We start from the raw sequence: 57446 nt of genomic DNA, 5'->3' as shown, positions 1-57446 counted from the left end.
CTTTTCCAAGGAACGGAAAAACAAGCCAACGACGAAATTCGATGTGTCATTTTCACCGGACTTTTTGAACAACCTCTTAAAAGACTGATTATTATACTACATTTTAAAAGGAAGAGAGGGGAGAGTCCTTGGATATAATTCTAGTTCAACTTATAACGGGCATTGCATATGGAATGCTGTACTTTATGATTGCAGCAGGGCTAACGATTATTCTGGGAGTTATGAATGTTGTCAATCTATCTCATGGAGCACTGTTCATGCTAGGATCCTATTTGGCCTTTACCTTTATTAGCAATGGGATTAACTTTTGGTTTGCACTAATACTATCCGCGATTTCAGTAGGGATATTTGGTATTATCCTTGAAAAAGTATTAATTAAACGTGTTTATGGTAAAGTGCTGCAACAAGTATTACTGACATTTGGTTTAATGCTTGTTATTGCTGACTCTGTCAAATGGATTTGGGGAACAGAAATGCAATTGATTCCAGCACCAGCAATACTTGATATGTCCATTCCAATTGGAGATATGGCATTCCCATTATTTCGTTTATTTGTCGTATTTGTTGGTTGTTTATTAGCAGTTTTACTATGGTATTTAGAAGCAAAGACACGTATAGGCGCAGTCATTCGTGCAGGGGTAGATGACCGTGCAATGGTTGGCGCTCTTGGTATTAATGTAGGAGTTGTATTTACAGGCGTATTTATCTTTGGAGCAGCTTTAGCTGGATTCAGTGGAGTATTAGGTGGGCCACTCTTAGGAATGTATACAGGAATGGACGCAGAGATCCTTGTCACATCCTTAATAGTTGTTGTAATAGGTGGTTTAGGTTCATGGAAGGGATCATTTATTGGGGCTTTAATTATTGGGGTTTTGGAAATATTCGGGAAAGTATGGTTTCCATCCTTATCCATGCTCATTGTATTCTTAATCATGATGGTTGTTTTAATCATTCGCCCTCAAGGTTTATTTGGAAGAGAGGTGGCATAATTGAAAAAAAATATTCTTTATGCTGTTTTGCTTCTCCTCGTCGTTTTCGTAGTACCACAAGTACTTTCTGATTTCGGAACGAATTTAACAACTGAAATTTTTATTATGGCCATGTTCGCCATGAGTTTGGGCTTAATTATGGGCTATGCTGGTTTAGATTCGCTGGGTCATGCTGCCTTTTTTGGAATTGGTGCCTATTCTGTTGCAATAATCGGGCAGGTTGTGACTAATACGTATTTAATCATTATTATAGCGGTTGCGATCGCTGGATTGCTTGCATTCATTACTGGAGCAGTATTTATCCGTACTTCTCAATTCTATTTCCTTATGATTACGCTTGCCTTTAGCCAATTGATATTTACTCTATTCTGGCAAATGAAGGATGTGACAGGTGGAGCGGACGGGATGTCTGTTTCCGCTATTATGAATCTAGGATTTGGTGACATATTTGATCCGCAAACCATGTATTATGTGATGGGAATTATTTTTGTCGCTGTCTTTATTTTACTAAGATTATTCGTGGAATCTCCAGCAGGAAAAATTACGAAAGGCGTCATGCAAAATGAAGGTCGTATGCGTGCACTAGGCTATGACGTTCGTGTTTATAAACTATTAGCCTATACCCTTTCCGGAGCATTAGCAGGGTTTGCTGGTTCACTCTATTCCTTCTACAATGTTTTCGTTTCTCCAGAGTTATCTGGTTGGCTGTTCTCTGGTCAAGTAATGATCATGGTTATCGTTGGGGGAGTAGGTACATTGCTTGGACCTGCCATTGGAGCGGCTGTATTCATCTTCCTACAAAACTTCATCAGTACCTATACGGAAAGATGGCCATTGATTTTGGGTGCTATCCTCATCTTCCTTGTCCTTCTTGGAAAAGGTGGAATCATCCAGTGGTTGAAATTAGGTATCGATATGAGTCTTAAAAGTAAACGCAAAAATAATAAAGTTTCCTCTACTAATACTAATCAAGCAGAAAAGGAGGAGGTTGTCAGTTGAGCTTACTAAAAGTAGACAAAATAAATAAATCATTTGGAACCCTCCAAGTACTACATGATGTATCGTTGGAAGTACAGCCAGGCGAACGCCATGTTATTATTGGTCCAAATGGTGCTGGGAAAACGACTCTTTTTAATTCTATAACAAACCATCTTCCTATTACTTCAGGAACGGTACATTTTGAAGGAAAAGATATTACAAATCTTCCTGCTCATAGATTAGTTCATTTGGGGATGTCACGAACATTTCAAAAGAATAATTTATTTGGTGATTTGACGGTAGAAGAAAATATTCATCTTGCCTTAACAGCCAAGAAAAAATATCGTCATGACGTATGGTTTTCCCTAACAAGTCGGTCTGATATAAAAAAAGAAACTAATCAGATATTAGAAGAATGGAAGATTACACATCGTCGAGACGTGAAAATAAATAATCTATCCTATGGAGAACAACGTTTACTAGAAGTACTATTGGCGATGGCTAGTAAACCAAAGCTTCTTTTATTAGATGAACCAACATCTGGAATGTCTCCGGCAGAAACAACTCAAACTTCCGAGATGATTCAAAGATTGCCGCGCACCATGGCGTTAGTAGTAATTGAACATGATATGGACGTAGTCTTTGCGATTGCAGATCGAATTACTGTTCTTCACCATGGTGAGCCAATATTAACTGGTGCACCAGAGGAAGTTAGAAATAGCGATATGGTAAATGAAATTTACTTCGGTGGAGGTGCGAAAAAACATGCTTGAGTTAAAAGATATTCATTCCTATTATGGAACAAGTCATATCCTTCAGGGGGTTACATTTACCGTTCCAAAGGGAAAATGTGTCGCACTTTTAGGACGAAATGGAGCAGGAAAAACAACAACGATTCATACGATATCTGGTCTGGTCAAATCAAAACGGGGTACCATCACTCTTAATGATAAACAGGTACAAGCTTTACCAACACACCAAATTTCTCGTCATGGTATAGGCTTAGTACCACAAGGAAGAAGAATATTTCCTTCCCTTACTATAAAAGAAAACTTAACGATGCCCGCTCAGAAAAGAAAAGGAAATAGTCAAGCAGTAGACTGGGATATCGACAAGGTTTATGAGCTATTCCCGATTCTTAAGGAACGCGAAAATAATATGGGGACGCAGCTATCCGGCGGACAGCAGCAAATGCTGGCAATTGGCAGGGCATTAATGACTAATCCGCAGTTTCTATTAATGGATGAGCCATCTGAAGGACTCGCCCCGGTTATTATTGACCAAGTGGGTGAGATCGTCTGTAAGCTGAAAGAGACCGGACTTTCGATATTAATGGTTGAGCAAAATATTTCACTTGCCTGCAGAGTAGCGGATGAAATCTTAATCATGAACAAGGGTACGATAGTTTGGAATGGGGCACCAAATGAATTGTTAGAAAATAAGGATATTCAGCATAAATATTTGGGAGTTTCATAGCTTCCAAAAAAGGTAGACTCCTATCTCGAGTCTACCTTTTGCATTATTTATTCCTTTTTGAAGAAACCTTTTATTATCTATCGGATCTCCAAAAATCTTTTATCATACCCTAACCTTTCAGAAGCTTCATTGCTTGCATTTATTACTTTTTTTAGAATATCCGGCACCCTATAATCTGGCATGCGTTGGAGAGGACCGACAACATTTATGGCAGAGATCACCTTCCCTGTATAATCACGAATGGGTGCTGAGACAGATCTTGTTCCTTCTGTTAATTCCTCGGTACTTATTGCATACCCTCTTTTTCGAATTAACTCCATTTCTTTCCGCAACTTATCGGGGTCTGTAATACTTTTACTTGTATAGGCATGCAATCCTTGTTCGATTGTCTTTTCAACAAGATTAGTTTCATCAAATGCAAGCAACACTTTCCCAGAGCTTGTGCAATATGCAGGGTTTTTTCTCCCAAGATGGGTGAGGATACGAACAGGATGACTGCATTCCTCCTTATGAATATAGATGGTGTCGAGACCATCCAGAATCGATAAATGTGCTGTTTCCCCGGTATCATGAACTAATTTATGTAGGAGCGGGGCTGCTTCTTTATGGATTTCCAAGTGATTTGTAACAATCCCGCCGAGTGTTAATACGGATAACCCAAGCTTGTACTTTCCATTCCTTGGATCTTTTACGACAAACCCTTCATGTGCAAGCGTTGCAAGTAAACGACTTACAGTACTTTTTGCTAGACCAAGAGACTCTGCGAGGTCACTCACCTTTTGTGTAGGTTCAAATGTAGAAAAACTTTTTAGAATACGAAGTGCATTTCTGACGGATGAGAGAATTTGTGGATCATTGCTTTTCTTAGACATTTTCCATTCCCCTTTCGTTAGCTGTTCCAGATAGCGGAACATAATATATGAATTAAATGCGAGCTAACCTACAAAAAACGATTATGTTTTAAATATTCTATCATTTAACTTTGGTTGTGTATACGGAAATGACGGCGTTTACAATTATTTTGATGGAATTTTCTACTTTTTCCAAAAATATTTTCTTCTGTTCCACATAGAGGAATCTAGCGCTTTTGTTTGCATTTTCTTGCCCATATAATAGGAATTAGTTCAGGAATGTAATCCTGTAATTAAAAACTATCTATATTTTTACAACAAATTATTTAAATAATTTGAATTACCCAAAAAGTGTAAGTGATTTCCGTTATGAAGTAATTTATTCGAAAACAAAGGGAAAATTGGAGGTATGAAAAATGACTTTATCAAATGCAAAACAAAAAGAGGTAGAACTTACTGAACTAGATTTGAAATTATCGAATGTTGCACACATTGGTCATGCATCAATCAATGTGACAAACCTCGAAAGATCTACATGGTTTTTCACTGAGGTTCTCGGACTGCATGTATCAGCAGAGGAAAATGATAAGGTTTATCTACGAGCATGGCAGGACTGGGACCATCATACATTGGTTCTCAATAAAGCTGATCAATCTGGGCTTGATCACTTTGGCTGGCGTGTTAACTCAGAAAAGTCACTATATGCATTCGAAAAAACATTAAAAGAGTCTGGAACAGAGTATAAGTGGATTGAAGGTGGTACTGAACTTGGACAGGGTGATGCCATCAAATTTCACAGCCCTGCTGGAATTCCTGTCGAGCTTTACTGGGAAATGGAGAAGTATTCGAATCCACTGACTGCTTCTAAATTGCCAAGTCATCCAATGAAATACACTGGGGTAGGTGCAGCACCTCGCCGCTTTGACCATGTAAACGTGATGGTGGATGATGTTGCAAAAGAACAAGAATGGTGGACTAATTTCCTAGGAATCCATCATCGGTACTATATCCAAAACGAAGCCGATGTTCGTCTTGGCTCATGGCTGAGCAAAACAAATATTGCACATGAAATTGCACTTATGCGTAACAGCAATCAAACAGGAGCACTCCTTCATCACGTTGCATACTTTCTAGATTCACCGGATGAATTACTTCGTGCACTGAATATAATGGCTGAAAATGACATCAAAATCGAGTGGGGACCAGGAAAGCATGGTACAAGCGGGGCACAATTCCTATATGCATTTGAGCCTTCTGGCAATCGGGTTGAACTGTGGACAGGTGGAATGCTTATTTTCGCACCAGACTGGGAGCCAATTGAGTGGCAATCAGGAACAGGACAATTTGGACTTGATATGTGGGGAAGCACACCACCAAAAAGCTACTTAACTTATGGTACAGAAATAAAGAGATAGATTGTTCGTTAGATTTAACTTTATTCAGTGGTGGCTTAAACCCCCACTGAATAAAGTTAAAGCCTCCGGCGGAAGCCACGATTTTTCAATGGAAATTTTTCGAGCAAGCTCGAAAAAAATCGGGCGCAAATACGCCAAGGCGCATTTGATTAAAGGAGGTTTTTTAGCTTTGGCAAAAAAGTTACGCGTTGATTTTCATACACATATCATTTCCGAGGATTTCCCTGACATGGCAGCGAAATATGCAGATGATCGATTTCCAATTCTAGAAATGACCTGCAGCTGTGGCGCTGAGATTAAGATCCAAGGTAAAACATTCAGGAAGTTAACTGACCAGACATGGGATCCTGAAAAGCGGATTGAAGATATGGACAATGAAGGTGTGGATATTCAGGTTCTATCACCGATTCCCGTTACTTTCGCCTACTGGTCTGATTCGCAGGCAGGATTGGAGCTTGCCCAGTCACAAAATGATTTTATCGCTTCAGTGGTAAAAAAGTACCCGGATCGATTTATTGGAATGGGCACCGTTCCACTTCAGGATGTGAAACAAGCGATAGCCGAGATGAAAAGGGCTGTTAATGAGCTAGGACTTAAATGTATTCAGATAGGATCGAATGTAAACGGAATGAATCTAGATGACGATTCCCTGTATCCTTTTTTTGAAGCCGCAGCAGAATTGAATGTTCCACTTTTTGTCCATCCATGGGCAACATTAGGAAGAGAAAGACTGCAACGTTTTAATTCAATGTATACAGTCGGCATGCCATCAGAAACTGCCTTAGCAGCAGGAAGTATCATTATGAGTGGGATGCTAGATAAGCTACCAAAATTAAAAATTTGTTTTGCACATGGTGGGGGGGCACTGCCTTACATTCTTCCAAGAATGGATAAAGGTTGGGAAGTCTGGCCAGATACACGGAATACAGAAAACCCCCCAAGCTTCTATGCGAAAAAGCTGTATTACGATTCACTTGTGTACGATGCGGATAACTTGAAATTTATGATAGAACGATTTGGGGCAAAGCAAATTATTGCCGGATCTGATTATCCATTCCTACTACGTGAAAAGCCGGTTGGAAAGGTGATCGATACCCTTGAGGAAATTTCCGAAGAGGATGCAAAATTAATGCTTGGACAAAATGCTTTGGATTTTCTTGGATTGAATGAATTAGTTAATAATTGAATCGTAATAACGGAGGGAAGATGTACCATGCGGAAGGAACTCGCATGGTACATTTTTTTTGTATTATGTTAAAGGTTGTTCGAAAATAATCGCGATGTATTTAAAGACTTCCTCAAAGTGTTAAAATAAGGGATATAGTTGCTATTTAAAATTAGAGTTATGGAGGTGAGCCCATGATCTACATCGGTGTAACTGGCTGGGGGGACCATGATAGTCTATATGCCGCTGGAACCTCGCCAAGGGATAAACTAAAGGAATATGCTGGTCATTTTCCAATCGTTGAGGTAGATGCATCCTTCTACGCGATACAACCTAAACGAAACGTAGAAAAGTGGGTTAAAAACACACCCGAATCCTTTCAATTCATTGTTAAAGCCTATCAAGGGATGACAGGGCATCAGCGCGGTGAAATTCCATTTGAATCAAGAAAAGACATGTTTGATGCTTTTCGTTTGTCACTTGAACCGTATCAGCAGGCAAACAAGCTCGCCATGGTTTTATTCCAATTTCCACCGTGGTATGATTGTAAACGTGAAAATGTAGACTATATAAGATGGTGTAAGGACCAAATGGGGGATATCCCAGTAGCTCTTGAATTTCGCAATCAATCTTGGTTCTCACCACAACTGCACGATCAAACCTTATTATTTATGGAACAAGAAGGCTGGATTCATAGTATCTGTGACGAACCACAGGCAGGTTCTGGGTCAATCCCAAAGGTCCTTCATCCAACAAACCAACAGAAAACACTAGTGAGATTCCACGGTCGCAATGTTCATGGATGGACAAGGCCAAACGAAGGCAATTGGCGTGATGTCAGGTACTTATATAAGTATAATAAAAAAGAGCTAGAAGAATGGATTGACCATATCCATAAGCTTAGTCAAGAAAGTGAAACTATCTATGTGTTATTTAATAATAACTCTGGTGGAGATGCGGCAGACAATGCTAAACAATTTATCGACATGCTCGGAATCAAATACCAGGGTCTTGCTCCACGGCAGTTAGACTTTTTTAGTTAACAAAGAAATGAATGGAGGTGAAGGGATTGGTTGAAACAGTACATATTTATCACACAAACGATCTCCATAGCCATTTTGACAGATGGCCGAAAATCACAAAATACATAACGGAGATGAGGCAGCTTCACCAACAAGACAATGAAGAAATGCTATTAATCGATATCGGAGACCATATTGATCGCTTTCACCCGATTTCAGAAGCTTCCTATGGAAAAACGAATGTTAAGCTATTAAACCAGCTCCAATATGAATATGCAACAATCGGAAACANNGGGATTACAATGTCATATGAACATCTCGATTCCTTATATGAAGAAGCTGAATTTAAAGTTTTGCTAGCAAATCTTTTTGACGAAAACGGCAATATGCCAAACTGGGCTCAACCCTATGATATTTATGTTTTACCAAGCGGTTTTAAAATTGGAATAATAGGTTTAACCGTTCATTATATTGGTTTGTATAAGTTACTTGGCTGGAACATCAAAGACGCACTTGTCGTGTTAAGGGAAACAATTGATGAACTAAAAAATAAAACAGATATGATTCTGTTAATGTCACATTTAGGGATTAATGAAGACAAACAAATCGCCAGAGACTTCCCTGAAGTTGACGTCCTCCTTGGTGGGCATACACATCACCTTTTGGAAAACGGAAAACGTATTAACAATACACTACTATGCTGTGCGCAAAAATACGGGAATTACATTGGTCATGTCACGCTGAAAATTGATACGGAACAAAAAAAGCTTATCGAAAGTACTGCAAATGTAATCCCAACAAAACCACTTCCAGAGAGCAAAGAAACGAATGAAATCCTTTCACAATACTTATTGGAAAGCACACAAATCTTAAGAAACGATATAATTGCAGAAATAGATAAACCACTCATTAGTGATTGGTTTGCTAAGACCTCTTTTTCTGTGCTTTTGGCTGAAGTGCTCCGGGAATGGTGTGATGGAGAGATATCAATGGTCAATGCAGGTCTGTTGCTTGATTCGCTTCCAGTTGGAAAAGTAACAAGAGAAGACCTGCATCGAATTTGCCCACACCCAATCAATCCATGTAAGGTTTGGGTAAAAGGCGATGAACTAAAAGAAATCATTTTACAGGCGAACACAGAGGAAATGGAAAACCTCAGAATTAAAGGTCTTGGCTTCCGTGGAAAGGTCATGGGAAAAATGGTTTATGACGGAGTAGAGCTTGAAACGACAGAGCTATCAGATGGGGAAGACCATATCACTGATATAAAAATCAATGGTGAACAGCTTAATCCAGATAAAACATATTCAATTGCAACTATTGATATGTTCACGTTCGGATTACTTTTTCCAGCCATACGGGATGCAAAGGATAAAAAATATTATATGCCAGAATTCTTGCGCGATCTTTTAGCCGAAAAAATAAGATCAATCGGTAATACAGACTAAGCTTCCTAGCCAAAAGATGTACGCAAAAGATAGGTAAATGACAAGCACCCATTTCTAACACAATTTACTTTCCCTATACATAAATTAGTAAGGAAAGGAGTGTGCTAGGAATGGTCTCAATGACACCAATATTGATTAATAATCATCAATTTACAGCCATTACCGTTAAACTACCTAAGACAAACTTTATGGCAGTTACAAATGAAAATGGCTATATTATGTGCGGAGCTCTCGACGTTGCTCTATTAAATGAAAAACTTAAAGAACGAGGCATTATTGCTGGTCGAGCAGTTGGTGTTCGTACTATCGAGCAATTACTGGATGCCCCTCTTGAATCAATCACATACGAAGCCGAGAACCGAGGCATAACAATCGGAATGAAAGGCAAAGACGCCTTATTAAAAATGATCTAAAACCTAGAAGGTATTCATATAAAAAACATTACCACCTAATTCTTGTCTAAAGAAAATAATTATCGTACATCCCCCCTTACTTGCATACATATAGCATGTAAGGGGGGATTTCGTTTGGCAAAATTCAGACATCGCCTACAACCAAGAAGGAAAGGGCCCTTGCCTTTTCGTTACGTCTTTTTACTAACAATAGTCTTTTTTATCTTCTCGACAATAATCGGATTATTTATTATTAATAAAGCAATTGAGCCTGCACTTATGGCTTATGCTGAAAATGAAACAAAGCAGGTTGCCGCTACTGTTATCAAAAATGCAATTAACAAACAAATAAATGAGGAAGAATTGATTCAAGAAGAATTAAGCATTGTTCAAACAGATGAAACGGGGAAGGTAATTAGTTACAACACTCAAGTCGTTAACAAGATGGCAACTAAAACACTTGGAAATATTGAGAAATACTTAAAGTATGTCAATGAAGGGGACATTAATAAACTTGAATACCCTGATTTAGAAATTGAAAAAGATAAGGCGACAGGGCAAACAGGATTTGTCTTTAATGTACCCTTAGGAGAAGCAACAAACAATGCTATCTTAGGTAACTTAGGTCCGGAGATTCCGATACGGTTCCATATGGTCGGTTTTGGAGAAACAACGCCACAAGGAAGAATTGACGAGTGGGGAATTAATAATGGCTGGTTTCAATACAATGTGTTGGCAACTGTGACAATGCAGGTTATTTTACCATTTTCAACAGGAGAGATTGAAATCGAGACCATCATTCCTGTTATCAATCAAAATATTTTGCACGATGTTCCAGAGTTCTATAACAATGGCGGTGAATCTTCACCTTCTATTGAATTCCCGACAAATTAACAATTAAATAGTATGAATGAGACGAGGAAATTAGGAACCTTGTCTCTTTATTGTGAAATGTAATTTCATTCTAGTAAAATTATTTTGAAATAGTTAGATTGTTCCTAAAATAATGTTTTGACAGACTAGTTAGAAAATAATATACTATGCTTATATTAAGTAGTCAGAAATATTAAAATTCCTAATAGCTCTATAAATTAGGAAAATAGCCTGACTTTTGTAAGGAGGTTAGATTATACTCATCTATTAATCTAGCTTGAAATACCTTTCTAGAAAATAAATTAATTGAACAATCAGAAAAGAGATGAGGGGAAAAGAAATGGTTTATAAGAAAAAGATTACTTCAGTCTTAATGGCTACAACGCTAATGGCTGGAATCCTTGCTGGCTGTGGAAGCACTGATAAAGCTGGCTCAGGAGATTCAGGTTCTACTAAAGGCGGAGATACAATTAAAATTGGTGCTAACCTAGAGCTTTCTGGTCAAGTTGCATCTTATGGATCTGGAATTGCGGATGGAATTGATCTTGCTGTTGATGAAATCAACGCAGAAGGCGGTGTTGATGGCAAACAGATTGAAATCGTGAAAGTTGATAATAAATCTGATGGATCCGAAGCAACAAACGCTGCTATTAAATTAACAAGCAAGGATAATGTTACGGCAATTATCGGAGCGGCTACAAGCGGGAACACTGTGGCACAGGCGCAAATTGCGAATGGTAGTAAAACAGTTCTAATTTCACCATCTGGTACAAGCCCAACAGTAACGGTAAAAGAAGATGGATCAGTAAATGAGTATGTATTCCGTACTGCTTTTATTGACCCGTTCCAAGGAACAGTTGCGGCAAACTTTGCTCTAAATGATCTTAAAGTAAAAAATGTTGCAATTTACGCAGATAATGCGAGTGATTATGCAAAAGGTCTTGCTGCTTCATTCAAAGAAACTTTCGAAGCTGCTGGAGGTAAAATTGTTGCTGAAGAATCATATGTAGCGAAGGATACAGATTTCCGTTCGATATTGACTCGTATTAAAGCGGCAAATCCAGAGTTTATCTTCATTCCTGGTTACTATGAAGAGGTTGGTCTAATTGTAAAGCAAGCAAGGGAAATGGGAATTGATGTTCCATTAATGGGAGCTGACGGTTGGGATTCTCCAAAGCTAGTTGAACTTGCAGGTGCTGATGCATTAAATAATACATTTATTATTAATCACTATTCTTCTGGTGATCCCGATAAAACAATTCAAGAGTTTGTTAAAGCATTTGGAGATAAGTATAAAGGGAAATCACCTGATGCTTTCAATGCCCTTGGGTATGATACAGTTTACCTTCTTGTTGATGCAATGAAGCGTGCAGGCAGCACGTCTGATTCAGAGAAAATTAAGGATGCCCTTGCAGCAACAAAAGATTTATCTTTAATTACTGGAACAATTACAGTTGACGAAAATCACCATCTAATTAAATCTGCATCCGTTTTAGAATATGTGGATGGTAAGCAACAATTCAAATCTAAAGTTAATCCTTAGATTAACCTAGAGTGAGATGGGGGGATTATCGATCCTCCCATTTTTCTTTCTTACAGTTACGATAATTGTCGGATTACGCAGAAAAATTATTACCAACAACGCAACGCCGCTTTTCTTAATTCAATGTCTAGCTCCAGGCGCCATCGGCTCGAGGTCATAAGTCAATCACTTCGGAAGGTAAAAATCACCTTCTGTCAGTGCTTGTCTTATGCTTGTCGCCGATAAGCGGGCGCCTTGCGCTTTTCTTATTAGGGGTGAGAGTTCATGGAATGGGTACAGCAATTAGTAAACGGTATTTCACTCGGCAGTATTTATGCACTAATCGCCCTTGGGTATACGATGGTATACGGAATTATAAAATTAATTAACTTTGCTCATGGTGATGTTTTTATGATTGGTGCATTTATTGGTTTTTACGCTATTACGGGATGGGGACTGGGATTTTTCCCGGCATTATTATTGGCCATGACTGTTTGTGCCATATTTGGAGTTCTTATTGAAAGAATCGCCTATAAGCGGTTGCGGAATGCAACGCGGATAGCGGCCTTAATTACGGCAATCGGTGTCTCCCTACTCATCGAATACGGAGTAATCTATGTTCGTGGCGCACAGCCAGAAGCATATCCCAATGTATTACCAAACAAATCATTTGAATTTTTCGGTGCACAAATTAGCAGCCAATCATTATTAATCCTTTGCGTTTCAATCATTTTAATGATTATTTTGCAATTTATTGTTCATAAAACGAAAATTGGTAAGGCAATGCGTGCGGTCTCTCATGATATGGATGCGGCACGTTTGATGGGGATTAATGTGAACAATACCATATCAGCAACTTTTGCGATTGGTTCAGCAATGGCAGGGGCTGCGGGCGTTATTTTCGGTGTATATTATACAAAAATTGATCCATTAATGGGAATCATTCCGGGGTTGAAAGCATTCGTTGCTGCCGTTTTAGGCGGAATTGGGATTATTCCTGGGGCAATGGTTGGCGGGCTTGTTCTCGGTGTAGTTGAAACAGTTGTAAGTGCATTAGGTTTTTCTCTATGGCGAGATGCAGCAGCCTTTATCATTCTCATTTTAATTCTATTATTTAGACCGTCAGGCATCTTTGGTAAAAATGCTAGAGAGAAAGTGTAGGTGAAAAAATGATGAAAAAGGCAAAAGGATTTTGGCTGTTTTTAATTTTATCAATCGTTATATATGGTACTGTGCAATTTCTTATTAATGCTGGAATCTTGGATCTATTTTATTCTAATACACTCATCTTTATTGGCATTAACATCATTTTGGCAGTCAGTCTTCATTTAGTCATTGGGATTACAGGACAATTTTCGATTGGACATGCTGGATTTTTAGCGGTAGGGGCTTATATATCTGCCATCATTACGATGAAGCTTCACCTCCCATTTCCAGTTGCATTATTAGTTGGTGGAATTGTAGCCGCTTTAGCTGGTCTCATCGTTGGAATACCAAGTCTTCGTCTAAAAGGTGATTATCTGGCAATTGCCACTTTAGGATTCGGGGAAATCATTCGGATTGTGTTCTTAAATATTGATTATGTAGGCGGAGCAGCAGGAATGCAGGTTTCCCATTTTACAACTTGGACCTATACGTTTATCTGCTTATTTATTACTATCATCGTTATTGTGAACTTTACCAATTCTAGACACGGGCGGGCTTGTATTTCTGTACGTGAAAATGAAATTGCTGCTGACGCGATGGGAATAAATACAACGTACTATAAGGTAATTGCGTTTGCACTGGGATCCTTTTTTGCGGGTATTGCTGGAGGATTGTACGCACATAATTTTTATATCATCCAGCCGACAAACTTTGGTTTTCTAAAATCATTTGATATTCTTATTTTTGTCGTTTTAGGTGGGCTTGGAAGCTTATCAGGTGCCGTTATTTCAGCAATCTTATTAACTTTAGTATCAACTTTCTTGCAGGATTATCCAGAGACAAGAATGATTTTATACAGCCTTATACTAGTTATCGTCATGCTATATCGTCCTCAAGGATTAATGGGCACGCGTGAAATTACAGATTATTTCAAGTGGAAAAGCGCGAAAGGAGGTAGCTAGGATGAGTCAATCACCATTACTTCAGGTTCGTGATGCTGGTATTCAGTTTGGCGGGCTTAAAGCAGTTTCTGGCTTTAATATGGAGATCAATGAAGGAGAACTTGTTGGGCTTATCGGTCCAAATGGAGCCGGAAAAACAACAAGCTTTAATCTGCTAACTGGTGTTTATGTGCCAACAGAAGGAGACATTCTGTTAGAAGGAAAGCGTCTTAACGGCTTGCCTCCTTATAAGGTAACACGACTTGGTATTAGCCGAACGTTCCAAAATATACGTCTCTTTAATGAGCTATCTGTTTTAGATAATGTTAAGGTTGCTTACCATTCATTGGCAAAGCATTCTATCATTAGCTCGATCCTAAGACTTCCCTCCCATTTCTCCGGGGAAAAAGAGATGGAAGAAAAATCGATCGAGTTTTTGAAGATATTTAAATTAGAAACCTTTAAAGATGAAATAGCAAAAAATCTTCCGTATGGCCAGCAAAGGAGATTAGAAATTGCCCGAGCTTTAGCAGCGGGTCCCAAGTTATTATTGCTTGATGAACCGGCTGCTGGAATGAATCCTCAAGAAACACAACAATTGATGGAGTTAATTGCTCATATCCGGAATGAATTAAATATAACGATTTTATTGATTGAACATGATATGAATTTAGTTATGGGTATTTGCGAGCGGATTTATGTATTAGATCATGGTCAGCTTATTGCGCAAGGAACACCGGAGGAGATTCGTAATCATCCGAAAGTCATCGAGGCTTACTTAGGCGAGGAGGTTACAAAATGACCATGCTTAAAGTTGATCAAATAGATGTTTTTTACGGGAATATTCAAGCTCTCAAAGGTGTTTCATTGGAAGTAAATGAAGGTGAAATCGTCACATTAATCGGTGCGAATGGGGCGGGAAAGAGTACACTTTTGAAAACATTATCAGGTCTGCTTAAACCCAAAAATGGAACAATCCAATATTTAGGTGAATCGATCGGTGGTAAGGCTGCTCAAGGGATTGTAAAGGCGGGAATTTCTCATGTGCCGGAAGGGCGTCGAGTGTTTGCCAATATGACAGTTGAGGAAAACTTGGAGCTAGGCGCTTTTTTAAGAAAAGATTCTAAAGAAATCCAAAAAGATATTCAAAAGGTTTATGAAACATTTCCACGTTTACTTGAGCGCAGAAAACAGCTATCTGGTACATTATCAGGTGGAGAGCAGCAAATGCTTGCCATGGGTCGAGCTATTATGGCGAGACCAAAGCTGTTGCTTCTAGACGAACCTTCCATGGGATTAGCTCCTTTAATGGTAAAAACGATTTTCCAAATTATCGAGGATATTAGCCGAGAAGGAACGACCATTCTCTTAGTTGAACAAAATGCACACATGGCTCTGTCCATTGCCAACCGTGCATACGTGATTGAAACTGGTCGTGTAACTGTTTCGGGCACAGCTACTGAACTCCAAGCAAGTGAAGAAATTAAAAAAGCTTACCTTGGCGGACATTAATCCAATATAAATATAAAAAGAGGATATATAATAGAACGGAAAAAGGCTGAGGTAGATAATCTACCCAGCCTTTTGAATTACTAACGCTTCCTTGATTTTCTTTCGAATCTCTCCCAAGCACGAAGATGTGGGTATGGATCAAAGGACCATTCTGTAAATCCATTATCCTTGTACATTCCATAATGTAGATGTGGTGGAAACTTCCCGGCTGTTCCTGGTGGTCCATACCCGGAACTACCAACTGAGCCAATGATTTTGCCAGGCTCGACAACTTGACCGATTGCAATATCCTTTGCAAATCCGTTTAGGTGTGCAAAGTAGTGATACGTATTATTGACATCGCGGATTCCAATACGCCACCCACCAAAACGGTTCCACCCCTTCATTTCAATCACTCCATAAGAGGTTGCACGAACCGGTGTGCCATAGCTTGCAAAAATATCTGTACCTTCATGCATTCTCCGACCACCCCAACCTCGAGCATCTCCCCACGTGTTTTTGTAGGTGTGATTATAACCAAGTGGGACCGGAAAAGCATGTTTATCTAAATCGAGGCTTCCATATGTTGAATAGATTTTAGCGATTCCCGTGATAAGGGAAACTGATTTATCGCGCTTGTAATAATTCCACAAGCCAATTTTTAAATTATCAGGGTCTGTCCCATATGCTAAAATTTGCTCAGACATCGTAAATAGGATATCTTCGTCATTTGTCTGGTCAGCTATACCATCTCCGTTGCCATCAAGACCAATTCCCCCAAAAAGCTGAATACTGTAAGGGTTTGTGTCATTTAGATTTGGGTTCAAAGCACCGACCCAAACCTCGGGCTTCATATAGATTCCAATCAAACCAGTTTCCTTCGGTATATCCTTACGGGCACGACGAATACTTCTTTCATATTGATCAATCGCCGCATAGTAATACCAAGGAATTTGGGTTACTGTTTCCATTTTAGTGTATAGATTCATTCGTTCCGCAAAAGTATTTTGCTGAGCTTCTTCTTTTGCACTCGCTGTCAATGGAAATCCGGAAAAAATTAAACAAATAACTACGACTAATCTTAGTTTTCTGTTCACGTACAAATATCTCCTTTCAAAAAAGTACAAGGATATTTTAATACTAAAGACATGTATGTCACTATAAGGACGAAAAATAGGTGATCTAAAAAGCATTCTTCCATGTTAGTTTGTTAAATCATTTTATTTTCATAATAACTAATTGTTGGAAACCATAAAAATCACAATTATGCTAATGCTTGGATTCTAAATTACTTTAGGAGTATAATAGGGTTAGCCTTTGCAATGGAGTGATAAAGTATGTCTAAAAAAGAGGAATATCTTAGAAAGCCTGAATGGCTAAAAATAAAACTAAATACGAATGAAAGCTACACAGGCTTAAAGAAAATGATGAGAGAAAAACAATTACATACCGTTTGTGAGGAAGCAAAATGTCCAAATATTCATGAATGTTGGGCTGTTCGTAAGACAGCTACATTTATGATTCTTGGAGATACTTGTACACGTGCTTGCCGTTTTTGTGCAGTTAAAACGGGACTTCCAAATGAATTGGATTGGGCAGAACCAGAGCGTGTAGCTGATTCTGTCGCAACGATGGGATTAAAGCATGTCGTTATTACAATGGTTGCCCGCGATGACTTGAAGGACGGGGGAGCAGCAGTCTTTGCGGAAACCGTTCGTGCGATTCGTAGAAAGAGTCCGTTTACTTCAGTTGAAGTATTACCATCTGATATGGGTGGGGCGTACGATAACTTAAAAACACTAATGGACGCAAAACCAGATATTCTAAACCATAATATCGAAACGGTTCGTCGTTTATCTGACCGTGTTCGTGCGAGAGCCAAATATGAGCGTTCACTTGAATTCCTGCGTCGCGCAAAAGAAATGAATCCAGATATTCCAACCAAATCAAGTATTATGATTGGGCTTGGTGAAACCAAGGAAGAGATTATCGAGACAATGGATGACCTTCGCGCAAATAACGTTGATATTATGACAATTGGTCAATACCTACAACCATCGAAGAAGCACTTAAAAGTTCAAAAATACTATCATCCAGATGAGTTTGCAGAATTAAAAGAGATTGCATTAAGCAAAGGCTTCAGCCATTGTGAATCCGGTCCACTTGTACGTTCTTCTTACCATGCAGACGAGCAAGTAAATGCAGCAAAAGCAAATCAACAACTAAAAGAAGCATAAAAAAAGGGGGAATCTCCCCCTTTTTTTATATATTAACCACCATTCCCTTTTTGGAGTGGATTATTTGTATTTTGGTTTTGGTTGTTATTAAGTGTACGGCCGTTTCCAGCATTTGGGTTCAGATCAGTAAGTGTTCCTGGGGTTCCCGTATTTTGGTCCAAATCTCTATTCAGTGTTCCACGTGTTCCAGTATCATGTACATTTGCGCCCTTATTATCGGAACTTGGGTTTTTAAGGAAGTTCTGATTTTCCCTTGCCTTTCGCTCATATTCAGGGTTTAATCCACCTTCCATCTCCCCATTTTCATTTTCCCCATCACTTACTTTATAGCCTTGAGGTGATTTAATCATTTGTTGGATGGTTGATGTAATGATTTGATCCACATTACGGCTGTCTGAATCAAGTGTACCGAACCGCTCGATTTGCTTCATCATGTCTGGATCGTCTGAAACGTATGCATGATAAAACCTAGGGACGACAGAAAGAGCAGCACGCTTCACTTGGTCTGCAGTCAAGTTGCGGTCCTTAGAGTTGGTATCATACGCAACAAGGACTTCTTCATCCGTAACAAGTGTTCCTACATCATTCACATTTGGGATGGTTGTACAGATTTTACTAATCAAATCCGCTACTTTTTCACGATCCATCGCTGGCAAATTAGAATAAACATTGGCACCACCTGGGACGGGATTTTTTTGGTGACGAACATAGCCAAAGTTCGTCATTTCCTTGCCATTGTTTTTAACACCATTCTTATTGTAGAGTTCATTATAGTCAATTCGATTTATTGTATTTCCGCTTTCATGGTAAACCCCTGCTTTGTCATCAGATGCACCACAACCTGTTAAAGCGGAAAAGGCAATTAATCCCGAGATGATTGTGTATTTTTTCAATCTCGACACCCCCTCAGTTGTAGGTTGACCATTTCAACAAAAAATTCGCATAGTAATTGATGGGTTGATTGGCTATAATGGAAATAGATAGTGCTGTTCAAAAAGGAGGATGAAGAGACCGCGTCAGTTCCTCTATTCATGGTCTTATTCACCGCACTTTTTGAACATCCTCTAAGGGGTGTGAAATAAGTGATTAGTATCAATAACACTACATATGAGCTTGTCGATGAGCTAAAAGAAGGATTTAATGAAGAGGCCTTTCGCGGAAGATATAGCGACATCCTTGCGAAATATGATTATATAGTCGGTGACTGGGGATATGAACAACTTCGTTTAAAGGGATTCTTTGATGATGCAAACCAAAAAGCATCCTTTGATACAAAAATCAGTACCCTTTCCGAGTATTTATACGAATATTGTAATTTTGGTTGTGCCTATTTTGTTCTTAAAAAGGTAAAAAATAAAGTACAGGCTTAAGTCACCTGTACTTTTTTCATGTGTCTGGCTCCAGGCGCCATCGGCTCGAGGTCTTAAGCCAATCGCTTCGGAGGAAAAGAACACCTTCTGTCAGCGCTCGTCTTTTGCTTGTCACCGATAGGCTGGCGCCTTGCGCTTTTCTTTTCAATCATATGGAGGTTCTGCATTTTCATCCTTGTCATCATGTGTTTGGTGGGCCCCAGGGAATTGCCTTGGCAGATCTTGGTGGAGGGACTTAAATTCATAATTAAAAGGTGTATAATATCGTTGTCCTTCCTCCCATGGGGTGCTCTTATTCTCGACAGGCGCTTTTTCACCCCGTGGTGCACCAGTAGGACCTTCTGGGAATTCCTCAAAGGTTAAAAAATTCCTCATTGTCTCCACAGTTGAAAAATCGGTATACGTTATTTCTTCTTTGTCTTTATTTTTTTCTGCCAACTGTTAAACACCTCACTTCTTTCCTATAGTGTTTTCGCAGCATTACAGAAATATGTTAGACAATTTCATACAGAAAAGAGCGTAGCTCCTCCGCTTCTTCCTCTGATAATTGGTAGGCATGTTCAATATATCCAGGCTCATCTAGATCGTCTCTGCCGATAATCGCAAAGCGGTTACTCAAAATATTTAAGACAACTTGCTTTCCGTAATAGCGGTCAGATTTAACGATTGCTAAATCATAACGCTGATTTTCCCCCATAAAGCTTACAAATCGTGTTTGTGTATCAATCGTATCATCATATAAGAAAAAACGTTCAGACATAATGGATTCTCCTTTTAAAAAAGTCATTTATATTATCATAACAAAGGCACATCAAATAGAAAACGAATTATATAAGTTTATCCAGCAGCGACTCCCTGCTGAATAAACTTAAAGTCTCCGGCGGAACATGCGATTTTCAAAGGTAATTTATCGAGCAGTAAGATCAAAGACTAAAAACGCCACTTCCTGTGGGCCTAAAATCTGGGCGCAAATACGCTAAGGCGCATTTGATTTTTTGACATACCATGAATGATAATGAGCTTTATGGTAAAATAATAGTTGATATTAAAAAGGATAATAAATAGAAGGTGATACTGTGTATTTTGTTGACCGAGAAAAGATTGAGAAGACCCTTCTTTTTTACGAAGAAAATGTAGGTTTATTAGAAGCTGAAACAGATTGGACAAGCACGCTCGGAAAGAAAGCATTAGAGCGTATTTCCCATCTTTTAATTGAAGCGATTCTAGATGTAGGGAATTCAATGATTGATGGCTTCATTATGCGTGACCCGGGAAGCTATGAAGATATAATCGATATCCTTGAGGATGAAAAGGTCGTTACTACACAAGCTGCAAATAATCTTAAAGAAATTATTCGTTACCGTAAAGTAATCGTTCAAGATTATCTTGAAATCAATCATGAAGAATTATTTTCAAGTTTCCAAAAAAATAAAGAAAGTCTAAAAAGCTTTCCGAAAGATGTTAGATCCTATCTTGTAAATGAATTAGGACCTGTTTCCGCATTTAAAAACTAATAAAATACGTGTTCAAAAAGAAGGATGAAGAGGACCGCGTCGACAAAAGCGCCACATTCTTATGTCTTGTCGACACTAGCTCGTCGTGTGCGTCGAGTTCAAGGCGGCGCAGCTCCTGCGTACCGAAGCGTATGCAGTTAATACNNCAAGCCAACGAGCTTCCACAGGATGTGGTGACTTCGACGTTTAACACAGGACGTGTTAGGCTTAGTCGAAGTTCCGCTATCGATGCGTCATATTCACCCCACTTTTTAAACATCTTCTAAAAGGTGATAAAAGTAGTGAAAACATATAAAGGATACTTAATTGATTTAGATGGTACGATGTACCTTGGAACTGAGCGCATTAATGAAGCATGTGATTTCGTAAATGCCCTTAATGAAAAACAAATCCCCTATTTATTTGTAACAAATAATTCATCAAGAACACCAGCACAGGTTGCTGCAAAGTTGCGTGACTTTGATATTGCTTGTACGGAAGATCAAGTGTTCACAACAAGCCAAGCAACGGCAAATTATATGTATGACCTAAAAAAGGGTGACACTGTATATGTGATTGGTGAAGAAGGAATACGTAAGGCATTACAGGATAAGGGTTTTACCATTCAAGAGGAAAATCCAGACTTTGTCGTTGTCGGAATCGACCGTTCCATTACATATGAAAAATTTACGCTAGCTTGTCTAGCTGTTCGTAATGGGGCAACTTTTATTTCAACAAATGGTGATATTTCAATTCCAACTGAAAGAGGATTTTTACCAGGTAATGGCTCGTTAACTTCTGTTGTAACAGTTTCAACTACAGTCCAACCGATTTTTATCGGAAAGCCGGAAAAAGTCATTATGGAGCAAGCCCAAAAGAAATTAGGGATTGCAAAGGAAGATACAATCATGATCGGTGATTATTATGATACTGACATTAAGGCAGGGATGAACGCAGGTATTGACACCCTTCTTGTTCATACAGGCGTTACAACGGCTGAACTTTTAAAAGGATATGACCGTCAACCTACTTATGCGATTAACAGCTTGAAGGAATGGATGGAAAGAATATAAAAAACGCTCAATTGAGCGTTTTTTTATATGGAGATAACAAACCCAATTATTGCACAAATACCTCCAATAAACGTTAATATCATAAACATTTTAAGTCGCCTAGTCCAACGATTCACAAAACTTCTATTTAGCACTTGTCCATCTAGATTCGTGAATTCTTTTTTAAAAGGAACGAGGGTAAATAATGCCAAAACAATGAAAAAAAGGCTCAAAACTTTAAAAAATAAGTCCATCTCTCATACCCCTCGAAATAGTTTATAAATTTAGTATACCAAATTCATCCAATTAAAAAAGACCAAATCGCAAGTGATTTGGTCTTTTTTCCTTTTAATTAGTATTCGCCGCTCGATGTGCTAATCGACTAGATGCAGCTGCCGCGATTGCCCCCACAATATCATCTAAAAATGTGTGACATTCGCCAGTTGATTTATCATTTAGTCTTTCCAAGATACCAGGTTTTTTCTTATCAATATAGCCGTAATTTGTAAACCCGATTGACCCATAAACGTTTACAATTGAAAAGGCTAAGATTTCATCTACACCGTAAAGCCCCTCATCTACCTTAATTGTTGAAAGTAGCGGCTCCTCAAGTAAGCCTTTTTCAGCAAGAATATCCAATTGAATCCCTGTTAACACAGCGTTTTGAATTTCACGTTTCGTCAGAACGCGGTCTACATTATGCACACAATCCTCCATTTTTAAATCTGGATGATATTTGCTTTGTAAATAGTAAACCAGTTCGGCAATATCCTGAATGGTGACTCCTCTGTCTTCCAACCATTTTCTAGCTGTTCGTTCAATCTCGTTCATTTTATTTACTTCGCTCATCTTGTTCACCTTATTTCTTATAAATTCAAAATTATTTTACTAATATTTTCTAGTTTACCACAAGTAATGCCGTTTTGTTTCATATAGATGTTTTAAATAGACAATTACGTTTTACATAGTATGTGTGAGAGGTGATGATTTATGAAAGATATACTTTTTGAACAATATAAATTAAAGGTGGACCGGTCAGTAAAAGCATTTGGCTATGAGGCAATCATCTATCGAAATATAGTATATTGTATTGTGCCAATACCGAATTTGGAACAAGAAGAACTGTATGAATTAAAACATCTTAGCGATTATATGATTCAAAAAGGAGACATTCGAGTCGGCTCCATTTTACCTACAACCGATGGAAAATTAAGCACAACACTTAATGATGTAGAGGTTGCTTTAATTAGATGTCCTGTTTATAGCCATCGAATCACGAATACGTTAGGGTATGAATTAGCGCGTTTTCACAAACGAGGCAGAAGCTTTCCTTATCAGGTCAAGAAAGTGATTCGAATTGGACAATGGAAATTCCTATGGGAGAGAAGATTGGATCAAATGGAGATGTTCTGGAAGGAAAAAGTAAAGCAACATCCTGAAAACCGTTTTGAAACATTATTTGTTGAAGCCTTCCCATATTATATTGGGTTAACTGAAAATGCGATTCAATACCTGGTTGATACGGAAATGGATGAGACACCTACGGCAATGGATTCAGCTACGATTTGCCATCACCGTTTCACAGAAATTTCATGGGATAAAGAGTCATTTACGAAGCTCCCCACAGAATGGGTGTTTGACCATTACACAAGGGACTTGGCCGAGTTTGTCCGTGATCAATATGCAAGTGGAGAAAGAAGGCAGAATGGACAAATCATCCACTTTTTGAAAGAGTATGAGCGCGTCAGTCCACTTTCTAACTTTTCCTGGAGACTATTATATGCGAGGCTATTGTTTCCGCTTCATTTTTTCGAATGTATTGAAGGGTACTATATGGCAGGATCGGAGACAAAAAAGGAAAAACAATTACAAAGATTAGAATTGATGCTGAACCATTCTAGTGAACATGAGCGCTTTTTATCCACCTTTTTATCAAGTGTAGGAGTAGATGAAAAAAGACTAACAATTCCGAACATCGACTGGCTTCAAAAATAAAAATGTATGGTAGTATAGAAACATATACGAACAAATCTTTATGAGAGGTATAAAATGACGAAGCCATATGTTTTTATTACAAGAAAACTGTCTGAAGAAGTCATTCAGCCACTAAAGGAAATAGCAGAAGTACATATTTGGAATGAGGAAGAGAGGGCTGTTCCAAGAGAGGTACTTCTTGAAGAGGCTAAAAAGGCAGATGCTCTTTTAACCATGCTTTCTGAAAAAATTGACAAAGAACTTCTTGATGAGGCACCAAAGTTAAAAGTGATCGCGAACCTTGCTGTTGGTTTTGACAATATTGACGTGGAATATGCCAATCAAAAGGGAATCGCTGTTTGTAACACACCAGATGTCTTAACAGACACAACAGCTGATTTAACCTTTGCATTGTTGCTAGCAACTGCAAGAAGGGTTGTTGAAGCGGCTGAATTTGTAAGAAATGGTGAGTGGAAAAGCTGGAGTCCATTATTACTTGCAGGTCATGATGTTCATCATAAAACTATTGGGATCGTTGGAATGGGCAAAATTGGAGAAGCGGTCGCAAAGCGTGCAACTGGCTTTGAAATGGATATTCTTTATCATAATCGTTCCCGGAAGTTGGATGCTGAGGAACGTACTGGTGCTTCATACGTAGCTTTTGAGGAGTTAATCGAGACTTCTGATTTTATCGTGTGTTTAACGCCACTCACAGAGGAAACAAGAGGTTTATTTAATCAGGAAAACTTAAAGAAAATGAAAAAATCTGCCGTTTTCATTAATGCATCAAGAGTACCAGTGGTTGATGAAGATGCATTATATGAAGCTTTAATTTCTGGAGAAATTGCAGCGGCTGGTTTAGACGTTTTTGCAAAGGAGCCTGTGGATGCGGATCATCCATTATTAACTTTGCCAAATGTCGTTGCATTGCCTCATATTGGATCCTCAAGCACAGAAACACGAACAGCCATGATGGAGCTATGCAGCAAGAACATTGAACTAGTTTTGAATAACAAACAACCAAAGACACTAATCAATAAAGAGTGGGGACTGTCAGTTAATTAAAATTTTCCAGGGCACCTTCGCAGTGAAGGTGTTCTTTTTTTATCGAAGGAATTTTTTGAAGAATCTTTTTTATAAAAAAATTCGCTTTTATATCAGTGTGTTAAGCGTTTTCAGTTGAAAAGAAAGAAAAAAAGTACTTGTAAAAACAATTTATCAATACTATAATGTCTTTTATAGAAGGACAGTTGTATTTCTAGGGAATACAGAGAGGCGGCTAAAAAATGAAAAGTATTTCAGTTGGATTATTAGGATTAGGTACGGTTGGTAGTGGTGTTGTTACGATTTTAAAAAATCATCAAGATAAATTAATGCACCAAGTTGGTTGCCCAATAGAAGTAAAGAAAGTATTAGTTCAAGATGTACATAAACAACGACCTGTAGAACTTAAACCTTCTTTGTTGACTACAAATGTGAATGAAGTAATTGAGGACCCAGAAATCGATGTTGTCATTGAGGTAATGGGTGGGGTGGATGACACAAAAGAGCTAGTTCTTCAATCTCTACGTAATAAAAAACATGTCGTAACGGCTAATAAAGACTTAATGGCTTTACATGGTCCGGAACTATTAAATGTTGCAAGTGAAAATGGCTGCGACTTGTTTTATGAAGCAAGTGTTGCTGGTGGAATTCCAATCCTTCGCGGTTTAGTGGACGGCTTTGCATCAGACCGTATTATTAAAATGATGGGAATTGTGAACGGAACAACGAACTTTATTTTAACAAAAATGAGTAAGTTTGGCAGTGCTTATGAAGAGGTACTGAAAGAAGCCCAGGAGCTTGGTTATGCTGAAGCAGATCCAACAGCAGACGTAGAAGGTCTTGATGCCGCAAGAAAGATGGCAATCCTAGCTTCATTAGGATACTCAATGAATATCGACCTTAAAGATGTTCGCGTTCAAGGTATTTCTTCTGTAACAAGTGAGGATATCGAATATAGTAAACGATTAGGTTATGTTCTGAAGTTAATTGGTAATGCACATCGCAAGGGAGAGAGAGTTGAGGTAAGTGTTCAACCAACACTTCTTCCAGAATCACATCCACTTGCAGCAGTAAATGACGAATTTAATGCGGTATATGTGTATGGAGAAGCTGTAGGAGAAACAATGTTCTATGGCCCAGGAGCAGGTAGTCTACCAACTGCAACTTCAATTGTCTCAGATTTAGTGGCAGTTATGAAAAATATGCGACTTGGAGTGAATGGCCTTAGCGCTGTATCACCACAATATGAGAAAAAACTAAAAGACGACTCTGAGATTTTCTCAAAATACTTTCTTCGTATTCATGTAAAGGACCAAGTTGGCGCATTTGCAAAAATTACATCTCTGTTCTCTGAACGCGGTGTTAGCTTTGAGAAGATTCTTCAATTGCCGTTAAAAAATAAAGATTTAGCTGAAATTGTTCTTGTTACTCATCAAGCATCATTACGAGATTACGAGGAAATTTTGATACAGCTTAGAGATTTACAAATTATCCAAGATGTTAAAAGCTCATACCGAGTTGAAGGAGGAAACCAAGCATGAGATGGCAAGGTCTATTACAACAATTTCGAGAATATTTACCGGTAAATACAAATACTCCCATGCTTTCATTGAATGAAGGAAATACACCATTAATCCCGTTGCATACTCTTTCAGAGGATCTTGGTGTTGAATTATATGTAAAAGTAGAAGGGGCGAACCCAACCGGTTCCTTTAAGGACCGAGGGATGGTCATGGCAGTTGCAAAAGCGATTGAAGAAGGCAGTGACACAATTATTTGTGCATCTACTGGAAATACTTCAGCAGCAGCTGCTGCCTATGCAGCACGTGCTGGTCTTCGCTGTATCGTTGTAATTCCTGAAGGTAAAATTGCGATGGGTAAATTAGCGCAAGCAGTTATGTATGGTGCCGAAATCATTTCCATTGAAGGAAACTTCGACCATGCGTTGCAGATGGTTCGTAATATTAGTGAAACTGCACCTATTACTCTCGTAAACTCAGTAAATCCATATCGAATTGAAGGTCAAAAAACAGCTGCATTTGAAGTTTGTGTCCAGTTAGACGGTGCTCCTGATGTATTGGCGATTCCAGTCGGAAATGCTGGGAATATTACAGCATATTGGAAAGGGTTTAAAGAGTATCATGAGCGTCATAACACTGGTCTTCCTGAGATGCGTGGATTTGAAGCAGAAGGCGCAGCAGCCATTGTGAAAAATAAAGTCATTGAAGATCCGGAGACAGTTGCAACTGCGATTCGAATCGGAAACCCTGCAAGCTGGGATAAAGCCGTTGCAGCTGCAAGTGAGTCAAATGGTAAAATTGATGAAGTATCAGATGCCGAAATCCTTGAAGCCTATCAATTACTGGCACGTAAAGAAGGTGTATTTGCAGAACCAGGTTCTTGTGCATCTATCGCTGGTGTCATCAAGCAAGTACGCAGTGGTGAAATTAAAAAAGGTAGCCGAGTAGTTGCTGTTCTAACAGGAAACGGATTAAAAGATCCAAATATCGCAATTGAAGCAACTTCACTAAAGCCTGTTGTATTACCTAACGATGAAAAGGCTGTTTACGAACATATTAGGGGAGCCGTTTTACATGAAGTTTGATCAAGCTCTTCAAATAAAAGTACCAGCAAGCTCAGCAAACCTTGGACCTGGATTTGATTCATTGGGATTGGCGGTCAATCGCTATTTAACCCTTCAGGTCGAACCAAGCAAACAGTGGGAGTTTGTTCCACAATCAGAAGAAATTGCTGATACGCCAACAGATAAAGAAAATTTTATCTATCAAATGGCAGAAAAGGTGGCCCATGTTTTCTCATGTGAGCTACCTCCCTGCAAGGTTTATGTTCAAAGCGATATACCCTTAGCAAGAGGCCTTGGGAGCAGTGCAGCAGCCATTATCGCGGCAATTGAGCTTGTCAATGAACTTTGTAATCTTCAATTAACAAATCAACAAAAGCTCGAATTAGCTTGCGATATTGAGGGACATCCTGATAATGTAGGGGCATCTTTGTATGGGGGCTTAGTTATTGGCAGTCATCGTGGAAGCGAGGACACAGATCTTATTCATGTGAATGATTTAGATTTTGATATGGTGGTTGTTATCCCACCTTACGAATTAAAAACTAAGGATGCTCGTAATGTTCTGCCAAACGAATTATCCTATCAAGAAGCTGTAAAAGCGAGCTCCATAAGCAATGTGATGATCGCAGCTCTTTTAACTAAGAACCTTGAGTTAATGGGGAAAATGATGGAGCTGGATTTATTCCATCAGCAATATCGTGCAAAGCTCATTCCTGAGTTCAACAGCATTCATCGAGTTGCTAAGAGAGCAGGGGCATTTGGGGTAGCCATTAGTGGAGCTGGCCCAACAGTAATTTGCTTTACCGAAAGTGGACGAGGTAGTCAACTAAAAGCGGATCTATCCCTTGTATTCGAAGAATTTCAGGTAGAGGAAGTATCGATTGAGAAAAACGGCAGTAAGCTAACATCATTATCGTTGCATGAATAGTAGAAGCGAAACCTTTTTGTCAGGGTTTCGCTTTTTGAGTTCAACTACTCGCAATTTTTGCAAATACTGTCACTAACGGAAAAATACTGTCGCTAATTTGAAAATACTGTCACTAAATCTGAAATACTGTCACTATCGAAAAAATACTCTCACTAAATCTGAAATACTCCCACTATCAAAAAAATACTCTCACTAAATCTGAAATACTCCCACTATCAAAAAAATACTCCCATTAACCGTTTAAATTCATAAAAAAATGCCTCAAAACTTGAGGCACTCATTTTTTATATATTAAAATACTTGTTCAACTTCTACTACACCTGGAACTTCCTCTAATAATGCACGTTCGATTCCAGCTTTTAGTGTGATTGTGGAGCTTGGGCAGGTACCACAAGCACCTAATAAACGAAGCTTAACAACACCATCTTCTACATCAACTAAATCACAGTCTCCGCCATCACGAAGTAAAAACGGACGAAGTTTATCTAATACTTCTTGTACTTGTTCTCTAATATCCATAATGATTGACTCCTTTCATCATACCTTTATAATTATTATAATCTGTTTACTGGAAAAAATCTATTAAAAGCAAGTAATGCTTTTTTCCAATTTTTAATTACATATGCGTATTGAGAAAATCTGTGATGTGTTCTATACAGCTTTCTATGTCCATTTTAACAGATTTCTTGTACAATGAAAAAAGAAACGATTGGGGAAAGGGTGAAAGTGTATGGAAAAGCAAAAAGTTGAAATCTGTGTATACGGTGCAGAAGTACTTTGCCCTAGTTGTGTAAATCTTCCATCTTCAAAGGAGACTTATGAATGGCTTGATGCAGCATTGAGCAGAAAGTTTCCAAACCAACCCTTTGAAATTACACATATTGATATTTTTGATCCACCAGGGGACGAAGAGAAACAGACATTTGCTCGACGTGTCATTGAGGAAGACATGTTTTATCCTGTCGTCGTGTTGGAAGGCGCCATTGTCGGTGAGGGTAGCCCCAAACTAAAAACAATTTATGCTGAAATGAAGAAGTATGGATATAAATCCATCTAAATCAGAGGAGTAAGGGGATCTAAATCGATTTCCTTACTTTTTTTGTGCTAAATATCTTGATGGCAAGATATTTTACTTGTGTTTTTATCAATTGAGTAGTAAAGTGAAAGTAACGAAAGGGAGTGATTAATAGGATGCACGATAATACTAGAGGTTCTTTAATATGGTTACGCCTTACAAGGTTTACACATCAAAGTAATTTATTATCTAATGAATTTTTAAAACAATTTGATTTAACAACTGCACAATTTGATGTGCTAATGCAAATAGCGACATATGAACCATTAACCCAGTCTGAACTAGCTGAGAAAGTTACGGTGACACAAGGCGGTATATCGCGTATGCTCACTCGACTTGAGAAAGAAGGACTCGTCGAACGAAAGCAAGACTGGAAAATAAAAAAGATTTCGTTAACAAAAATGGGGCGAGAAAAGCTTGAACATGCATTCGATGCCCAGCTTGCGTTCCAAACCTCGTTTTTTGATGAATGTTTAACAAAAGAAGAACAAAAAATATTGTATACGCTGATGTCACGTGTACAAAAAAATAGCGAAAATAAGAGAATACCGAACAAGTAATTTTTTTGATCTATCACTTGACTAGTAAAATGACAAAAGGAGAGATTAACTATGTATACAATTTCAGGACATCACCATATCTCAATGATTACAAAGGATGCAAATCAAAATAACCGTTTTTATCGTGAGGTGCTAGGCTTACGTCGTGTAAAAATGACAGTAAACCAAGATGATCCATCCATGTATCACTTATTTTACGGGGATAAAACAGGAAGTCCCGGTACAGAACTTTCATTTTTTGAAATCCCTCCAGTCGGCAGGACGCATCGGGGCACAAATGCTATCACCCAAATTGGTTTACTTGTACCAACTAAAAGTAGCTTAACGTATTGGAAGGCACGTTTTGAAGAATATGGTGTACAACACAGTGAAATTACAACATACGCCAACAAGCCAGCCTTACATTTTGAAGATGAAGAGGGACTACGAATGGTTTTACTCGTATCAAATGGCGAGAAAGTTGAGCACTGGGAAACTTGGGAAAAGTCAATTGTGCCCGTAGAACATCAAATTCAAGGGATGAGCTCAGTGGAAATCACAGTCCGTAGACTTGATAAATTAGCAAAAACACTAACAGAGATGTTTGGCTATACGGAGATTTCACGCACAAAAGATGAAGGAATTTTCCAATCCGTACAAGGCGAGGTATTTGGAGAAATCGTTGTGAAATATTTAGATGGTCCAACTGAAAGACCTGGACGTGGTAGTATTCATCATTTAGCGATTCGTGTTAAAGATGATGTAGAGCTTGCCTACTGGGATGAGCAGGTACGGGCACGTGGCTTTCATTCATCTGGCATTGTGGACCGTTTCTATTTTAAAAGCTTATACTTTCGCGAATCTAATGGAATTCTTTTTGAAATTGCAACAGACGGACCAGGTTTCACAATTGATGGTGACGTTGAAACATTAGGTGAAACATTAGATCTTCCGCCATTTTTAGAAGACCGCCGTGCGGAAATCGAAGGAAATCTAAAACCAATTGAGGAGAATGAATGATGGAGAAATATCGGATGGATTCATCAAAAGGTATGGAATTTGGGCTGTATTCGTTAGGAGATCATATTCCAAATCCACTTACAGGTGAGCGAATTTCTGCTCAGCAGCGGATTAATGAACTTATAGAAGCTAGTCAATTAGCTGAACAGGCAGGTATTGATGTATTTGGTGTTGGCGAAAGTCACCAAACGTATTTTACAACACAAGCACATACCGTTGTTTTAGGAGCCATTGCCCAAGCAACAAAGAAGATCAAAATTGCAAGCTCAGCAACCGTACTAAGTGTTTCTGACCCTGTGCGTGTGTACGAGGATTTCGCCACAATTGATTTAATATCAGATGGTCGCGCAGAAATCGTTGCTGGCCGCGGGTCTCGTGTGGGTGCCTATCACCTACTTGGCGTTGAATTACAGGATTATGAGGAAATTTTCGAAGAGAAATTAGAACTTCTGAAAAAAATAAATGAAGAACAGTATATTACATGGCAAGGAGAATTTCGTCCTCCACTTCAAAATGCAGAAATTCTGCCACAGCCGAAAAATGGTTCTCTTCCAATTTGGCGTGCTGTAGGCGGTCCGCCTGCAAGTGCCATTAAAGCGGGTTACATGGGAATTCCAATGATGCTGACTACATTAGGTGGACCAGCAATCAACTTTAAGCCTTCAGTTGATGCATATCGGGAGGCAGCGGAACGAAGTGGTTATGATCCAAATACTTTACCAATTGCGACTACAAGCTTATTTTATGTAGCAGACACTACACAAGAAGCATTACAAGGTATGTACCCACATATTAATGGAGGATTCCTAGCGATTCGTGGTAGTGGCTATCCAAAGCAACAATTTGCCCAAGCGCCAGATACACGTGATGCACTAATGGTAGGTAGTACACAGCAAATTATCGAGAAATTACTTTACCAATATGAGCTTTACGGTATGCAACGCTTTATGGCGCAAATCGACTTTGGAGGCGTACCTTACGAAAAAATCATGAAAAATATTGAAATTATTGGGAACGACATTATTCCTGCAATTAAAAAATATACAGCAAAACAATAAAGGGGAGAATAAGTTATGAAAATAGTAGCCCTAGCCGGTTCAATCGTCGGCTCAAAAACAAAAACAGCAATGCTGAAAACCGTGGAAATCCTTGAAAAAAAATATCCAGAGCATGAGGTTACTTTACTCGATTTAGCTGCCTTTACATTACAATTTAGCGATGGGCGTAATTATTTTGAATATGATGGGGATACAAAATATGTAACAGAGACGATTATGAATGCCGATGCAATTATCATTGGGACACCAACATTCCAAGCCTCAATTCCGGCAACACTAAAAAATATTTTTGACTTACTCCCAGTGAATGCATTCCGTGATAAGGTAGTAAGTGCAGTCGTGACTGCTGGTACTTCGAAGCACTATCTAATGGTTGAGCAACAATTAAAACCAATTCTGGCGTATATGAAGGCTCACATCGTTCCAACGTATGTATTTATCGAAGAAAAAGACTTTTTACGTAAGGAAATTATTAATGATGATGTTCTATTTCGATTGGATCGCCTTGTCGAGGATACTGTAACTTACGTGGAGGCACATGCTGATATCCGTCGAAAAAAAGATGAAATGTATAATTTTTAAAGATTAATGCACACCTTGAAAAATATTAAAATCAAAAAAATGAAATAGCACGGAGCGCCTATAAAATATACAAGGATCTCCGTGCTTATTTAATACCACAAAAAAATCACGACCACATTCATTCGTAACCGTGATCATACATAATCACCCATTATGATACTTATACACCCATAATATTCCGGATTTTATCATGCGTGGAACACGTCCAGTAAGTGGACGTTCTGCAACTAAACCGAATCCCTCTTTTTTACCTAATGAACCAAGTACACCTTTTAGCTTGATTTTTGGAAATTCAGTTGGCGGGGCTTCACCCTTCCAGCGTTTTTGAAGAACCTGAACAATTTGTTCTGCCTGACCTTCTGCAAGCTGAGCACTTGGTGCATGTGGTAAACTTGCACAGTCTCCAACGACATAGACATGCTCATCATTTGGCAAATTGTGTTGTGTAGTTAAAACAACACGACCACTGCCGTCTTTTTCAACATCTAAGTCGCGAACAATTTTATTAGGTTGAATTCCAGCGGTCCAAACAACAACATCACTTTGAACAGGATTTTCGTTATTAAACAGGACGCCTTCTTCTACTCTTGTAATATTTGAGTGATTAATAATTTCGATATCGTTTTTATCAAACCAATTTTCAACGTATACGCTCAATTTTTCCGGGAAAGCGGAAAGAATATGATTTCCTCTATCAAAAATCTTAATTCGCAAGTCCGGTCTGCTTTCATGAAGTTCACTTGCTAATTCAACCCCACTTAGACCTGCTCCAACGATTGAAACAGTCGCTTCTGCCGGGAGATTATTGAGTCTTTGGTAGGTTTCCCTCGCATTGTCAATTGTCTGGATGCTGTAGGTGAATTCCTTTGCACCTGGTACATTGTGATACTTATCCTCACAGCCTAAGCCAATCACCAAATCATCATAGCTAATTGATGCTTCATCTTTAATATGAACGAGCTTTTCATTCATATCAATGCCCGTAACTTCCCCAAATTTCACGTGCAAACGAGGGTGCTCCGGAAATGTTACACGAACATGTGAATCCGAAATAGTTCCTGCTGCAAGTGCGTAAAATTCTGTTTTTAAACTATGGTAAGGTGCTCGATCAATTAAGGTGATTTGAATATCGACGGGTAATTGATTTGGCAGCAAGCGATGTAAGATTCGCATTCCACCATACCCACCACCAAGTATAACAAGATTTTTCATGCTGATTATCCCCTTTTGTTCCTCTCTTTAGTTGAAACTTTTTTATACAATCCATGACATGATTTATCCGTAACTGTAATCCTTTTCAAAGACACTAAAAGTATAGCGAAAATGTGACAAAATAACAACCGATATCAGTTAAATTGACGAATAGAAAAAAAGAGAGTACGATAAGTAGTTGTATAAGGGTTCAAAAAGGAGGATGAAAAGGACCAAGAAGTTCAAGGCGGTGCAGTTTTGAGTAGCGGAGCGTATGTAGTTAATACGTGAGCAGACGATCTTGCACGCCGGAAAAGTGGTTTGCTTTTCCAAGGAACGGAAAAACAAACCAACCGGCTTCCACAGGATGTGGTGACTTCGACATTCGACACAGGACGTGTCGGCACTTAGTCGAAGTTCCTCTTGTGATGTGTCATTTTTACCGGACTTTTTGAACGCCCTTTAAATAAGTAACCGGCTACCTTACTTGAGTAAAGTGTAGCCGGTAATACTTAAAGTTCAAGTTCTCCCATACGAAGGAGCTCTACAACTGCTTGAGAACGCCCCTTTACTCCCAGCTTCTGCATCGCATTCGAAATGTGGTTACGAACTGTTTTTTCGCTAATGAATAATTCATTTGCGATATCTTTCGTTGTTTTATCTTGAACTAGTAATTCAAAAACTTCTCTCTCTCTTTTTGTTAGTAGCGGTTTTGGTTGAAACTCTTTCTCCTTCAAGTATTGTAACCCTCCTTGCTAAGGTTCGAGCTGAACTACTGGATGGGTGTATATTTAGTCACAATATAGTATGAGAAGGAGAGTGTTGCTGTGACTGTTAAAAGGTTGATATGTAGACTTTTTCGCGTCCATTTTTTAGTCTATTGGTATTTTCGTTCTACTTAGCTCATACAATATAGGTTAGGTGCTTTTTAACATAAGCTTCATCTCATCAGTCCATGGTTCCCCTTTTCCTGTTCGCTTAGACATTTGAACTAATGTACCCCTGCCGACAAAACAAATGGATCCCTCTTTGTCCTTTGCCATATAATGAATATCCATTGAGGAATTACCAAGCTGATTTATTTTAACAAACAGTCTTAGTTGTTCTCCAAAAAAGACTTGTTTCAAATAATCACATTGCTGGTTTGCAACCACTGGGATTGCTTCACTTGATTTGTCAGTCCATTTTTGCATAAACCCTAGGTGGTTGAAAAATTGAATTCTTGCTTCCTCAAAGTAAGTAAAGGGTATGGTGTTATTTAGATGTCCAAACATATCTGTTTCGGAAAAGCGTACTTGAATCGGTTGGAAAAAATCAAATGTATTCTCCCATGTCTCAATATCATCGATATACGTAATATGTTTCATTCCAATAGCTCCCTTACATAAGATTATTCATGTCATGGTAAAGTGGTGCCTTCTTCCGATGGGAAAAGAATGTTTTTTCGCGACTTTAAAAAAAGCACCCCTAAATTTACATGAAGGAGTGCTTTCGCATTTCTATTAGACTTGGTCACTACCAAACATATTTCTGAATGCTTGGATTGAAGTGTCTCTGTTTAGTGCTGCAATTGAAGTTGTGAGTGGAATTCCTTTCGGACAAGACTGCACACAGTTTTGTGAGTTACCGCAGTTTGCAAGGCCTCCATCTCCCATAATTGTTTCTAAACGTTCTCCTTTATTCATTGCACCAGTTGGATGAGCATTGAATAAACGAACTTGTGATAATGGAGCAGGTCCGATGAACTCGGATTTGCTGTTTACGTTCGGACATGCTTCCAGACATACACCACATGTCATACATTTTGATAACTCATATGCCCATTGACGTTTCTTCTCTGGCATACGAGGACCAGGACCCAAATCGTATGTTCCATCGATTGGGATCCAAGCTTTTACTTTCTTCAATGAATCAAACATTCTGCTGCGGTCAATTTGTAAGTCACGCACGATTGGGAATGTCTTCATTGGTTCAAGTTTGATTGGTTGTTCAAGTTGGTCAATTAGAGCCGAACAAGATTGACGTGGCTTGCCATTGATAACCATTGAACAAGCACCGCAAACCTCTTCCAAACAGTTCATATCCCAAGTAATTGGGGCAACTTGATTTCCATTAATATCAACAGGATTACGACGAAATTCCATTAAAGCGGAAATTACGTTCATATTCTTACGGTATGGAACCTTAAATTTAACCACATAAGGATCGGAATCTGGAGTATCCTGACGAGTAACATGAAATTCAACTGTTTTTTCACTCATCTTATTTTTCCTCCTTATTCTTAGTATAGTCACGTTCACGTGGTGCAATTAATGAAGTGTCTACCTCTTCATAATGGAAAGCAGGCGCAGTTTCTTTTCCAGTAAACTTAGCCATAGTCGTTTTTAAGAATTCCTCGTCATTACGTTTAGGGAAATCTGGCTTATAATGCGCTCCACGGCTTTCGTTACGGTTATATGCACCGATTGTAATTACACGTGCAAGCTGAAGCATATTTTGTAATTGACGAGTAAATGTAGCACCTTGGTTGCTCCATTTAGATGTGTCATTGATATTAATGTTCTTATAACGCTCAAGAAGCTCCTGAATTTTTTCATCTGTCTTTAAAAGCTTGTCGTTGTAACGAACAACAGTTACGTTATCAGTCATCCATTCACCAAGCTCTTTGTGAAGGATGTATGCATTTTCAGTACCATCCATTGACATAATGTCATCCCATTTTTCTTGCTCTTGTTTTACATGGCTATCGAAAACAGTTGAAGAAATGGAATCAGTACCTTTCTTAAGTCCTTTAATATAATGAACTGCATTAGGACCAGCAACCATACCACCATAAATAGCTGATAATAGTGAGTTAGCACCTAAACGGTTCGCACCGTGCTGTGAAAAATCACATTCGCCGGCAGCAAATAATCCAGGGATGTTCGTTTGTTGATGATCGTCAACCCATAGTCCACCCATTGAGTAGTGAACAGCAGGGAAAATTTTCATTGGAACTTTACGTGGATCATCACCCATGAATTTTTCATAGATTTCAATAATTCCACCTAATTTGATATCAAGTTCTTTTGGATCTTTATGAGAAAGATCTAGGTAAACCATGTTTTCACCGTTGATACCAAGCTTCATATCTACACATACATTGAAGATTTCACGTGTTGCAATATCACGCGGAACTAAATTTCCGTATGCAGGATATCTTTCCTCTAAGAAGTACCAAGGCTTACCATCTTTATATGTCCATACTCGTCCACCTTCACCACGAGCAGATTCACTCATGAGGCGAAGTTTATCATCCCCAGGAATAGCTGTTGGATGAATTTGAATAAACTCACCATTTGCATAATATGCACCTTGTTGGTACACGATTGAAGCAGCAGAACCAGTGTTAATAACAGAGTTTGTTGTTTTACCAAAAATAATTCCAGGACCACCGGATGCCATGATAACAGCATCAGCAGGGAATGATTGAATCTCCATTGACTGAAGGTTTTGACCAACGATACCACGACAAATTCCTTCATCGTCTTGAATAATTCCCAGGAATTCCCAACCTTCATACTTTGTAACAAGTCCTGCTACTTCGTGACGACGAACCTGCTCATCCAATGCGTAAAGCAATTGCTGACCAGTTGTAGCTCCAGCAAATGCAGTACGGTGATGTTGTGTTCCACCGAAACGACGGAAATCAAGTAAACCTTCTGGAGTACGGTTAAACATAACCCCCATACGGTCCATTAAGTGAATAATTCCTGGTGCAGCATCAGTCATTGCCTTAACTGGCTTTTGGTTAGCTAGGAAATCTCCACCATATACTGTATCGTCAAAGTGGATCCATGGAGAATCCCCTTCACCTTTTGTATTAACCGCACCGTTAATCCCACCTTGTGCACAAACAGAGTGAGATCGTTTTACAGGTACGAGTGAAAATAAATCAACTTGTGTTCCTTCTTCAGCAGCCTTGATGGTAGCCATTAAACCAGCTAACCCACCGCCAACTACGATAATTTTACCTTGACTCAAATTAACTCACTCCCAAATAAAGAGATCGTTCAACTTGTGAAAAAATGCGTGAACGTTCTAATTTTCAAAAATCAAATACGGCTTTGGCGTATTTGTGCCCAGATTTTTTCGAGTGTGCTCGAAAAATTTCCTTTGAAAATCTGTGGCATCCGCCGGAGGCTTAATTTTATTCAGTTTATCTGAATAAAATTAAACGAATGCAAGAATTGTAGAAATACCTACGTATGATAATGCGATAAAAATAATAATTGTTACGTATGTTGCAATTTGTTGAGAACGAGGAGTTATTGTTAGTCCCCAACTAACTGCAAATGACCATAGACCATTTGAGAAATGGAAAATTGTTGAGATTACACCAACTAGATAGAAAACAAGCATTGCTGGTGAGCTTAAGATTTCCTCCATCATTTGGAAATTTACCTCTGCTCCAAAAGCAGCCGCAATTCGCGTTTCCCATACATGCCACGCAATAAAAATTAGAGTAATAACACCGGATATACGTTGTAGGAAGAACATCCAGTTACGGAAGAAACTGTATCTACTCACATTGTTCTTTGCAGTAAAGGCAATATACAGACCGTAAATCGCGTGAAATAGTATTGGTAAATAAATAACAACTACCTCTAATAAGATTCTAAATGGGAGATTTCCCATAAATCCAGCAGCATTGTTAAATGCCTCTTCTCCTCTTGTCGCAAAGTTATTCGCTACTAAGTGTACGATTAAGAAAACCCCTACAGGTATTACACCTAATAATGAATGAAGCCTGCGATTAAAAAATTCACGATTACCAGCCACACTTTACCCCCCTCAATAATAAACGCACCTTTAAGGCACCCCTTTAATTTCTCATCCTGGATATTATGTATTAGGACGATATAATAACTGATAATTGAAACCCTTTGCAGAAAACTACAAAATACTTTTTTCATAGATAAAAAGACAAATGTAGCTGCAATTTTCTTTTATCAGTATAATGTAACAAATTCATTTTACTCCCATAAGGTAAGAGCGTCAAGGAAACTTGTCCACATTTTATTCACGAATATGATAATATTTAGTCACATTTATTAGGATCGACCTAGAACACAAATCGATCCCGTATGACAAAAAGAAACAAAAAAATTCATGTGTTTCTTACCCCCTCATGTTATATAATAAAGAATGGAGAAAGAGGGGAATGCAGTGAAGAACGTTAACATCAATGAACAAAATGTAAATACAAGTGAACAGACCGTTTCTGTTTTTGGGTACGAACTCATACGAGAAATTTTAATTCCTGATTTACTTGGAAAAGAAACTCCACAGATTTTATACTGGGCCGGAAAAAGTCTTGCCCGTAAATTCCCCTTACCAACGATTGAAGAAATTATTTCGTTTTTTCATGATGCTGGATGGGGAGACCTAAAAGTAGAGCGTTCGGATAAGAACTCCATCGAATTTCATTTAGATGGTACGATCGTGTCTTCTCGTTTTAAACGAAAGGATATTTGTACATTTCAACTTGAATCCGGTTTTCTTGCTCAACAAATTCAACAACAGAAAAATCGAATCACTGAAAGCTTTGAACAACAAAAAAGACGAGCTCAAAAAATCATATTTACGGTAAAATGGGACCAAAATGACATCACCGAAGATTAAATTCTGCACAATTTGTGCAGTTTTTTTATATAGAAAAGGGCGCCCAAAATGATATAAGCTCCTTTGAACGACCCTTTTTGTATATAAATTATAGTTTAACTTTTGCTTTTTCCTCTTCCACCGTTGCTAAGTTAAATGAATCATGTAAAGCTTCAACCGCACGTACCATACTTCCTTGTTCAACAACGGTGGAAACTTTGATTTCAGATGTACTTACCATTTTTACTTCAATGTTTTCTTTTGCAAGCACTTGGAACATATCAGCAGCAACCCCTGGGTTTGAAACCATTCCAGACCCTACAATTGAAACCTTCGCCAAACCATCTTCATGCTGGATGCTCTCATATTTTAATACACCCTTGTTATTTTCTAAAACAGCTAAAGTGTCACGTAAATCTGGTGTTTTTACTGAAAATGAAATATTTGTATGATTTTCATCAGTTTGGTTTTGAATGATGATATCAACGTTAAGACCATTCTTTGCAAGTGTACCAAAGATGGTTGATAGTGTGTGTAATTCATTTGGTAATCCAGATACTGTTACCCTTGTGATCTGGTCTTCAAAAGCAATTCCCCTAACAACAAGATTCTTTTCCATTGAAACTTCCTCCTCAATAATGGTTCCATTTTCTAGCTCTATACTTGAACGTACTTCAAGCGGCATTTCAAAGTTTTTCGCAAATTCAACTGCACGCGGGTGTAGCACACCAGCACCAAGGTTTGCAAGCTCCAGCATTTCATCATAGGAAATGGAATGAAGTTTACGTGCAGATGGCACAACGCGAGGATCTGTCGTATATACACCTGTTACATCTGTGTAGATATCACATTTGTCCGCGTTCAACGCTGCTGCAAGTGCAACTGCAGTTGTATCAGAGCCACCCCGTCCAAGAGTCGTTATATCTCCAGAACTACTGATTCCCTGGAATCCAGCAACAACTACGATTTTTCCTTCTTGAAGGCTATCGCTTACTCTTGAAACTTGAATATTTTCAATGCGGGCATTGCTATGTACGGCCTCAGTTTCAATACCTGCCTGCCACCCTGTATAAGATACGGCTTCATAGCCCTTTTCCTGTAGCGCCATTGTTAAAAGAGCGATTGTTATTTGTTCTCCTGTACTTAACAGCATATCCATCTCGCGTTTACTTGGCGAGCTTGTAATTTCATTTGCTAAGCTTACAAGCTGATCTGTAGTTTTACCCATTGCTGATACAACAACCACAACTTGGTTTCCTAATTGGACTTCCTGAATAACGCGATTTGCAACATTTTTAATTCTTTCTGGTGACCCTACTGAGGTGCCTCCAAACTTTTGTACGATACTCCCCATATCAATAACAGCTCCTTAAATAATCAATTGTGCCTTGGCATATTTGCGCCCGGATTTCTTTAGGCCCACACGATGTGGGCCACAATGACGTTGCCACAGGATGTGGCGTATTTAGTCTTAGATCTTACTGCTCGAAAGTTTACCTTTGAAAAATCGTGGCATCCACGGGGCTTTACCTTTATTTTAGTGGTAAATATCTGGTGAATAAGGTTACAAAAATTTGTGACAAATTGCATGGAGGAGAATAAAGTATAAAAAATTTGGCTACCCTTATTGACAATACCTATTGAAATTCATAAACATTAGTAGTAGAATCTTAAGGTAAATATATAATTGCTTACATACAATGAGAGGGAAGAGTACATCGAATACCCCTTCAGAGAGAGAAATCATTTGCTGAGAGATTTCTTAGGAACGTTACGATGGAAGGTCGCCCTTAAGTAGCTTTTATGAAAATTGAGTAGTAAAAGCCGGTGAAAAGCCGTTATCTTTTCTTGAGAGCATAGATAAAGCTTTTTTATCTATGAAAAAAGGTGGTACCGCGAATATACTCCATTCGTCCTTTTAATAAGGATGAGTGGAGTTTTTTATTTATTCAGCCAGGGCTGAATAAATACGCCAAGGCGCATTTGATTGAATTCGAAGCATTTTAAGGAGGAATTCTTATGGAAGGTAATGAAAAAACGCTATCAACAAAGTATGACCCGCAGGCGATTGAAGCGGGCCGCTATCAATATTGGTTGGATGGTAAATTTTTTGAAGCTAAAGACGATGCTGAGAAGAAACCATATACCATTGTCATTCCGCCACCAAACGTAACAGGAAAGTTACACCTAGGGCATGCGTGGGATACAACCTTACAGGATATCCTAACTCGTATAAAAAGAATGCAAGGCTATGATGTTCTATGGCTACCTGGAATGGACCATGCGGGTATCGCTACACAAGCCAAAGTTGAGGCTAAGCTACGTGAGGAAGGGAAAACTCGCTATGACTTAGGTCGTGAAAAATTCGTAGAAGAAACATGGAAGTGGAAGGAAGAATATGCTAGTCATATTCGTGAGCAATGGTCAAAGATAGGACTTGGTTTAGATTACTCAAGGGAACGATTCACACTTGATGAAGGCCTTTCAAAAGCAGTTCGTGAAGTATTCGTTGCCCTTTATAAAAAAGGTCTTATTTATCGCGGTGAATACATTATCAACTGGGACCCAGCAACAAAAACTGCCCTTTCAGACATCGAAGTTATCTATAAAGATGTTCAAGGTGCATTTTACCATATGCGTTATCCATTAGCTGATGGTAGCGGGTCTATTGAAATTGCAACAACTCGTCCAGAAACAATGCTAGGCGATACAGCCATTGCCGTTCACCCAGAGGATGAGCGTTTCAAACACTTAATTGGTAAAACAGTCATTCTCCCAATCGTAGGAAGAGAAATTCCGATTGTTGGTGATGATTATGTTGATATGGAATTTGGTTCTGGTGCTGTTAAAATCACACCTGCACACGACCCAAATGACTTCGAAGTTGGAAATCGCCACAATCTCGAGCGCGTCCTTGTTATGAATGAAGATGGAACAATGAATGCGAACGCTGGTAAATACCAAGGCATGGACCGTTTTGAATGCAGAAAGAAAATTGTAAAGGATTTGCAAGAAGAAGGCGTACTATTTAAAATTGAAGATCACCTTCATTCAGTAGGTCACAGTGAACGAAGTGGTGCAGTTGTTGAACCATATTTATCTACACAATGGTTTGTTAAAATGCAGCCACTAGCTGATGAAGCGATTAAGCTACAATCTCAGGAAGAAAAGGTACATTTCGTTCCGGATCGTTTTGAAAAAACATATCTACGTTGGATGGAAAACATTCGTGACTGGTGTATTTCCCGTCAATTATGGTGGGGTCACAGAATCCCAGCTTGGTACCATAAAGAAACAGGTGAGGTTTATGTTGACCATGAACCACCTAGTGACTCTGAAAACTGGGAGCAGGATAAAGATGTATTAGATACATGGTTTAGTTCGGCATTATGGCCATTTTCAACTATGGGCTGGCCTGATAAGGAAGCGGCAGATTTTAAACGCTACTATCCAACAGATGCTCTTGTAACAGGCTATGATATCATCTTCTTCTGGGTATCAAGAATGATTTTCCAAGGACTAGAATTTACAGGAAAACGTCCATTTAAAGATGTTCTTATTCACGGTCTAGTTCGTGATGCAGAAGGTCGTAAAATGAGTAAGTCACTTGGAAATGGTGTAGACCCAATGGATGTCATCGCCCAATACGGTGCCGATTCATTACGATACTTCTTATCAACTGGAAGTTCACCTGGTCAAGACTTACGCTTTAGCATGGAAAAGGTTGAAGCAACTTGGAACTTCGCAAATAAAATTTGGAATGCATCACGTTTTGCATTAATGAATATGGGTGACCTTAGGTTTGATGACATCGACTTCAGCGGTGAAAAATCAGTTGCGGATAAGTGGATTTTAACTCGACTAAACGAAACAATTGAATCAGTAACAAAGCTTGCTGATAAATATGAATTTGGTGAAGTAGGAAGAGTATTATATAACTTTATTTGGGATGACTTCTGTGATTGGTATATTGAAATGGCGAAGCTTCCTTTATACGGCGAAGACGAGCAAGCAAAGAAAACGACAAGATCAATACTTGCATATGTTCTAGATAACACAATGAGACTGCTACATCCATTCATGCCGTTTATTACCGAGGAAATATGGCAGAACTTGCCACATAATGGCGAATCCATTACTATTGCAAAATGGCCAGAGGTAAACCCTGAAATTTCAGATGATTTAGCTGCAGGGGAAATGCGCCTATTGGTTGACATTATTCGCTCGGTTCGAAATATCCGTGCAGAGGTTAACACACCAATGAGCAAGCAAATCAAGCTTCACATTAAAGCGAAGGATGAAACAGTTCATGCTCAATTAGAAAAGAATCGTTCTTACCTAGAGAGGTTCTGTAATCCAAGCGAGCTTTTAATTGCTACTGACATTTCTTCACCTGATAAGGCAATGACTTCCGTTGTAACAGGAGCAGAACTATTCCTTCCACTTGAAGGACTTATCAATATTGATGAAGAAATTAAGCGACTAGAAAAAGAACTTGATAGGCTTGATAAAGAGGTTGACCGTGTTCAGAAGAAACTTGGGAACGAAGGTTTCGTGAAGAAAGCACCTCAAAAAGTAATCGATGAAGAGCGCGCAAAAGAAAAGGACTATGTTGAAAAACGTGAAACAGTTCGTGAGCGCATTGCAGAATTAAGAGGCTAAATGAATAAAAGGCGAATCTATCCTAGATTCGTCTTTCCTTCATTTTCAACCTATATGTGGAGGAACGCATATGATAAACACTTATGAGGAGGCCCTTACTTGGATTCATGGGAGATTGAGACTCGGCATGAAACCAGGGCTATCGCGAATGGAATGGATGATGGAACGACTAGGTCATCCTCAAGAAAAAATGAAGGCAATTCATGTAGCCGGTACAAACGGGAAAGGATCAACTGTTAGCTACATACGAAATATTTTACAAGAAGCAGATTATACAATTGGAACCTTTACTTCTCCTTATATTGAAACCTTTAATGAACGAATCAGTGTAAACGGAAAACCAATTTCAAATGATGAAATTGTTTCCCTTTTAAAAGTGATAAAACCCTTAGCAGAAGAGTTGGAGGAAACAGAACTTGGCGGACCTACCGAGTTTGAAGTCATCACCGCAATGGCCCTCTATTATTTCGGTGAAAACACGGAAATTGACTTCGTTCTTATGGAGGTTGGTTTAGGAGGAAGACTTGATTCAACAAATGTCATTACCCCTCTTGCTTCAATCATCACAAGCATTGGCTTTGATCACATGAATATTCTTGGTGACACAATAGAAGAAATTGCGGGTGAAAAAGCTGGAATTATCAAACCGAATATCCCTGTTATCACAGCGGTTGCGCAACAAGAAGCAATTGAAGTGATTAGTACCAAGGCAAATGAAGGAAATAGCCCATTTTATCAATTAGGCCAAGATTTCTTCATCCTTGACCATCACTCAAGTAATGGTGAAGCTTTTACTGTAAAAACGCAGAATAAAACCTTTCAAAATCTAAACATCTCAATGAAAGGTGCTCATCAGGTCCGAAACGCAAGCTTAGCGGTAATGGCAGTTCATATGTTACAAAAAAGCGGTGCTATACAATTAGAAGATAGTGTGCTTGCTGCAGGTTTAGAAAAAACAAAATGGATTGGTCGTTTTGAAGAGATTTCTGACGATCCGCTCGTTATTTTAGACGGCGCCCATAATCCAGAAGGCATTTACAGTCTTGTGGATACAATCAAGGCTCACTTAAAGGGGAAAGATATCCACATTATTTTTAGTGCGTTAAGCGACAAAAAATTAGACACGATGATTGGGCAACTTGAAAAGGTTGCGCAAACATTAACCTTTACAAGCTTTGACTATCCAAGAGCTGCAAGCACCGGGGAACTTTATGGAAATTCATCTGCTCGAGAATTTATTAACACTGTTGATAGGTGGCAGGAGGCAGTGCAAGTGGGCAAAGAACGTGTATCAAAAGAAGAAAATGCTGCATTAGTTATAACAGGGTCACTCTATTTTATTTCAGAGGTTAGGGGATTTTTATTATCCAAACATTGATAAAACAATTAAACAATGAAAAAAGGTATTATTTTCTCAAATTTAGAGAAAATAATACCTTTTTAACTATGTTGATTGGAGCGGATGGCACGAGACTCCTGCGGGAAAAGCGTGGCCAGGGAAGACCCCACAGGAACACAGCCATGAGGAGGCTTCCGAACCGCCCGCGGAAAGCGAGTGCCAGCAGCGGAAATCAACACCAACTTTAGAAAAGGCATTATTCTGTGCCTTCGGCTAACAGCCCCGTTTTTTTTTGCAATTATTCTTTTTAGAAAGTGACAATCTGTAACAAAATAATTGATTTTATAACAAAGTCCGCGTAAATTCTCTTTAGTATTTTCCTAGTTTCATATAAAATAATAGGGTGAGAATAGGTATATTTTACTATCTGATTTTGAGTGTTTATAAAGTGGTTAATAAAATCATGTGTTTGAATCTGGGGACACTACAAACTAATCACTTTTAAATAAAGAAATCACAAAAAGAGTTGAAAGGGGTACAACCATGCAAAAATTACATACAGTTAAAATTTTTAGCCTACTCTTACTTTGTGTTTTACTCCTATCACTTATTTCGACTGTCGGTGCAAAAACGTACCATGCATTTTTTCCTAAGGATTCCTTCAATGAAGGAACAAAGGTTGGACCAGTAGATGAACAGCCAGAAGAAAATGAGAATAACAATGATCAATTTGTTGAAATAGACGAAAGCAATGTCGTATCTCAATCAGTTATTCGTAATCTAAAGGACGAAAATGAAATTATTAAATGGGTAAGGGAGTTTGATGTTGTACATTTACCTGCAAACAAACCATTTTCCTTGCTTTCATTTTTATTGGAAAGTGGTACTTCAACTAAATTTTCAAATGAAGCATTAAGCGTAATTGCTACCGGTATATATTCAACTATTTTATCTTCAAATTTTGAAATTATTGAAAGACATATTAGTGATCAATTTCCATATTATGCAACTTTCGGTTTTGAAGCCATGATTGAAAACGAAAATAAGGATCTCATTTTAAATAATATTAATCCTCATGAGTATAGACTAGTGTTTTCATTCGAGGATCATGAATTTAATGTGCAGCTTATGGGGCCTGATCTGCAACAATCTATACATGTGGTTATAGCAGATGAAGAATCCTTTGAACCTAAGATTATCAAGCAGTTTGATAGTACTTTGTCAAAGGGCAAGAAGGTTGTCAAACAAAAAGGGATTTCAGGTCAGGTAGGTAAAATTTATCGCATTTTTAGTGAGGTTGGTGTGGTAGATGAGAAAATCAAGGTAGCTGAAGATTTTTATCCACCTAGCCACACAATCGAAGCCCATAGTATCTTAGTACCGGAGGCCCCTCAAAACCCAATATGGACTGAACCAGAAGGAATTTTAACGAATCCAGATGGTACTCCTGGACCTACTAATGGATCAAATGAAGAAAATAATCTGGAATCTGGAAATGGAACTGACGAAGACAACGAAGAGAAAAATATCGATTTATGGGAAAATCCTGATCCAATAGAAAAATCTTAGGGAGGGGACATTCCATGCGAAGAGCCCGCAAACGATTAGGAGATTTGCTTATCGAGGCTGGTCTACTAACAGAACAACAATTAAAACAAGCACTTGGAGATCAAACAGAATCACAAAAACTAGGGGATATTCTTCTTCAAAAAGGGTTTATTACAGAGCAACAATTAATTGAAGTACTTGAGTTTCAATTAGGAATACCACATGTGAGTCTATACCGATATCCAATCGACACATCGTTAACAGCATTGATACCAAAAGAAATGGCGAGAAGACATTATTTAATTCCCATTCGTAGAGAAGGAGACAAGCTATTTGTCGCAATGGCAGACCCCATGGATTATTATGCGATTGAGGATTTACGTCTTACAACTGGATTCTATATTGAACCTGTCATCGCCTCAAAGGATGAGATCTTACGGGCAATCAATAAATATTATGATTTAGATGAAGGCGTAAAGGAGCTTTTTGCTGAAGCCACCGCGGAAATTGAAGAAGAGAAAATTACAAATGAAGATTCACCAGTCGTGAAATTAGTAAACCAAATCCTGCAAAATGCAGTTCAACAACGAGCAAGCGATATACACGTGGACCCTCATGAAACAAGGGTTTTGCTGCGTTATCGTGTGGATGGTGTGCTCCGAACGGAACGGGCATTACCTAAAAGTATGCAAGGCGTCCTAACAGCACGAATTAAGATTATGGCAAACCTCGATATTACTGAAAGCCGTATCCCGCAGGATGGTCGAATAAAAATAAATCTTGAAGCACATCATATTGACTTACGTGTTTCTACTTTGCCAACAGTATTTGGTGAAAAAATAGTAATGAGGGTTCTAGATTTAAGTAGCTCATTAAATAATCTTACACAATTAGGATTTAATAATGTCAACCTACAAAGGTTTAAGAAACTGATCCATAACCCAACTGGCATTGTATTAATTACAGGTCCAACCGGATCAGGAAAATCATCAACTCTTTACGCAGCTTTAAACCAGCTTAATTCTGAAGATGTAAATATCATTACAATTGAAGATCCTGTCGAATACCAGTTAGAGGGCATCAATCAAATTCAAGTAAATACGAATATTGGAATGACATTTGCAAAAGGGCTTCGTGCTATTTTGAGACAAGATCCTAATATCATCATGGTTGGAGAAATTCGTGACCAAGAAACAGCGGATGTAGCTGTAAGAGCATCTTTAACAGGTCATCTAGTCTTAAGTACTCTCCATACGAATGATTCACTAGGGACAATTACACGCTTAATTGATATGGGGGTTGAACCATTCCTTGTCGCCTCATCCCTTTCAGGGGTAGTTGCTCAGCGTTTGGTACGTCGTGTTTGTCGAGATTGTGGTCAACTGCAGGAACCAACCGTCCGTGAACTAGAAATCTTTGCAAAACGTGGAATTACAATTGAAAAAGTGAACCGAGGAAAAGGTTGTGGAACCTGTAATATGACAGGATATAAAGGCAGGGTTGCCATCCACGAGTTGTTGGTTATTAACGATGACTTAAGAAGGGCAATTATGAATCGAGAGTCCTATACATCACTTAGGGAATTAGCTATCAAAAATGGAACCATCTTTTTAATTGATGATGGACTTTTAAAAGTAAAACAAGGATTAACAACGACTGAAGAAATATTAAGAGTAGCTACTGCTGAATAGGTGGGAAGTAAATGAAGGATAAAATTAATCAAATATTACATTCAGCTAATGAACATAAGGCTTCTGATATTCATATTACAGCTGGTGTTCCTCCGATTTTTCGGATTAATGGGGATTTAAAAAGATACGGAAAAGACATTTTAACACCACCTGTAATTGAGGAAATAGCAAAATCAATTGTACCGGAAGATATGTGGGATCGTTTTAAAGACAAAGGGGAACTCGATTTTTCATATGGTATATCTGGTGTCTCACGATTTCGTGTCAACATCTATATGCAGCGGGGATGTCCCGCAATTGCATTTCGGGTGATACCGACTTCTATTCCAACAATTGAAGAGCTTGAACTGCCAGATGTACTGAAACGTATCAGTCAAAAGCCACAAGGTTTAATACTTGTTACCGGACCAACGGGTAGTGGGAAGTCTACAACCCTTGCAGCCATGATTCAGTATATTAACCAAACAATGAGCAAGCATGTTGTAACATTAGAGGATCCAATCGAATACCTTCATAAGCATGGGATGAGTATAATTGAGCAACGTGAGGTTGGAAGTGATACTCATAATTTCGCAAATGGTCTAAGAGCAGCACTCCGACAAGATCCGGATGTTATCCTTGTCGGTGAAATGCGGGACTTAGAAACGACGCAAACGGCAATAACAGCTGCAGAAACTGGTCATCTTGTGTTAGGAACCTTACATACAGTAAATGCTCCTTCTACCATCGACCGGATTATTGATATGTTTCCATTTTCACAGCAACCACAAATTAGGATTCAGCTTGCTAATGTATTAGTTAGTGTTATTTCACAGAGATTATTCCCAACAATTGATAAAAAAGGTCGTAAAGCAGCAACCGAGATTTTACTTAATAATTCCGCAGTCGCAAACTTAATTCGGAATGAAAAAACACATCAAATAAAAAATGTGCTGCAGACCAGTCGGGCAGAAGGAATGCACACATTGGAATCCAATCTATTAGACTTAGTTCGTGCCGGTGTCATATCGAGAGACATTGCTCAACCATATTTACAGGAGTTAAATACAAATGCCTAGATTTAAATATGAAGGTAGAGATAAATTCGGTAAGAAAACCGGCACAATTTCAGGAACTTCTAAGAAAGACGCAGTTTCATCTCTTCGTGATAAAGGAATCCGAGTTATTACGATTAATGAAGTACCGGAAACCTTTTTGACGAAAGATATAGCGGTTGGTAATCCGGTTAAACTAAGGGATTTTGTGATTTTTTTAAGGCAGTTTTCAACTCTTATTAAAGCAGGCATAACAATTGTTGATTCAATGAATATTTTGGCAAACCAAACGAGCAGTAAACCCCTTCAGAAAGCTCTATCAGATGTAGAAGTTGATTTAAGGGAGGGGATTCCCTTATCTGCCGCAACAGCCAAGCATAAACGAATTTTTACAACTCTCTTTACGAATATGGTTCGCGTAGGAGAAGTTGGCGGAAATCTTGATGATACATTAGAAAATCTTGCTGTTTATTATGAAAAACAGAATAAAACGAGACAAAAGGTTAAGTCAGCGATGGCATATCCAGCTGTTGTTGGAATTGTGGCAGTAGTTGTCGTCATCTTTTTATTAGTATCCGTTGTTCCAACTTTTGTGGACATGTTTGCGGATTTTGGTGCGGAACTGCCTGGTATAACGAAATTCGTTCTAAATGCAAGTGTGTTTATGCAAAAGTTTTGGTGGCTTGTTATCCTATTAGGTCTTGTTATTTATCTGTTTTTTATGTTCCTTAAGCAAAAACAAGAAACAAGATATTATCTGGATTATGCCATATTAAAAACACCGATTTTTGGAAAACTAATCCAGAAGGCTGTTCTTGCCCGTATGACAAGAACATTAAACTCTATGCTGTATAGTTCTGTTCCTATCTTACAGGCACTGACAGTCGTCGAAACCATTGTTGAAAATGAAGTGATTGCTGGAGTGATAAAACAATCAAGACAAGCTCTTGAACAAGGAAAATCAATGACAGAGCCGATGAAAAAGCATTGGGCATTTCCACCGCTGATTACCCATATGATTGCAATTGGAGAAAGCACGGGTTCATTAGATGAAATGCTTGGCAAGGTGGCAAACTTTTATGAAGATGAGGTCGATAATGCAACAGATCAGTTAAAATCATTAATTGAGCCACTGATGATTGTATTTTTAAGCAGTATAGTCGGGACTATAGTCACGGCGATTCTAGTGCCAATGTTCGATATTTTTAACCAAATTCAATAAAAAGTAAGAAAAAGCCACATTTTTGTTAAGAAATGTTTAATCTTTGTCAAAATAAACAAAATTCTAGTGTTTTCAACAGTATTTGCTATTATAATAAGTGGTATAAATGGACTAGTTCCTATAAGGAGAGAAGAAATATGTTTAAAAAGTATTTAAAGAATCAAAAAGGATTAACGTTAATAGAGTTGTTAGCGGTAATTGTAATATTAGGGATTATTGCGACGATTGCTGTTCCTGCGATTGGGAATGTGGTTAGTAAGACACAGGAAAAAGCAAATTATACAGAGGCACAGCAAATAATTGACTCAGCTAGATTATATATTACGTCAGAAAATCCTGCATTTACAGATGGGGCATTAACACTTACAAATGGAACTACAGCATTTCAACCTTATTATGATAAAGCTGGAACTTTCTCTTTAACAGTTAGTAAAGCAGCTAATGGGAAATTATCTTTTAAATATACAGCATTTCAAGATATTGCAATTGGTGCAGATGGTTTGACCGAGGGAGACATTGCAACGAAATTAAAGTAAATATTTTCTGAAGATAGCCCTCTTAATGAGGGTTATCGCAATATAGTTAGGAGTTTAGTAAATGATATTCATATATATATATATTGGAATTATAGGACTGACAATAGGCTCCTTCTTCAACGTCGTCGGCCTACGCATCCCAGCAGGCGAATCTATCGCTCGTCCGCGCTCTGCTTGTCCAACTTGTAAGCATCAGCTAACCGCAATTGAATTAATTCCGGTTTTTTCATACATCTTTCAAGGTGGAAAATGCAGAAATTGTAAAACTGGCATATCACCCATTTATGCTTCAATTGAACTTGCTACTGCAATTCTTTTTACGATTTCACCAATGCTGGTGGGATGGTCAAAAGAATTGATCATCGCTTGGACCTTGATCTCTTTATTGGTCATTATCTTTGTTTCAGATATTACATACATGATTATCCCAGATAAGGTGTTATTATTCTTTGCCCCATTATTTCTCATTGAACGCATTTTCGTACCGCTCAACCCATGGTGGGACATGCTTACTGGCAGTGTCATTGGGTTTCTTCTTCTATACCTTATTGCAATCGTCAGCAAAGGTGGAATGGGTGGGGGAGATATCAAGCTATATGCCGTTATCGGAATTGCATTAGGCTGGAAGTTCGTCCTTCTTTCATTTTTCCTTGCCACAATCCTTGGTACTATTATTGGATTAGTTGGAATGGTAATTGGCAAAGTAAAGAAAGGAAAACCAATGCCTTTTGGACCCTCTATTGTAATCGGTACTCTAATCGCTTACTTTTTTGGACCAGACTTTATAGGCTGGTATATTGAATTTATCGTATTTTAACCTTATTCAGTAGAAATCCCAGATTTCTACTGAAAAGGAGCCTCCGGCGGATGCCACAGATTTTCAAAGGAAGTTTCTCGAGCAAGCTCGAAAAAAATCTGGGCGGCAAATACGCCAAGGCGTATTTGATTTATTAAGGGGATACATAATGGCTTTTTCATTATTTTCATCAAGTAAAATTGCAAATATTATTATTAAAGATCATGTTATTAGGTATGTGGGAGTTAAGCGCTCTAACCCAATTACTGTTCAAAAGTTTCGTGAAAAGTACTTGCCTCCTGGTATTATTCAAGACGGAAGAATAATGGAAAGAGACACATTACACTTAATTTTAGAAGAATGCGTTACAGATTGGGGGATCAAAAATACTCAAGTCCAGTTCGTTATTCCAGATCCATTTGTTGTGATTCGAAAGATTTCAATTCCAAATGAAGTAAAGGATGATGAAATTTTAGGATATGTTTATTTGGAGCTGGGGGCAACCATTCATCTACCTTTTGATGATCCTGTTCTTGATTTCAAGATACTTTCAGAAGATGAAAAGTTAAAAGAGGTCCTTATATTTGCAGCTCCTGAGGATATTGCATTTGAATACTCCTCGCTGTTAGAAGATGTTTCATTAAAACCAATTGCAGCTGATATTTCACCGCTTTGTATGTATCGACTTTTTCATTTTTGTCAAAAAACAAATGAAGAGGACCATTCCTTATTGCTTCGATTAGATTTACCGTCAGCCAACCTTAGCATTTTTCATCAGGATATTCCTTTGTTTATGAGATATCTTACACTGGATACATCAATTGAAGATTGGGATATCCAACAAAACTCATCTAATACCATGGCTGATATAAGATGGAATGGTCATGCTAGTAAATTTGAGCACCTCAACGATGGAATTATTAAAGAAATTGAACATGTGATGAATTTTTATAGTTTTAATATGACACAGGGGAAAGAACGAATTTCAAAGATTCTTGTAAGTGGGGATCATCCCAATTTGCCAGACATTAGTTCGACACTCATTGAAAGATATGAAATTCCGGTAAGTCATATTGATAAATTCGATAAACTTCCTAGTCAATTTTTTCTACCATTAGGATTAGCTCTTAAAGAGGTGTAAGAATGCTTGTAGATATTAATTTACTGCCTAGAAAAGAATTTAAAAACCGAGCAAAATTACTACCCCTCATCATTATTATCAGTGTGGCTTTAATTGGCTTCTTGTTTATTTTTATTCAGTATAAAAAAGCAACCACACTTGAAGAAAAACTAACGAACCAAATAACAGCTCTACAAGAAACTCGAATGGCAGAAGAACAAAAATTCGGCTCGGCAAATCATTCAAATAATGTGATTAACTTAGAAAAAACAGTCGAATGGGCGGATGGATATTTTGTTGAAACTGTGCCGATCTTAAATCATTTAACAACGTTATTACCTGAACGGGGCTTTGTACAAAACTTTTCTTATACAGATGATGGAATTGTAACTTTAGAAGTTCAGTTTGACACAAATACTGAAAATGCTCATTATTTAGCTTTGTTAACAGATTCTCCATTAATCGAATCTGCTAGGTTATTAACAGTTTCTACATCCCCAATAACCGAAGGGACAAAGGAAAGCGCTGTTAATAATAATGAGACAAATGCTGAAATAAACAATGAAACTAAAGAAACTGAGGCGACAACCGATAATAAAATAGAATCAGACCAAAATAATAACATTTTACCAAGGTATTTCGCTCAATATGAAATCACTTTTGATAAGAGTGCGATTAAGGAGATGAAATAGATATGACTCTCCATTTTTCTCGTAAACAAGTTATTTTTTTAATACTAACTTTGGTCTTTTTATTTGGTGTTTTTTATTTGACGTATTTCCTTCTCATAAAACCGGTAGAGCTAAAAATATCTCAATTAGAGAATAGTGTCAAAATAGAACAACAACTGTTGGAGGTCATTTCTGAGAAACAAACGACTGAATCAACAGTTATTAGCTCAACCGAAATTCAAAAGAGAATACCGGTAATTCCTTTAGTGGAGCAAATCGTTATGGATGTTGGGCGTGCTGAAACTTTATCAGAAAGTAGAGTTATTAACATGTCCTATAGTGAGAGCGAATTTTCGTTAAATGCTGAAACACAAACTGAAGAACAACCAGAGGCAAAAAATATTGAAAATTCAGCGGAAAACAATGAGGGAACGAACGGCAACGGAATCGAAGAACAAACGGAAATGGTGGATCCAGAACTAATAGACGGGCTCAACCAGATAACCGTTACGTTACATGTTGAATCGCCAAATTATGAAGAATTGGAAAATTTCTTATCAGCGCTCGAACATCAAACGAGAATAACTAGGGTGAATTCATTGAGTTTTACAGGTACTCCAGAGCTTGTGTCAGTGGAACAAGTAGCTGAACAACTCGTTTATGATGTAACAATTTCAACATTTTACATGCCTAAGTACGAGGAACTTGCTGCTGATGCACCAAAACTAACTGTACCACCTCCTAGCAATAAGAAGAATCCGTTAGCTCCAGGCTTGGAAAAGAAAGACGAGAAAAATCCGTAATTCGATAGAAAGAGGTGATAACAGCTTGGAATCTCTTGTAATTGCAATTATATCTCTTTTACTTGTTTTACCCGTTATTTACTTTTTACCACTTGGTTTTACTAGGAAGGGAAAACTACTTATTCTTATTTGTGCATTTATTGTTTTTATCATTGGAATCGCTGGGAGAACAGTGATGAGCGTATGGCAAGTTGGGTTAGTGTTAATACTGCTAGCAATATGGTTTTCATATTTTATCGGTAAAAAATTTGGAACACAGCTTTTTCTGCATGTCGAAAATAATCCGGGTGTAGAGGATAAAGTAATCAAATTCGAAATTGAAGATGAAGTTGAAGAAGAAATACTTAGCCAAATAAAGCCTAAAAAAGATAATCCTCAAGCTGCTGAGAAAGTACTTGCTTCTTCTCCAACGCAAGAAGTTGATGAGGAAATAGTAGAGGGAATGGAAACTACGGAAATTCAAAGTGAAGATGAGTTTGTATTAGAAAATGTGTATGTAGAAAATGAAGAACCTGAAAATACATATGAGATCCATATAAATGATGAAACTCCTGTCACTGATTTTGATGACTTACTTAAAGAAATCGAAATGGAATTAAATGATAACAACAATGAAATCCAAGTGAATGATGAAGTTGCTGAAGTGCCAGAGGAAACGGCTGAAATCCAGCCGATTGAATTAGATGAAATAGAAGATGAGGTTTTAAACATTGCCCAACCTGCACTTGAAGAAGTTCAATTTGATAGTTTACAAGTAATCAGTGATGAACAACCAAATGAAGATAGCGGGTTAGAGGAAATTCCAATAATTGAAACAGTTGATCATGAACTAGAAGAAATTATGGTTGTTTCAACTGACGAGGATGACATTATTTTAAATCCTTTTGAAAATGAACAACAAATAGAGGAAGAATTACCTGATTCGCTTGAAGGCATTAATGAACTAGAAGAGATTGAGTCTATTGAAGTGGAAATACCCGAAAATGAAGTTGAAAATGAAACAGAGAGCGATGATTTAAGTTCTGAAGAGTTGGATGCCATTGATGGAGAGACTGATATTCAAGACGTACAAGACAATCATAACTTACTAAGCCAACAACTTTTTGCAACAATGATTTCTCAAATAAGACTTTCTCGGAACAAATTATCAAATGCACAATACGAAAAAATGATAGTAGATCACCTTCATCCCGGGATTTCCGATCATGATTATTATACATTTGTTAGTTTATTAATTGATCATTATATAGAAACGAAACAATACAGTGAACTTACCTCATTAATTTCTCAAAATAAGACAAGATTTGAGAAATACCCTGTTATATTACAAGAAATTAACTTTTTATTAGAAGAATATTGCAAAATATGACGAAAAATAGCGAGAATCATGGTAAAATGAATGGAAAATGCCATTGTTTAAAAATAAATAGGTGTGGTGAATGATTTATGAAAAAAAGTGTTGAAATAGTTGGGTTACCAATCATTAGTATTATAGATGGAATCGAAATCGGAAAAGTAAAATCTTTAGTTATTAACCCTGAAAAAGGTTCAGTCGATTTCCTTACAATCGAAAATGAGGATTGGCAAGTAAGTGTAAAAGCCATTCCATTCAAAAGAGTAATCGGAATTGGAGAATACGCTGTTACCATTGAAAGCGAAAGCTCTGTTATCGATCTAAATGAGATTCCAATTGCGAATTCACTTGTTAATAAGAAAATCAAAATAACAAATACAAAGGTTATGACTAGAAAAGGTCAGTTACTGGGGGAAGTACTAGAGTACTATGTTGACGATGAATCCGGAAATCTTTTAGGATCATTATTAAATGTTTCTGGAAAAGAAGTTGCCTTAGCTTCTGATTCTGTTCTTACATATGGAAAAGACATCATCATTGTCGAAGAAGATGCTTCTTCTAAATTTCTTGATTCAGTAGAGTACTTGGAAAATCCGCAAATTGAAGCTACTGAAAATCAGTATGAGGGAGATGTTGAAGAACTACTACCTGCATCAACAGAATCGCAAAGCCCATTTGATGAAATTAATGCTTCAATTGACAATCATGAAGAATCAGAAGCAAAAGCATTACGCTTAAAACAAGTAGATATTCTTTACGGAAAAATCGTCAATAAAGACATTCTAGACAATGAAGGAAATATCTTAATTCCGGCAGGAACTCATTTATCTGTAGATGATATTATTAAAGCTCAAGAACAAGGTCCTAGTGTGTTTGTTGAATTATCAATGAACGTTGAAGAATAAAGCCCACAAATTGTGGGTTTTTTACGTTTTATAGCAATCTAAAATACCACCTAATGGGCATACTTGTAAGAATTTGACGAAAACCTCTAGCAACAAGACGACAAATGTCTTGTTCTTTTTTTTTCTAGGTGTGGTAGGATGACAAAAAGTAGAGCGTTTGATCAAATACGCATTGGCGTATTTGTGCCCAGATTTTTTCGTGCAATCGCGAAAAATTTCATTTGAAAATCTGTGGCATCCGCCGGAGGCTTTAACTTTATTCAGTC

General features: G+C 38.1%; 56 protein-coding genes, 2 pseudogenes and 1 other annotated feature. Of the genes and pseudogenes, 43 read left to right on the top strand and 15 right to left on the bottom strand.

The features are described from left to right. Positions 1-128: 128 nt before the first annotated feature. The 4 genes from V7147_RS05275 to V7147_RS05260 are packed head-to-tail and all read left to right on the top strand — an operon-like array spanning position 129 to position 3443. Positions 129-989 (top strand): branched-chain amino acid ABC transporter permease, encoded by an 861-nt coding sequence (locus tag V7147_RS05275; protein WP_335366813.1) that lies wholly within the window; start codon positions 129-131, stop codon positions 987-989. Further along, positions 990-1988: a branched-chain amino acid ABC transporter permease gene (locus V7147_RS05270; RefSeq protein WP_335366812.1), complete on the top strand. Its 999-nt coding sequence runs from the start codon at positions 990-992 to the stop codon at positions 1986-1988. Continuing rightward, positions 1985-2740 (top strand): ABC transporter ATP-binding protein, encoded by a 756-nt coding sequence (locus tag V7147_RS05265; protein ID WP_335366811.1) that lies wholly within the window; start codon positions 1985-1987, stop codon positions 2738-2740. Before V7147_RS05270 ends, V7147_RS05265 begins: the two co-directional genes overlap by 4 nt. Further along, the gene (locus V7147_RS05260) at positions 2733-3443 is read left to right on the top strand and encodes an ABC transporter ATP-binding protein (protein WP_335366810.1); all 711 of its coding nucleotides are present in this window, start codon (positions 2733-2735) and stop codon (positions 3441-3443) included. Before V7147_RS05265 ends, V7147_RS05260 begins: the two co-directional genes overlap by 8 nt. Before the next feature lie 77 nt (positions 3444-3520). On the opposite strand, the gene V7147_RS05255 is transcribed toward V7147_RS05260, so the two are convergent. Continuing rightward, positions 3521-4315, bottom strand: a complete 795-nt coding sequence (locus V7147_RS05255; RefSeq protein ID WP_335366809.1) for an IclR family transcriptional regulator — start codon at positions 4313-4315, stop codon at positions 3521-3523. Between the two features lie 395 nt (positions 4316-4710). Here V7147_RS05255 and V7147_RS05250 point away from each other — a divergent pair, with 395 nt between their 5' ends. The 11 genes from V7147_RS05250 (at position 4711) to V7147_RS05200 (ending at position 15730) form a co-directional block, all read left to right on the top strand. Beyond that, positions 4711-5709 carry a VOC family protein gene (locus V7147_RS05250; protein WP_335366808.1) on the top strand — a complete coding sequence of 333 codons (999 nt, stop codon included), beginning with the start codon at positions 4711-4713 and terminating at the stop codon, positions 5707-5709. A 169-nt stretch (positions 5710-5878) separates the two neighbouring features. Further along, positions 5879-6895 (top strand): amidohydrolase family protein, encoded by a 1017-nt coding sequence (locus V7147_RS05245; RefSeq protein WP_335366807.1) that lies wholly within the window; start codon positions 5879-5881, stop codon positions 6893-6895. A gap of 173 nt (positions 6896-7068) precedes the next feature. Further along, complete coding sequence (locus tag V7147_RS05240; protein ID WP_335366806.1) at positions 7069-7917, top strand: DUF72 domain-containing protein; 849 nt, start codon at positions 7069-7071, stop codon at positions 7915-7917. An 11-nt stretch (positions 7918-7928) separates the two neighbouring features. Next, on the top strand, positions 7929-9344 hold the full coding sequence (locus V7147_RS05235; RefSeq protein WP_438824549.1) for a bifunctional metallophosphatase/5'-nucleotidase: 1416 nt from the start codon (positions 7929-7931) through the stop codon (positions 9342-9344). A 110-nt stretch (positions 9345-9454) separates the two neighbouring features. Continuing rightward, positions 9455-9757: a YunC family protein gene (locus V7147_RS05230; RefSeq protein ID WP_335366804.1), complete on the top strand. Its 303-nt coding sequence runs from the start codon at positions 9455-9457 to the stop codon at positions 9755-9757. Between the two features lie 114 nt (positions 9758-9871). After that, positions 9872-10630 (top strand): sporulation protein YunB, encoded by a 759-nt coding sequence (gene yunB, locus V7147_RS05225; RefSeq protein ID WP_335366803.1) that lies wholly within the window; start codon positions 9872-9874, stop codon positions 10628-10630. 319 nt (positions 10631-10949) lie between these two features. Next, positions 10950-12152: an ABC transporter substrate-binding protein gene (locus tag V7147_RS05220; RefSeq protein ID WP_335366802.1), complete on the top strand. Its 1203-nt coding sequence runs from the start codon at positions 10950-10952 to the stop codon at positions 12150-12152. 264 nt (positions 12153-12416) lie between these two features. Next, entirely contained in the window at positions 12417-13292 is an 876-nt protein-coding gene (locus V7147_RS05215) for a branched-chain amino acid ABC transporter permease (RefSeq protein ID WP_335366801.1), read from the top strand. Between the two features lie 11 nt (positions 13293-13303). Continuing rightward, positions 13304-14239, top strand: a complete 936-nt coding sequence (locus tag V7147_RS05210; RefSeq protein ID WP_335366800.1) for a branched-chain amino acid ABC transporter permease — start codon at positions 13304-13306, stop codon at positions 14237-14239. 1 nt (position 14240) lies between these two features. Beyond that, the gene (locus V7147_RS05205) at positions 14241-15020 is read left to right on the top strand and encodes an ABC transporter ATP-binding protein (protein WP_335366799.1); all 780 of its coding nucleotides are present in this window, start codon (positions 14241-14243) and stop codon (positions 15018-15020) included. A gap of 2 nt (positions 15021-15022) precedes the next feature. Beyond that, the gene (locus V7147_RS05200) at positions 15023-15730 is read left to right on the top strand and encodes an ABC transporter ATP-binding protein (protein ID WP_335366815.1); all 708 of its coding nucleotides are present in this window, start codon (positions 15023-15025) and stop codon (positions 15728-15730) included. A gap of 80 nt (positions 15731-15810) precedes the next feature. Here V7147_RS05200 and V7147_RS05195 read toward each other — a convergent pair whose 3' ends face one another. Continuing rightward, positions 15811-16806: a M23 family metallopeptidase gene (locus V7147_RS05195; RefSeq protein ID WP_335366798.1), complete on the bottom strand. Its 996-nt coding sequence runs from the start codon at positions 16804-16806 to the stop codon at positions 15811-15813. Between the two features lie 240 nt (positions 16807-17046). Between V7147_RS05195 and lipA the strand changes: the two genes are divergently transcribed. Further along, complete coding sequence (gene lipA / locus V7147_RS05190) at positions 17047-17946, top strand: lipoyl synthase (protein WP_335366797.1); 900 nt, start codon at positions 17047-17049, stop codon at positions 17944-17946. Positions 17947-18194: 248 nt separating this feature from the next. On the opposite strand, the pseudogene V7147_RS05185 reads toward lipA, so the two are convergent. After that, positions 18195-18839, bottom strand: a pseudogene (locus V7147_RS05185) (YhcN/YlaJ family sporulation lipoprotein); the annotation flags it as partial. A 189-nt stretch (positions 18840-19028) separates the two neighbouring features. On the opposite strand from V7147_RS05185, the gene V7147_RS05180 reads away from it, so the two are divergent. Next, positions 19029-19316: a YutD family protein gene (locus tag V7147_RS05180; protein ID WP_335366796.1), complete on the top strand. Its 288-nt coding sequence runs from the start codon at positions 19029-19031 to the stop codon at positions 19314-19316. Positions 19317-19460: 144 nt separating this feature from the next. Here the strand turns inward: V7147_RS05180 and V7147_RS05175 are convergent, their stop codons facing one another. Then, positions 19461-19691 (bottom strand): cytosolic protein, encoded by a 231-nt coding sequence (locus V7147_RS05175; protein WP_335366814.1) that lies wholly within the window; start codon positions 19689-19691, stop codon positions 19461-19463. 118 nt (positions 19692-19809) lie between these two features. After that, the gene (locus tag V7147_RS05170; protein WP_335366795.1) at positions 19810-20076 is read right to left on the bottom strand and encodes a DUF3055 domain-containing protein; all 267 of its coding nucleotides are present in this window, start codon (positions 20074-20076) and stop codon (positions 19810-19812) included. 316 nt (positions 20077-20392) lie between these two features. On the opposite strand from V7147_RS05170, the gene V7147_RS05165 reads away from it, so the two are divergent. After that, positions 20393-20830, top strand: a complete 438-nt coding sequence (locus V7147_RS05165; RefSeq protein WP_335366794.1) for a DUF86 domain-containing protein — start codon at positions 20393-20395, stop codon at positions 20828-20830. A 281-nt stretch (positions 20831-21111) separates the two neighbouring features. Beyond that, complete coding sequence (locus tag V7147_RS05160) at positions 21112-21882, top strand: TIGR01457 family HAD-type hydrolase (protein WP_335366793.1); 771 nt, start codon at positions 21112-21114, stop codon at positions 21880-21882. A gap of 327 nt (positions 21883-22209) precedes the next feature. Here V7147_RS05160 and V7147_RS05155 read toward each other — a convergent pair whose 3' ends face one another. After that, the gene (locus V7147_RS05155; RefSeq protein WP_335366792.1) at positions 22210-22710 is read right to left on the bottom strand and encodes a phosphatidylglycerophosphatase A family protein; all 501 of its coding nucleotides are present in this window, start codon (positions 22708-22710) and stop codon (positions 22210-22212) included. A gap of 141 nt (positions 22711-22851) precedes the next feature. On the opposite strand from V7147_RS05155, the gene yutH reads away from it, so the two are divergent. The 5 genes from yutH (at position 22852) to thrB (ending at position 28391) form a co-directional block, all read left to right on the top strand. Then, complete coding sequence (gene yutH, locus V7147_RS05150) at positions 22852-23856, top strand: spore coat putative kinase YutH (protein WP_335366791.1); 1005 nt, start codon at positions 22852-22854, stop codon at positions 23854-23856. A gap of 54 nt (positions 23857-23910) precedes the next feature. Further along, the gene (locus V7147_RS05145) at positions 23911-24900 is read left to right on the top strand and encodes a 2-hydroxyacid dehydrogenase (RefSeq protein ID WP_335366790.1); all 990 of its coding nucleotides are present in this window, start codon (positions 23911-23913) and stop codon (positions 24898-24900) included. A 221-nt stretch (positions 24901-25121) separates the two neighbouring features. Beyond that, complete coding sequence (locus V7147_RS05140) at positions 25122-26420, top strand: homoserine dehydrogenase (RefSeq protein WP_335366789.1); 1299 nt, start codon at positions 25122-25124, stop codon at positions 26418-26420. Further along, positions 26417-27484 carry a threonine synthase gene (gene thrC / locus V7147_RS05135; protein WP_335366788.1) on the top strand — a complete coding sequence of 356 codons (1068 nt, stop codon included), beginning with the start codon at positions 26417-26419 and terminating at the stop codon, positions 27482-27484. The genes V7147_RS05140 and thrC overlap by 4 nt, the downstream gene beginning before the upstream one ends. Then, the gene (gene thrB, locus V7147_RS05130; protein ID WP_335366787.1) at positions 27474-28391 is read left to right on the top strand and encodes a homoserine kinase; all 918 of its coding nucleotides are present in this window, start codon (positions 27474-27476) and stop codon (positions 28389-28391) included. The genes thrC and thrB overlap by 11 nt, the downstream gene beginning before the upstream one ends. Before the next feature lie 291 nt (positions 28392-28682). Here thrB and V7147_RS05125 read toward each other — a convergent pair. Continuing rightward, a pseudogene (locus V7147_RS05125) lies at positions 28683-28910 on the bottom strand (NifU family protein); the annotation flags it as partial. 211 nt (positions 28911-29121) lie between these two features. Here V7147_RS05125 and V7147_RS05120 point away from each other — a divergent pair. From V7147_RS05120 to V7147_RS05100, 5 genes are all read left to right on the top strand, one after another. After that, positions 29122-29448, top strand: a complete 327-nt coding sequence (locus tag V7147_RS05120) for a YuzD family protein (RefSeq protein WP_335366786.1) — start codon at positions 29122-29124, stop codon at positions 29446-29448. 134 nt (positions 29449-29582) lie between these two features. Continuing rightward, a complete protein-coding gene (locus V7147_RS05115) occupies positions 29583-30026 on the top strand; it encodes a MarR family winged helix-turn-helix transcriptional regulator (protein WP_335366785.1) in 444 nt (147 codons plus the stop codon). Between the two features lie 51 nt (positions 30027-30077). Next, positions 30078-31025: a ring-cleaving dioxygenase gene (locus V7147_RS05110; protein WP_335366784.1), complete on the top strand. Its 948-nt coding sequence runs from the start codon at positions 30078-30080 to the stop codon at positions 31023-31025. After that, a complete protein-coding gene (locus tag V7147_RS05105; RefSeq protein ID WP_335366783.1) occupies positions 31025-32083 on the top strand; it encodes an LLM class flavin-dependent oxidoreductase in 1059 nt (352 codons plus the stop codon). Before V7147_RS05110 ends, V7147_RS05105 begins: the two co-directional genes overlap by 1 nt. 15 nt (positions 32084-32098) lie before the next feature. Then, positions 32099-32665: an NADPH-dependent FMN reductase gene (locus V7147_RS05100; RefSeq protein WP_335366782.1), complete on the top strand. Its 567-nt coding sequence runs from the start codon at positions 32099-32101 to the stop codon at positions 32663-32665. A gap of 144 nt (positions 32666-32809) precedes the next feature. On the opposite strand, the gene V7147_RS05095 is transcribed toward V7147_RS05100, so the two are convergent. The 6 genes from V7147_RS05095 to V7147_RS05070 all read right to left on the bottom strand — a co-directional run bounded on the left by V7147_RS05095 (position 32810) and on the right by V7147_RS05070 (position 38677). Further along, entirely contained in the window at positions 32810-33877 is a 1068-nt protein-coding gene (locus V7147_RS05095) for an NAD(P)/FAD-dependent oxidoreductase (RefSeq protein WP_335366781.1), read from the bottom strand. A 491-nt stretch (positions 33878-34368) separates the two neighbouring features. Next, the gene (gene gerE, locus V7147_RS05090; protein WP_077619002.1) at positions 34369-34593 is read right to left on the bottom strand and encodes a spore germination transcription factor GerE; all 225 of its coding nucleotides are present in this window, start codon (positions 34591-34593) and stop codon (positions 34369-34371) included. 180 nt (positions 34594-34773) lie between these two features. Next, entirely contained in the window at positions 34774-35223 is a 450-nt protein-coding gene (locus tag V7147_RS05085) for an acyl-CoA thioesterase (protein ID WP_335366780.1), read from the bottom strand. Between the two features lie 135 nt (positions 35224-35358). Beyond that, positions 35359-36117: a succinate dehydrogenase iron-sulfur subunit gene (sdhB, locus tag V7147_RS05080; RefSeq protein ID WP_335366779.1), complete on the bottom strand. Its 759-nt coding sequence runs from the start codon at positions 36115-36117 to the stop codon at positions 35359-35361. Position 36118: 1 nt separating this feature from the next. Next, the gene (sdhA, locus tag V7147_RS05075) at positions 36119-37879 is read right to left on the bottom strand and encodes a succinate dehydrogenase flavoprotein subunit (protein ID WP_335366778.1); all 1761 of its coding nucleotides are present in this window, start codon (positions 37877-37879) and stop codon (positions 36119-36121) included. A 189-nt stretch (positions 37880-38068) separates the two neighbouring features. After that, positions 38069-38677: a succinate dehydrogenase cytochrome b558 subunit gene (locus V7147_RS05070; protein WP_335366777.1), complete on the bottom strand. Its 609-nt coding sequence runs from the start codon at positions 38675-38677 to the stop codon at positions 38069-38071. A 387-nt stretch (positions 38678-39064) separates the two neighbouring features. On the opposite strand from V7147_RS05070, the gene V7147_RS05065 reads away from it, so the two are divergent. Then, complete coding sequence (locus V7147_RS05065; protein ID WP_335366776.1) at positions 39065-39520, top strand: YslB family protein; 456 nt, start codon at positions 39065-39067, stop codon at positions 39518-39520. A gap of 88 nt (positions 39521-39608) precedes the next feature. On the opposite strand, the gene V7147_RS05060 is transcribed toward V7147_RS05065, so the two are convergent. Then, positions 39609-40853, bottom strand: coding sequence for an aspartate kinase (locus tag V7147_RS05060; RefSeq protein ID WP_335366775.1), 1245 nt, complete (start codon positions 40851-40853; stop codon positions 39609-39611). Between the two features lie 337 nt (positions 40854-41190). Further along, positions 41191-41420: a binding site (T-box leader), on the top strand. Between the two features lie 98 nt (positions 41421-41518). Here V7147_RS05060 and V7147_RS05055 point away from each other — a divergent pair. The 13 genes from V7147_RS05055 (at position 41519) to V7147_RS04995 (ending at position 57180) form a co-directional block, all read left to right on the top strand. Further along, a complete protein-coding gene (locus tag V7147_RS05055; RefSeq protein WP_335366774.1) occupies positions 41519-44161 on the top strand; it encodes a valine--tRNA ligase in 2643 nt (880 codons plus the stop codon). A gap of 70 nt (positions 44162-44231) precedes the next feature. Continuing rightward, positions 44232-45539, top strand: a complete 1308-nt coding sequence (locus tag V7147_RS05050) for a bifunctional folylpolyglutamate synthase/dihydrofolate synthase (RefSeq protein WP_335366773.1) — start codon at positions 44232-44234, stop codon at positions 45537-45539. Between the two features lie 504 nt (positions 45540-46043). Then, positions 46044-47069, top strand: coding sequence for a G5 domain-containing protein (locus tag V7147_RS05045; protein ID WP_335366772.1), 1026 nt, complete (start codon positions 46044-46046; stop codon positions 47067-47069). 14 nt (positions 47070-47083) lie between these two features. Further along, a complete protein-coding gene (locus V7147_RS05040; RefSeq protein ID WP_335366771.1) occupies positions 47084-48739 on the top strand; it encodes a GspE/PulE family protein in 1656 nt (551 codons plus the stop codon). An 11-nt stretch (positions 48740-48750) separates the two neighbouring features. After that, complete coding sequence (locus V7147_RS05035) at positions 48751-49797, top strand: type IV pilus twitching motility protein PilT (protein WP_335366770.1); 1047 nt, start codon at positions 48751-48753, stop codon at positions 49795-49797. Beyond that, the gene (locus tag V7147_RS05030) at positions 49790-50995 is read left to right on the top strand and encodes a type II secretion system F family protein (protein ID WP_335366769.1); all 1206 of its coding nucleotides are present in this window, start codon (positions 49790-49792) and stop codon (positions 50993-50995) included. The genes V7147_RS05035 and V7147_RS05030 overlap by 8 nt, the downstream gene beginning before the upstream one ends. A gap of 137 nt (positions 50996-51132) precedes the next feature. Next, positions 51133-51531, top strand: coding sequence for a type IV pilin protein (locus V7147_RS05025; protein ID WP_335366768.1), 399 nt, complete (start codon positions 51133-51135; stop codon positions 51529-51531). Between the two features lie 61 nt (positions 51532-51592). Continuing rightward, entirely contained in the window at positions 51593-52348 is a 756-nt protein-coding gene (locus V7147_RS05020) for a prepilin peptidase (RefSeq protein ID WP_335366767.1), read from the top strand. Positions 52349-52496: 148 nt separating this feature from the next. After that, positions 52497-53468, top strand: coding sequence for a type IV pilus biogenesis protein PilM (gene pilM / locus V7147_RS05015; RefSeq protein WP_335366766.1), 972 nt, complete (start codon positions 52497-52499; stop codon positions 53466-53468). A 2-nt stretch (positions 53469-53470) separates the two neighbouring features. Next, positions 53471-54139 carry a hypothetical protein gene (locus tag V7147_RS05010; protein ID WP_335366765.1) on the top strand — a complete coding sequence of 223 codons (669 nt, stop codon included), beginning with the start codon at positions 53471-53473 and terminating at the stop codon, positions 54137-54139. Between the two features lie 2 nt (positions 54140-54141). Beyond that, positions 54142-54921 (top strand): hypothetical protein, encoded by a 780-nt coding sequence (locus tag V7147_RS05005; protein ID WP_335366764.1) that lies wholly within the window; start codon positions 54142-54144, stop codon positions 54919-54921. A gap of 25 nt (positions 54922-54946) precedes the next feature. Beyond that, the gene (locus V7147_RS05000) at positions 54947-56290 is read left to right on the top strand and encodes a hypothetical protein (RefSeq protein ID WP_335366763.1); all 1344 of its coding nucleotides are present in this window, start codon (positions 54947-54949) and stop codon (positions 56288-56290) included. Between the two features lie 77 nt (positions 56291-56367). After that, the gene (locus V7147_RS04995) at positions 56368-57180 is read left to right on the top strand and encodes a PRC-barrel domain-containing protein (RefSeq protein ID WP_335366762.1); all 813 of its coding nucleotides are present in this window, start codon (positions 56368-56370) and stop codon (positions 57178-57180) included. A 21-nt stretch (positions 57181-57201) separates the two neighbouring features. On the opposite strand, the gene V7147_RS04990 is transcribed toward V7147_RS04995, so the two are convergent. Further along, on the bottom strand, positions 57202-57446 hold a 245-nt coding region (locus V7147_RS04990; RefSeq protein ID WP_335366761.1), incomplete at its 5' end, for a hypothetical protein.

This window comes from Bacillus sp. JJ1521, assembly GCF_036965165.1.
Lineage (GTDB): Bacteria > Bacillota > Bacilli > Bacillales > Bacillaceae_L > Ferdinandcohnia.
Note: the sequence above shows the minus strand (reverse complement) of the source record. Positions and strands in the feature narration are given on the sequence as shown.

What these genes read in the sequence shown, in the direction of transcription:
- V7147_RS05260 (WP_335366810.1), top strand. Translation starts at nt 2,733, where the DNA reads ATGCTTGAGTTAAAAGATATTCATTCCTATTATGGAACAAGTCATATC.
- V7147_RS05255 (WP_335366809.1), bottom strand. Translation starts at nt 4,315, where the DNA reads ATGTCTAAGAAAAGCAATGATCCACAAATTCTCTCATCCGTCAGAAAT.
- V7147_RS05250 (WP_335366808.1), top strand. Translation starts at nt 4,711, where the DNA reads ATGACTTTATCAAATGCAAAACAAAAAGAGGTAGAACTTACTGAACTA.
- V7147_RS05240 (WP_335366806.1), top strand. Translation starts at nt 7,069, where the DNA reads ATGATCTACATCGGTGTAACTGGCTGGGGGGACCATGATAGTCTATAT.
- V7147_RS05230 (WP_335366804.1), top strand. Translation starts at nt 9,455, where the DNA reads ATGGTCTCAATGACACCAATATTGATTAATAATCATCAATTTACAGCC.
- V7147_RS05220 (WP_335366802.1), top strand. Translation starts at nt 10,950, where the DNA reads ATGGTTTATAAGAAAAAGATTACTTCAGTCTTAATGGCTACAACGCTA.
- V7147_RS05215 (WP_335366801.1), top strand. Translation starts at nt 12,417, where the DNA reads ATGGAATGGGTACAGCAATTAGTAAACGGTATTTCACTCGGCAGTATT.
- V7147_RS05210 (WP_335366800.1), top strand. Translation starts at nt 13,304, where the DNA reads ATGAAAAAGGCAAAAGGATTTTGGCTGTTTTTAATTTTATCAATCGTT.
- V7147_RS05205 (WP_335366799.1), top strand. Translation starts at nt 14,241, where the DNA reads ATGAGTCAATCACCATTACTTCAGGTTCGTGATGCTGGTATTCAGTTT.
- V7147_RS05200 (WP_335366815.1), top strand. Translation starts at nt 15,023, where the DNA reads ATGCTTAAAGTTGATCAAATAGATGTTTTTTACGGGAATATTCAAGCT.
- lipA (WP_335366797.1), top strand. Translation starts at nt 17,047, where the DNA reads ATGTCTAAAAAAGAGGAATATCTTAGAAAGCCTGAATGGCTAAAAATA.
- V7147_RS05175 (WP_335366814.1), bottom strand. Translation starts at nt 19,691, where the DNA reads ATGAGGAATTTTTTAACCTTTGAGGAATTCCCAGAAGGTCCTACTGGT.
- V7147_RS05170 (WP_335366795.1), bottom strand. Translation starts at nt 20,076, where the DNA reads ATGTCTGAACGTTTTTTCTTATATGATGATACGATTGATACACAAACA.
- V7147_RS05155 (WP_335366792.1), bottom strand. Translation starts at nt 22,710, where the DNA reads ATGAGCGAAGTAAATAAAATGAACGAGATTGAACGAACAGCTAGAAAA.
- yutH (WP_335366791.1), top strand. Translation starts at nt 22,852, where the DNA reads ATGAAAGATATACTTTTTGAACAATATAAATTAAAGGTGGACCGGTCA.
- V7147_RS05145 (WP_335366790.1), top strand. Translation starts at nt 23,911, where the DNA reads ATGACGAAGCCATATGTTTTTATTACAAGAAAACTGTCTGAAGAAGTC.
- V7147_RS05140 (WP_335366789.1), top strand. Translation starts at nt 25,122, where the DNA reads ATGAAAAGTATTTCAGTTGGATTATTAGGATTAGGTACGGTTGGTAGT.
- thrC (WP_335366788.1), top strand. Translation starts at nt 26,417, where the DNA reads ATGAGATGGCAAGGTCTATTACAACAATTTCGAGAATATTTACCGGTA.
- thrB (WP_335366787.1), top strand. Translation starts at nt 27,474, where the DNA reads ATGAAGTTTGATCAAGCTCTTCAAATAAAAGTACCAGCAAGCTCAGCA.
- V7147_RS05120 (WP_335366786.1), top strand. Translation starts at nt 29,122, where the DNA reads ATGGAAAAGCAAAAAGTTGAAATCTGTGTATACGGTGCAGAAGTACTT.
- V7147_RS05115 (WP_335366785.1), top strand. Translation starts at nt 29,583, where the DNA reads ATGCACGATAATACTAGAGGTTCTTTAATATGGTTACGCCTTACAAGG.
- V7147_RS05110 (WP_335366784.1), top strand. Translation starts at nt 30,078, where the DNA reads ATGTATACAATTTCAGGACATCACCATATCTCAATGATTACAAAGGAT.
- V7147_RS05105 (WP_335366783.1), top strand. Translation starts at nt 31,025, where the DNA reads ATGGAGAAATATCGGATGGATTCATCAAAAGGTATGGAATTTGGGCTG.
- V7147_RS05100 (WP_335366782.1), top strand. Translation starts at nt 32,099, where the DNA reads ATGAAAATAGTAGCCCTAGCCGGTTCAATCGTCGGCTCAAAAACAAAA.
- V7147_RS05095 (WP_335366781.1), bottom strand. Translation starts at nt 33,877, where the DNA reads ATGAAAAATCTTGTTATACTTGGTGGTGGGTATGGTGGAATGCGAATC.
- V7147_RS05085 (WP_335366780.1), bottom strand. Translation starts at nt 35,223, where the DNA reads ATGAAACATATTACGTATATCGATGATATTGAGACATGGGAGAATACA.
- sdhB (WP_335366779.1), bottom strand. Translation starts at nt 36,117, where the DNA reads ATGAGTGAAAAAACAGTTGAATTTCATGTTACTCGTCAGGATACTCCA.
- V7147_RS05060 (WP_335366775.1), bottom strand. Translation starts at nt 40,853, where the DNA reads ATGGGGAGTATCGTACAAAAGTTTGGAGGCACCTCAGTAGGGTCACCA.
- V7147_RS05055 (WP_335366774.1), top strand. Translation starts at nt 41,519, where the DNA reads ATGGAAGGTAATGAAAAAACGCTATCAACAAAGTATGACCCGCAGGCG.
- V7147_RS05050 (WP_335366773.1), top strand. Translation starts at nt 44,232, where the DNA reads ATGATAAACACTTATGAGGAGGCCCTTACTTGGATTCATGGGAGATTG.
- V7147_RS05045 (WP_335366772.1), top strand. Translation starts at nt 46,044, where the DNA reads ATGCAAAAATTACATACAGTTAAAATTTTTAGCCTACTCTTACTTTGT.
- V7147_RS05040 (WP_335366771.1), top strand. Translation starts at nt 47,084, where the DNA reads ATGCGAAGAGCCCGCAAACGATTAGGAGATTTGCTTATCGAGGCTGGT.
- V7147_RS05035 (WP_335366770.1), top strand. Translation starts at nt 48,751, where the DNA reads ATGAAGGATAAAATTAATCAAATATTACATTCAGCTAATGAACATAAG.
- V7147_RS05030 (WP_335366769.1), top strand. Translation starts at nt 49,790, where the DNA reads ATGCCTAGATTTAAATATGAAGGTAGAGATAAATTCGGTAAGAAAACC.
- V7147_RS05025 (WP_335366768.1), top strand. Translation starts at nt 51,133, where the DNA reads ATGTTTAAAAAGTATTTAAAGAATCAAAAAGGATTAACGTTAATAGAG.
- V7147_RS05020 (WP_335366767.1), top strand. Translation starts at nt 51,593, where the DNA reads ATGATATTCATATATATATATATTGGAATTATAGGACTGACAATAGGC.
- pilM (WP_335366766.1), top strand. Translation starts at nt 52,497, where the DNA reads ATGGCTTTTTCATTATTTTCATCAAGTAAAATTGCAAATATTATTATT.
- V7147_RS05010 (WP_335366765.1), top strand. Translation starts at nt 53,471, where the DNA reads ATGCTTGTAGATATTAATTTACTGCCTAGAAAAGAATTTAAAAACCGA.
- V7147_RS05005 (WP_335366764.1), top strand. Translation starts at nt 54,142, where the DNA reads ATGACTCTCCATTTTTCTCGTAAACAAGTTATTTTTTTAATACTAACT.
- V7147_RS04995 (WP_335366762.1), top strand. Translation starts at nt 56,368, where the DNA reads ATGAAAAAAAGTGTTGAAATAGTTGGGTTACCAATCATTAGTATTATA.